Origin of the sequence: Corynebacterium mucifaciens (assembly GCF_012396315.1) — a bacterium.
GTDB lineage: Bacteria > Actinomycetota > Actinomycetes > Mycobacteriales > Mycobacteriaceae > Corynebacterium > Corynebacterium mucifaciens.
The window spans coordinates 1-56,871 of the sequence record NZ_JAAXPF010000008.1 but is presented as its reverse complement, the minus strand read 5'-3'; the positions used below and the strand labels follow the sequence as shown (position 1 = coordinate 56,871).

Here is a 56,871-nt window from a genome sequence, read left to right as displayed (position 1 = left end):
GGCCAGCGGCGTGGCCAGGCCCACAGTGTCCAGAATGCGCACGTCGAGGGGCGCGTTCATGCTGGTCATGCCGAGGTTGAGCAGGTAGGCGGTCAGCGCCAGGTTACGCAGGTCGGTCTCTGCGGCCTCCCGGTCGCGGTAGAACCAGGCGTACGTTTCCGGGTCGGTGCTTACGCGGGCGAGGTTCAGCTGGGCCGCGCCGGCGCGTTGGCCTTCCGCGAGGGCGTCCTCCCAGTTCTGCATGAGCCTCGAGCCGAGGAAGTCTTCCGCGTAGCGCGGCGGGTTGGCGGGCTCGCGGCCCACCGCGTACGCCCAGAATTCGCGCTCGTCGATGATGCGGAGTTCTTTTTCGCCGCTTTCGTACGCCTGCCAATCAATGGGGTGCGCGCGCACGACGGTCACGCTCGCCCACACCACCACGGCGGTGGCTACGGCCGCGGCCACGCGGCTGTACGGCACCGCCATTGCGGGCAGCAGCAGCGCAAACAGCGGCAGCAGCCACATGCGCGCGTGCATGAAGTCGCCGCCCACGCGCAGGACGTACAGGATGTGCACGAACGCGCAGCCCGCAACCAGCAGGACGATTGCTAATCGACGCCCTCCGGTCCCCCGCAGCAGCCACCCCGCCAACGCGGCAGCCCCCAGCACCGGCAACCACAGCCAGTAGTAGCCCACGAAGTCGGCGAAGTACTCCACACCGCGGCCCCACTCGGAGCCGGACGCCGACTTGGCCACCGCGGTATGCGGGGTGATCAGGCCGTAGTAGCCCATGCGGAACAGCTGGTAGGCGGCTGGGACGGGCAGCGCGGCGGCGAGGATGCCGGCGGTCTTGCGGGGGCTGTAGGCGATGAGCACGATGCCGGTCACACCGCCGTAAAGCGCCAGCTCGGGGCGCACCAGCCAGGACATCCCGCACCAGAACGCCAGGAAGTAGCCGACCTCGGGCGCGCGGTGGCGCAGTGGCTGGGCCCAGGCCACGAGCGCCTTCCACCACACCGCGATCCACAGCAGCGACAGGCCCCACTCTAAGCCGGAGGTAGCGAAGTCGCGCGCGGGCGGCAGCGCGAGGTAGATGATGATGCCCAGCGGGATGACCGGCCCCACCCCACCCCAGAAACGGCCGGCGGAGTACGTGGCCAGCCCCGCCGCCGCGACGGTGCACAACAGGGCGAGCCACATGGCGACGTCTTCAAGCCGCGCCCCCGTGAGCCAGCCGAACGCTGTGATCAGGTACTGCCACAACGTGGACGTGTTGGCCTCGACGCGCTCGCCGGCGTTGAACACCGGGCCGTTGCCCGCCAAAAGGTTGCGCACGGTGCGCAGGACAATGAGGCCGTCGTCGGACATCCACCGGCGGGCCCACCCGCCCCAGAATGCAAACACGCCCGCAATTGCGGCTGCGACGAGCGCGGAGAGGCGGGCGTGTTTGGTCATTGCGACGATGTTAGTGGGTAGCTGTCTACCAACCCACGTTCGGCACGACGTAGACGGCCATGACAATGCAGAAGATCCACGCCACGGCGAGCAGCTGCAGCACGCGGTCCTCCAGCGCGATCTCGTCCGGCGCGCCGCCCTGGCCGCCGTCCACCACGGAGGCGTACCGCAGGATCGCGATGACGAACGGCACCATGGACACCTGGTACCAGATCGCCGCGGTGCCGTCGACGGCGTTAGAGAGCTGGAAGCCCCACAGCGCATACGACATCACCACGGCGGTGGCCGACAGCGTCCACACGAACCGCAGGTATGTCTCGGTGTAGCCCTGCAGCGCGCGCCGGATCTGCGCGCCGGTCTCCTTGACCAGCAGCAGCTCGGCGTAGCGCTTGCCGGACGCCATGAACAGTGAGCCAAACGCCGCCACGAGCAGGAACCACTGCGACAGGTCAATGCCCGCGGCCACGCCGCCGGCCATGGTGCGCAGCATGAAGCCGGAGGACACCAGCGCGATGTCGATCACCGGGATGTGCTTCCAGCCGAAGCAGTAGCCCAGCTGCAGTGCGATGTAGATGCCGATGACCCAGGCCAGCGAAGCGCCGTCGGTAGCCAGAAGCGACAGGCCGAGCGCCGCCGCGATCAGCACCGCGGCCATCGCGTACGCGAGATTGATCGGCAGCATGCCCGAGGCGATCGGGCGGAAGCGCTTGGTGGGGTGGAGGCGGTCGGATTCGACGTCGCGGGCGTCGTTGATCAGGTAAATCGAGGACGCACCGAAGCAGAACACCACAAACGCAATGAGGATGTCCACGGCGGTCCGGGAGTTGAACGATTCCGCCCCGGCGGCCAGCGGCGCGGCCAACACCAGGACGTTTTTCACCCACTGCTTGGGCCGCAGGCCCTTGAGCATCGCGTCCGGCAGGTTCTTCGGCGGCGTCTTCTTCATCACCTGCTCAACGCCGGAGGTGTGCGGCTCCGACTTGATCAGGGGCTCGTCCACGGGTTCCTGGGTGCGATCCACTAGATCCTCTTCTCCGCCTCGATGGCCACCTTCGCCGTCGCCGCGCCAAGGGCTGCGCCCGCGAGGGTGTCCGTTGGGTAATGCACGCCGAGCAGGTTACGCGAGAGCATCATCACCGGCACGAGCAGCCACGGCCACTTTGTGCCCGTGATGTCCGCCAGGTGCGCGGCCGCAGCCGCGGTGTTCGCGGCGTGCGAGGACGGAAACGACAGCTGCGACGGCGTGCCCACGCCGATTTTCACCCGCGCGTCGTTCGGCCGCGGGCGGCGCACGATGCGCTTGAGCACCACCGTCGCGGCGTGCGCGGCGAACGTGCCGGCGCCGAGCGCGATCCACTTGGAGCGCCTTTGCTTATCGACGACCGCTCCGCCAGCTGACACCGCCAGCCAGCCCAAATCGTGCTCGCCGAAGTGGCTTAAGACGCGGGCGGCCTTCACGGTTTCCGGGGTGTACAGCCCGTCTTGGATGGCGACGAGCAGGTTGGTTTCCCTATTGCGCATCGAACACCTTCCCCCAGTTGTCGTGGCTGGTCAGCTCCGGGCGCGCGGCGCGGTACTGCCGCTTCAGCTCCGGCCAGCGCTGCGTGATCTGCTCGCGCAGCTCCTTCTGCTCGGCCACCAGCGCGTCGGCAGCCTTCTTGTCGCGCTTGCGGAAGGTCACGCCGGTGCCGCCGGCGGTGGACACGGTCGCCGAATCCAGGCGTGCAAGCGTGTACCAGCGCGCCTCGTCGGCGGTGAGGTTGAGCTGCGGCGCCTTCCAGTGCGAGCGGTCCTCGTCCTTGCGCAGGTGCAGCAGCGCCTTCGCGGCCCACGGCAGCTTCTTCACCTTGGCCAGGCGCCCGCCCATCTTGTGGGTGGGCACGCCCGGCGCGCCCGTGGGCGCGGGCAGCTCGGTGGCGCTGGGAAGCACCTGTGCGTCAGAGTACTGCTTGCGGATCCCCTGAATCCGGGGCAGCGAGGATTCGAGGATGTCGAACAGCTGGTCCGGGCCGGCGAGGAAGTCGCGCATTGCCTCGTTCTGGATGGCGATGGTGGAGTACTCCATGCACATGTAGTGCTTTTGAGTCGACTTCCACATGTGCTTGAGCATCGCCTCCGGGTCGTCGGGCCCGTAGATGCTGGCCACGATGAGGCGATTGCGCATGTGGAAGTACGCCTGCCAGTCAATCGCGTCGTCCTTGTCCGCCCAGGCCATGTGCCAGATGGCCACGCCCGGCCACGTGACCGTGGGAAAGCCGGCTTCCTTTGCGCGCAGTGCGTACTCGTTGTCGTCCCACTTGATAAACAGCGGCAGCGGCAGGCCCATCTTTTCAGCCACCACGCGCGGGAACAGGTTCATCCACCAGCCGTTGTAGTCCACGTCGATGCGCCGGTGCAGCGGGCGCGAGGTGGTCTTGTGCGGGTTGAGGTCCTCTTCTTCCGTACCCACGTAGCCGAGCGGGAACTTGGCAAAGTCGTGGTCGTACACCGCGTGCCGCGCCCCGGAGAACATGAAGATGTTCGGGTCCACGGTCTCGCCGGTGGTGCGCAGCTGCGAGCGGTCTTGCAGGTTGAGCATCTGCCCGCCCACCAGAATCGGCTGCTTGGCGTAGCGCGCGGCCTGCACGGCGCGGATGATGGAGTCCGGCTCGATGGCGATGTCGTCGTCCATGTACAGGATGAACGGGGCGTCCGTGCGGTTCAGCGCCTCGTACATGATGCGCGAATAGCCGCCGGAGCCGCCCAGGTTGCCCTGGCGGAAGATCTGCAGTTTCGCGCCAAGGTTCTTCTCGGCCTCGGCGAAGTCCGGCTCGTCCGCCGGGTGCTGGTCACCCTGGTCCGGCATGAGCACGTTGCTAATCGACGCCTCCACGTACGGGTCTTCCGCCAACGCGTGCAAGGCGTTGACCGCGTCGCGGGGGCGGTTGAACGTGGGGATGCCCACGGCCACCTGTTTCGGCTGCGGGGGGACCACGGTGCCGTCGTCAAGCACCTGCTCCTTGGGCTCCTGCGGGGAGCACCACGCGGCGTTCGCGATGCGCGTGTCATCCTCGGCGGTGATGTCGAACCACAGCCAGCCGCCGTCCTCGAAGTTGCTGAGCTTCAGCGGGATTTCGGTGTAGCCGGTGGCCTCGCGGCTTTCCACGGCAACGCGGACGCCGTCGTGCTTGGAGCGGTAGACGGAGATGGTCGCGCGGCCTTCGACCTCCATGGCCAGGACCACCGAATCCAGCTGCGACCAGCGGCGCCAGTAGCTCGCCGGGAAGGCGTTGAAGTACGTCTCAAAGCTGGCCTCGTTGCCCGCCGGGACCTCGAAGCTCGTGCGGTCAGACCAGCGCAGGCGCTGGGTGTTCTGCTCCTGCTCGATCAGGTACAGCATGCGCACGTCGTGCGGCTCGCCCTTCTTGGGCATGAGGACGCGCTGCAGCGTGTCCACGGCCAGGGTCTTGCTCGTCTCCACAGCTCTCACTTTCTGTTGTGGGCAATCAGAGTCCAAGCGTAACCGCTCTGCAGGTGTTTCCTTGGTGTGGCTCGCGGTTCGGTGGGGGTTAGCCGGAGAAGAGCAGGCGCAGGCCTTCGCGGAGGTCGGCCACGATGCGGTCGGCCTCCGATTCGGGAACCCGCAGGTTGTCCAGAGTGAGACCGTTGATCAGCGCGGTAACCAGACGCGCCTTGGGTTTAGCATCCCCCTCACCACCGAGCGCAAGGACAACACTGCTCTGAAAGTCTTCGAGGACCTCGGTATAGAGATTCGCAATCCAGTCCCGGGTCGCAGAGGCGGAGCCGTACGTGACCCAGATTGCGGCGTCTTCGGAACGCACCCCTCCGATCGGGAGGAGCTCGGCAAGCCTCGCCACCCAGGTTTCGAGCTTGTCTCCCCTTTCAGAAACTGCAGCCACTCGCTCCCCCTGGCGCTGGATGGAACGGATGAACGCGTGCGCAAGCAAGGTGTCTCTATTCGGGGCGTGATACTGCACCGAGCCGGCGGCGAACCCGGACTCTTTCGCCACCTCCCGCACGCTCACCGCATCGAGGCCGCGCGTCGCGATGATGCGGATGGTCGCGTCGGCGACGGCAGCGGCCGATTCTGAGAACTGATGGTCCAGGGAAAAGTCATTCATGGTTGCGCACCAGTCTAGGTTCTCGTACGTTCGTAAGACCGTAATACGTTCGTATGAGAGAATCGGAGCGTCCCATGGGTTCAGTCATCGCCGTTGTTGGCTTGGCGCTGCTCGACAGCCTGAGCTTGGGCACCCTTGTCATCCCCCTTGCGCTCATCGTCCACTGGCGCGCTGTGAGAGTGTCAGCGCTGGCTACGTACCTGGTCACAGTTGCGGCGGTCTACTTCCTCCTCGGGCTGGGACTGCTCCTCGGGTTCGTCGGCTTGGGCTCGGTCGCCGAACAGATCACGCAGACCGATGTCTTCCCATGGATCACGTTGATACTGGGCGCAGCCCTTGCGATTTTCGGCATCTTCGGACCCGACCCCAAGAAGCCCGAACCCGGGCAGTTGCCGAAACGCGCGGCCAGCGCAACAAGCAGTGTGCCAAGCATGGTCGCCTTAGGCCTCGGCGCATCGCTTACCGAGGCGGCGACGATGCTGCCGTACATCGCAGCGATGGGCATCATCGGCAGCTGGGAGATCCCATCCGTGGCAAAGGCTGGAGCCGTGGGCATCTACTGCCTCATTATGATCGTGCCAACAGTTGTCCTCGCTACCTTCGCGCTGCTCTTCGGCCAAAAGGTTTTCCCGCGGCTCGAGCGCCTCATCCCCCGCCTCGAGTACGAGGCAAAAGTGACGCTTCTCTGGATCGCCGCCATCGTCGGCATCTACATGGTGATCCATAGCGTCCCGATGCTCCGCGGCGACCTCCCCGCCTCGTAATGAGGACTGTTTTCGCGCGGCGGCTGCATTGGCGCTCGCCTCCCCGGGGCCGTTACGGTAGCTACGGTTTCCACCCCTCACCTGCTCGAGGGGAAATCATCTAACGCATTGAAAACGGTATACCTATGGCTGCCCCTCACACCGAGACCACTCGCGAACCGCTCGCGCCGACGGGCGTTGTGGAATCCTTCCGCTACGCATTTTCGTCACCCACCCGCCTGCGCAAGGAGGTTCTCGCCGGACTGACCGTTGCGCTGGCGCTCATCCCCGAAGCCATCGCCTTTTCCATCCTCGCCGGGGTTGACCCGTCGCTCGGGTTGTTCGCCTCCGTGATCATGGCCATCACCATCGCGTTCACCGGCGGGCGCCCCGCGATGATCACGGCCGCCACAGGCGCTGTCGCCCTAGTCATCGCTCCCGTTGCCCGGGAGTACGGGCTGGACTACTTCATCGCCACCGTCCTGCTGGCGGGCGTGCTGCAAATCGCGCTCGCCGCCCTCGGCGTGGCCAAACTGCAGCGATTCATCCCCCGCTCGGTGATGATCGGTTTCGTCAACGCACTGGGAATCTTAATCTTCACCGCGCAGTTGGAGCATCTTATCGACGTACCAAAGGTCGTCTACGTCCTCGTCGCCGCGGGCATCGCGATCATGCTCGGGTGGCCCAAACTCTCGGGCGCCATCCCCGCTCCGTTGATCACCATCCTTGTGATCAGCGCGGTCGTGGGGCTGACGGGGATGAGCGTGCCCACTGTTTCGGATATGGGGCAGATGCCGGATTCTCTGCCGCACCTGTTCATTCCCAACGTGCCGTTGACGCTGGAGACGCTGCAGATCATCGCGCCGTATTCCCTGGGTATGGCGATTGTCGGCCTGCTGGAGTCGCTGATGACCGCGAAGCTGGTGGACGACATCACGGACACGCACTCCAACAAGACCCGCGAATCCTGGGGGCAAGGCGTAGCCAACATCGCCTCCGGACTGTTCGGGGGAATGGGCGGCTGCGCGATGATCGGTCAAACCATGATCAACGTCCGCGAATCCGGGGCGCGCACACGGCTGTCCACACTGCTGGCTGGCGTGTTTCTTTTAGTACTGATCCTTGTACTCGGCGACGTGGTGGGCATGATTCCCATGGCGGCGCTGGTCGCGATCATGATCATGGTGTCGGTGGGCACCATCGACTGGCGTTCGATCCACCCCCGCACCTTGAAATTCATGCCGCTGTCGGAGACGGTGGTCATGCTGGTAACCGTGGTGGCCACACTTGCCACCAGCAACCTCGCAATCGGCGTGGTGTTTGGCGTCCTCACCGCCATGATCACATTTGCTCGCCGCGTCGCCCACCTCGCAACGGTGGAACAGGTCTCCGCCGAGGACACCACTAACGACGGGCTCGTGGACACCCGCACCTACCGCATCCACGGCCAGCTCTTCTGGGCCTCCAGCAACGACCTCGTCTACGCCTTCGACTACACCGACTCCGCGGAGCACATCATCTTGGACCTCAGCGGCGCCGAAGTGTGGGACGCATCCACGGTGGCCACTCTAGACGCCATCACCCAAAAATTCGGGGACAAAGGCAAGCGAGTCACCATCACTGGCCTCGAGGGCCCAAGTAAAGACCGGCTCGACCAACTATCCGGAAAACTCAACTCATAGAGCCCCCTCCTCCCGTAGGCTGCACACCATGCAGCACCAGGGATTCGACGACAAAGGGCTCCCCCGTGACAAACCAAGCGACACTCCGCGTGGATCTGCTGGCCGCAGCTACGCGGTTGCAGCAGCGCTGATCGTGGTGGCCGTCCTGTCCTTTGTGTTCCTGTCCGGGCCGACGGCGGTGTTCATCGGCGTCGCCACCGCCGTCGCGGGCGCAGTGTTCTTAGTCATGGGCATCCAGGCCGCCAACGACCGCCACCCCGACACGCTCGAGCGGGACATGTACGGCCTGCCCGAGACGCACTACGCCGACGTCGACCGCCAGTTCGGCCACGCCTCCCCGCCGGAGACGGTTGGCGACGCGGCCAGCGACATCGACTGGGACGGGGATTTCCGCCGCGAGTTCGGCGGGGGTGATACCGGCGGCGGGCCGGAGGGGCGTCGATAGGCAATCGAGCTCGGACGTGTGCAAGGTCTGCGCCGGCACCTTCGACCTCTCAGCCACAGGAGTGTTTCCAGAACACTTCTTCAATTTCCGGACACTGCGAAAACCCTGCAAGGCCAGCGGGCAACGCTTTGCGCACGTGAACGAACCGCTGGGCAAGAAAGCAGCAAAGGCCCCGAAGACGCAGAACCAACCGCAGTCGAGGCCATCTACAGAAGCCCCGGCCCCGAATCTGCCGACCCTCCGGCTTACCTCAAATGGCAAAGCAGAATGCCCCGCTTGCTACAGGTTGCTCACACCAAGCACGAGGAACACTCTGCCTGTACACAAAAACAACGGAGAGAGTTGCCGGATGAGCAACCGGGCATTCGAGTTTGTGACGCGAAAAGGCAAGGCCGCGAAGCAACCCTCGGCCACCGTGCAGCATTACACCCAGAAGTACAAGGTGCGCTCGCCGGAAGAAATCCGGAAGGAAAAGAAGAGGCAGGGCGGCACGAGCAACCGGAAACGGGAGCAGGAACGTGAGCGCCGGCGGCAGCAGCGACGATCCGACAGCTATGCGCTCGATTGCTACGACAGCTGGGGGCAAGACGATCACAGTGTTGATCAGGGACAAAGCGTGCGGACGTACCGCGGTGGCCTACCCGGGCAGGGCAGGCGCCGGTAAGAGATGGGCACTTGCCCCATCTGGCCCTTTGTGAACGTAGATACTGAGCATCAATTCGCCTCACTACGTAGATAGAAACGCATTTGAGCTGGCGTTTTCAGTTGTGAACATAGATGGGCTTGACACTGTTGTGATTGCGCGCAGCGGTGAGCCACTCGGCGATTCGGGCGGGGATGGTTTCCGGGGCTTCACCGGAGGCGTCGATGGAACGCTTCGCGCCGCGGTGGCCGGAGGCAGCGTAATGACAACAATCCTGCTCAAGTATCGCGAAGTCGATTTCGAACGCCCGCAGCATTTCGACGATAGCAATTGGGAGGGACTGCTTTTGGAACAGCAACGGTTCGATAGAGCAGTTCTAGCGGAGGATTTAGGGGATGTAGTCGGATCTCTAAAGACGATGATTGAAAGCATCTCCAAAACAGTTCTGGAACTAGGAGGGGAATCCCCGAACAACAAAACGACATTTCCTACCGTTTTTCAATCAGCGCACGCCAAACTGCTCGATCAATCGGTTGAAGGGCACAACGTTAAGGGGCCCTCCAGGAATGTCCTTGAGCAGGCAAGGAAGATGATTCTTTCCTTAGACGAGATACGAAACCAATCTGGCTCTGGGCACGGCCGAACTATCTTGCCCGACATTAAGCTCGACACAGTTGAGGTTCTTTCCGCAATTGCCTTTTCATGGATTCACTGGGCGCTTCCACGTATCGACAAATTCGCAGAAGGTCGGCCTGATGTTCTAATCAGGGATTTGATAGTGATAAACAACACTTTCACCCGTGGGCTGCTGGTCAATCGGCTGTTGGACGCCAACCTCGACAAGCTCGAGCCACAGCAGCAGAGAGAGATTGGACTTGCGGTCGCAAGACGCGGCATGCAGGGAACGTTCGTAGTTTGGGGCGATGGAGTCGAAGATTGTGCGAGATCCGACTCAATCAAGGACTGGTCAGTCGGTTATCGCGAGGGTGTCTTTCAAGGTCTTTACACCGACAAATTCGGCAATCTTCATGCCAATCCATCCTCGATTCTGGCCAGCCTGCGGGTCATTGACCCCATCCCAGACATCGAGGAACTCGTGAAAGAAACAAATGAAGTGTGCAAAGCATCAGTACCCTTCACCCCGAACGGGCATGGGACGGCCTAGTTACGAAACAACGTCTGGATGCAGCCTTCCAACAGCAGATTGAATATCGAAGCGCTGAGGACGCTGAACAGCTGTGGCAACTCAAGGCCACACTAGGGTTACCTCCCTTCTAAGGAGAGGTGCGCCGCGCGCACCTTAGCTACGGACCCAGCGCCCCGATTGGAATCACTGCGACACCGTCGTTCCGGCGGAGTGCGGGGCCTCCCGAGGTGATCACTACCAATGCAGGGTCGTCATCAAGGTGCCCTGCGAACCGCTTGAGTGTGTCGGCCGCATGCTCAATCACCTCTGGGGTGTAGCCCAGTTTCACTTCGACTAGCACGTCCCGGCCGCCGACGTTCGCGACCGCGTCGACCTCCAGCTTCGTGTTAAGCCGGGCGTGGTACACCGTTCTTCCCGTGAACGCACGAAGTTCATGCACCACCAACGACTCAAAGAGTTGGCCGAAGTATGCGGGGTCCCGGAGTAGGTGCTCCGGCCCTCGATCCAGAGCCGCCATGGCAAAGGAAGGGTCAGCGAGATGGCGCTTCGGCGCTTTCCTCAGCGTCGCTTTGGAACGCAGGTGCGTGAACCAGGCAGGCTGATCCACGGAGACGAAAATGCTCGCGAGAGCATCGAGATAGTCTCGGGTTGTTTCCCGAGAGGTATCGGCATCGGTCGCGATGGTTTGCAGCTCGAGCTCAGTGCCCACACCACGAGCTAACGAGCGGATCATCCGTCTGACTCGCTCTGAATCACGATTGACTCCGCCCGGAGTGCGAATATCCACGTCCGCAACGGTTTGTATGTAGTCCCGGACGTTTTCAAGCGCATCTTCAAACGGGAGACCGACGTTGTAAGGAAGGCCACCCCGGCACACTCGTTCCGCCAATTGCGGAAGTGTTAACGCTGGTGCCGAAAACGGCAACGGATCACCTGCAACCGCCGCAGCAAACGATACCGACCCATCCGATTCCCCGGTTTCAAAAAGGGTCATAGTCGACATAGTCATTCGTGCGAACCGGCCCGCGCCCGAGTGGCTCGTCGCGTCCGCCCCAGGGGCCGTGGAACCGGTGAAGATGAACTGCCCCTTCGCCTGGCGCTCATCAATAACGTGCCGTGCGAAATCCCACAGTCTCGGCTGCAACTGCCATTCGTCGATGAGTCGCGGTGTGGCACCGTCAAGCAGCAGCCGCGGGTCATTATCCATGGCGAGGGTGACACCCGGATCGGTCTCCACGTTTAGGAAACTCGCTGCTTGTTGTTTCGCCGTTTCCGTCTTTCCGCAGCCTTTCGGTCCCTCAATAAGGACGCCGCCCTGTCTGCGGAGCGATAGCCCCAATTCAGCATCTGCCAATCGTGGTATGTACCCGTTCACCATACGGCATCATCGTAGCAGTTACGAGCTCTTGCTTGGCATTCTGAAAGCATCCAGATTGACATTTTGAAAACATATCGCTTGGCGTTTTGAAAGCAGATTACTTAGCATTTCGAAAACGGGGCGGGCCGGAGGGGCGTCGATAAGCAAAGGGACCCTACTTCGGCTCCCACAGCGTGCTGGGCGCGGCGAGCGCGCTACGGTCGCGGGCGAGGATCAGCTTGTCCAGGTCTGCCAGCACCGCGTCGACGTCGGCGGGGTTGTACTGGCGTTCCCGGCGCGCCTGCTGCAGCTCCCTGCTCGCTGCCCGTAGCGCAACTTCCTGCATCTGCGCCGCCCCGGCGCGGGCGCGCTTGAAGGCTTGCTTTCGCTCCTCGGATCCCTCCGGGTCCTGCAGGCGCTTCTCCGCAATGGAATCCAGCCACTCCTGCACCATCGCGTAGGCTTCCGGCGCGAACTCCTCGCCGTGCTGCTTCACTGCCTTGCGCGCAGCGGCGTACGCGCGCTGGTTCAGCTCTTCGACGGCCTTGTCCCCGCCCGGTCCGTTTTGCAGGTCGAGCTTGTCCACGAGCCACGGGAGCAGCAGCCCGGGTACCACCATCGTGCAGGTGAGCACAGTCAACGCGACCACCGAGAGCTCGTGGTGATACGTGGTCGTCGAGGCGGGAATTGCCAGCACCAGCGCCAACGTGACCAGGCCGCGCATGCCAGCCCACGCCATGAGCAGCACTTCCTGCATGCGCAGCGGTGAGACGTTGGTGTGATGCATGTTCTGGTTGATCCTGTACAGCACGAACATCCAGGCAAACCGGACAGCGAAGGCGACGGCGGAGAGGACGACGCCGACCTGCACCGCCTGCCAGATGTGCGTGCCGGCGGTGTCGAGCGCGTCGCGCACACTCATGCCGATCAGGCCGAACGCGACGCCGGTGAACAGCAGCTCCACCGTCTCCCAGAACGAATGGCCGGTCAGGCGGTCCTCGGCGGTCATGGCGGAGCGCGACGACATTTCCACCGCGGCGATGACGATGGCGATGACGCCGGAGGCCTCGATGGCCTCGCAGCCCGCGTAGATGGCGAACGGGAGCACCCAGGTAAACGCGGTGCGGATCACGGAATCCGGCACCGTGTTGGCGAACATGGCGGCCAGCCGGCCCACGATCAGGCCGATGACCACGGCGGCGACCGCCGCGTACAGGAACTGGAAGAACCCTTTGGTGAAGTCCACCTCGCCGTGAGCCACCGCCGCCGCCATGGCGACGTTGAAGGTGACGATGGAGGCGGCGTCGTTGAACAAACCCTCCGTCTGCAGGGTGCTGGTGATGCGCTTCGGGATGCCGGCCGGGCCCGCCACCGCGTCCACAGCCACCGGGTCCGGCGGCGCGATCGCGGCGGCGAGGACCATCGCGGCGGCGAGGCTCAGCCCCGGCAGCATCCACATCGCCGTGGCGGTCAGCGCCCCAATGGTGAGGAACACCAGGATGACGGACATGGTCAGCACCACGTTGAGCTGCGAGCGGATCTGCCCCCAGCTCGTGCGCCGAGCCAGCGACCACAGCAGCGGCGGCAGGAAGATCGGCAAAATTAAGTGCGGATCGATGGACACCGTGTCGATGCCGGGGATGAAGATCACCGGCGCGACCACAACAGTTAGAAGCGCCGGCCACGGCAGGCCAGTGCGCTCACCTACCGCGGCGACGAGGACGGTGGCTAGAAGCAGCCCGATTAGTGCTATGAATGTTCCCACGCCTGGCCATTTTAGGGTGCGGGGGTGTGGTTGGCGGGTTGGTAGTGGGCCCCGCGTTCCGCACATCCAGCTACAAGGATCCAGCTATTCGCTCCCAGGAGCCGATTAGCTGGGTCTTAGTAGCTGGATCCGCGCCAGCGGCGGCATCAGTGGCGGCGCAGCGTCGCCAGCGCCACCCCCTAGTGCCCGCGCGGCTGGCTCAACGGCTGGCCGGATTCGAAAAACGGGCGCAGCTGGTTGTCAAACAAGGTCAACGCGGCCGCGATGGCCATGTGCATGTCCAGGTACTGGTAGGTGCCCAACCGGCCTCCGAACAGGACGTTGTGCTGCTCGGATTCGGCGGCGGCGAGGCGTCGATAGGCTTCCAGCTTCTCGCGGTCCTCGGGCGTGTTGATGGGGTAGTAGACCTCATCATCCTCCGAAGCGAAGCGGGAGTACTCCTTCACAATCACCGTCTTGTCGGACGGGTACTCAGACCGCTCCGGGTGGAAGTGGCGGAACTCGTGGATGCGGGTGTATGGCACGTCCGCGTCGTTGTAGTTCATCACCGGGGTGCCCTGGAAGTCGCCGACTTCGAGCACTTCCTGCTCGAAGTCGAGGGTGCGCCAGCCCAGGCGGCCCTCGGCGTAGTCGAAGTACTGGTCCAGCGGGCCGGTGTAGACCACCGGCGCGTCGGGGTTCTCGGCGCGGACGGAGTCGCGGACTTCGAACCAGTCAGTGTCGGTACGTACGTCGATACGCTCATGCGCCGCCATCTTCTCCAGCCACGCGGCGTAGCCGTCGACAGGCAGGCCTTCGTAGGTGTCGTTGAAGTAGCGGTTGTTGAAGGTGTAGCGCACCGGCAGGCGCGAGATGATCTCCGGCGGCAGGTCGGTGGGGTCGGTCTGCCACTGCTTGGCGGTGTAGTGCTTCACGAACGCGTCGTAGAGCGGCTTGCCGATCAGCGCGATACCGCGCTCTTCCAGGTTCGTCGCGGCTGCGGGGTCGAGGCCCTCGCGCTGCTCCTCGATGAGCTTCTTCGCCTCCTCCGGCGAGTAGTAGCGGCCGAAGAACTGGTTGATCAGGCCCAGCCCCATGGGGAACTGGTACGCCGTGCCGTCGTGCATGGCAAAGACGCGGTGCTGGTAATCCGTGAAATCGGTGAAGCGGTTGACGTACTCCCACACGCGCTCGTTGGAGGTGTGGAACAGGTGCGCGCCGTACTTGTGCACCTCAATGCCGGTTTCCGGCTCGTTTTCGCTGTAGGCGTTGCCGCCGATGTGGCTGCGCTTTTCCACCACCAGCACGCGTTTGCCCAGCTCGCTCGCCGCCTGCTCGGCCACCGTGAGGCCGAAGAAACCCGATCCAACAACTATGAGGTCGTATGCCATGCGGCCCATTTTCGCACAGTTGCCTATCGACGCAGCTTCGCCGCGACACGCCCCGTTACGTCTCAAGTCTTACTTTAGAGTTGAACTTCCACTACACTGCACTTCTGTCACATTTGCCACTGTTGTCCCAGTGAACTTTAACAGCCTCAGGAGTACTACCGTGCAGCAACGTCGCAGCATCCAGGGTGGCGCGGCCCGGCCCGCCCGAGCCGCGATCATGCCCGTGATCGTGTCCATCCTCCTCATCGTCGCCCTCGTCGCCGCCAACGCGCTCAGCGGCAACCGCATCCTCCCGGTCCAGTCCCTCAGCGCGGACGCACCCGAGGTCTACACCACCTCCGAGTCCTTCGCGTCCGGCGCGAACGTCACGGTCGATGACGCCGCCATCCGCACCCAGGGCGGAGAGGACCAGGTACGGCGCGTGGTGAAGGAATTCACCAACGACCGCGAGTTCTCTCTGGTCGGCCTGACGTGGACGGGCGACCGCGACGTCGCCGCCTACGTGCGCGCCCTGCGCGCGGACGGCACCTGGTCCGAGTGGTTCCAGATGGACCGTCTGGACCCGCCGGCAGGCAGCGACAAGTTCGGTACCGAGCCGATCTTCGTGGGCCGCACCAACCGCGTCCAGGTCTCCACCGGCAACGTCGACCTGCTGGACGGCGGACGGACCGACTCCGCCGCGTCCACCACCGCCAACGACATTCAGGCAGTCTTCCTGGACGGCGGCACCGGCACAGCCGAGGGCGGCATCCAGCCCGTCGCCGACTCCTACACCTGGGGCATGCCCAAGGTGGTCACCCGCGCGCAATGGGGCGCCGGGCGCAGCAGCGCCCCGTACTACGCGGAACCCACCACCGCCGCCACCGTGCACCACACCGCCGGCTCCAACAACTACTCTGCAGCCGAGGCACCCGGCATCGTGCGCGGCATCTGGCAGTACCACGCCGTCCAGCTGGGCTGGGGCGACATCGGCTACCACGCGCTAGTGGACAAGTACGGCACCATCTACGAGGGGCACGCGGGCGGCATGGACCGCGGCCCGCAAGGCGCGCACGTGGGCTCCTTCAACCAGAACACCTGGGGCGTGTCCATGATCGGCGACTACCAGCGCGCCGAACCCACCCCCGCGGCGCTGAAGGCCATGGGTGACATCATCGGTTGGAAGGCCGCAGTCGCCGGTTTCGACCCCAACGGCAGCAGCTACCACTACGCCGAGGGCAACTTCAGCGGATCCAAGTTCGCCGCCGGCCAGGGCGCTACCTTCCCGAACATCAACGCGCACCGCGACTTCCACTACAACACCTGCCCGGGCGACAACCTCTACTCCAAGCTGCCCATCATCCGTGCCAACGCAGGGGCGAAGTACCGCGCGCTTCGCGCAGGCGAGCGCGTGGGCGTCGAGGCGAAGCCGAGCACGACGGCGGCAAACCCCGCCCCGGCTCCCACTCAGGCCCCTGCTCCGGCCCCGGCGCAACAGCCGTCCCTCGACGGCGTGCTAACCGCCCTCGCCTCCGGGGATCCGGCCACCGTCGCCGGCGCCGCGGGCACCGCCGTCGGGTTGGTGCTGCTCTACCTCGCCAGCCAGGACAAGCTGCCCGCCATCGACACCATTGGCGAGGTGCAGATTTACGACGGGCTGACGCTGGCAGACGCAGCCGAGCTTGCCAAGCAGATCAGCCCCGCAGTCGCACCCACGCTCAACGCCTTCGGTTCCAGCGACGCCGCCGAGGTCTGGACCACCCTTGAACCGGCGTTGGGCAAGCTCGTCGCCGGTGTCGGCGGCCCGACCGGTCCGGCCGTGGCGCTGTACGCGAACGGCATCGGCGCCCGCAACGACCAGGGCGAGATCATCGCCCTCGTCGGCAAGATCGCGGAGGCGTGGCTGCAGCAAGGCCTCGACGCCGGCCCGCTGGGCATGCCGATCACCCCGGGTTTCAACCCCAGCACCGACACCGTGCGCGTGGACTTTGAGGGCGGCTTCATCACCTACAACCCGGGCACCGACTCGGTGGACATCAACACCAACTAGGCCCCCGCGGGCTCGGGCCTAGGCGAGATCTAAGCAGCGCGCCACCGCGTCCTCCCACGCGGCGACAAGCCGGTCCCTTTCGGGGCCGGCCATTGTGTTGTTCCAGGTGGTCGCGGTGCCGGGCGTGAGCGGCTCGTCGAGAAGCGAAGCCCCTATCCCGGCTGCCGACGCCGCGCCCATGACCGTCGTCTCCGTATTGGCGGGCCGCTCGACGGTGAGCCCGAGGATGTCCGCCTGCATCTGCATGAGCAGGTCGTTGGTGGTCATCCCGCCGTCCACCTTCAACGACGTCGGCCGACCTCCCATCGCTTCCACCACCTCGCGCGCCTGCAGGCACGTCGCCTCCAACGCGGCCCGGGCGATGTGGCGCTTATCCACGAAACGGGTCAACCCCACGATCACACCCCGTGCATCGGGGCGCCACCGCGGCGCGAACAGGCCCGAAAACGCCGGGACGATCACCACTCCCCCACTGTCGTCGACTTGCCTGGCCAGGGTTTCGGACTCCGCGGCGGTGTTCAGGATGCCCAGCTGGTCGCGCAGCCACTGGATCAACGCGCCGCCCACAGCTACCGAGCCCTCCTGCGCGTACACCGGTGGCTGGCCCTCCACCTGGTAGGCCACGGTGGTGAGCAGCCCGCGGCCGCTGAACTGCGGCGTGTGACCTGTGTTGAGCAGCATGAACAGACCGGTGCCGTAGGTCATCTTGGCGTCGTTTTCATGGAGGCCCCCTTGGCCGAACAACGCCGCCTGCTGGTCGCCCAGCACGCCCGTGATAGGCACCCCCGCCAACGGGCCGCGGCGGCGGATCGTGCCGAAGTGGCCCACCGACGGGCGGATCTCGGGGAGGATGGCGCGGGGGACGCGGAGCTCGCTACAAAGCATCTCGTCCCACTGCAACGTTTCCAGGTTCATGAGCAGCGTGCGCGACGCATTGGTCACGTCCGTGAGGTGCAGCGCACGCTCCGGCTCCTTGGCGCCGCCGGTGAGGTTCCAGATCAGCCAGGTGTCGATCGTGCCGGCGAGCAGCTCGCCATTCTCCGCCCGCTCGCGCGCGCCCGGCACGTTGTCCAGGATCCACGCCCACTTCGGCGCCGCCGGGTACGAATTGTGCAGCAGTCCCGTCCTGCGCAGGTACCTCGCCGGGTCGCCGTTGTGGTTGGTGCGCGTGTCCTGCCACACGATGGCGTTGTAGATCGGCTTGCCCGTCTTCTTGTCCCAGATCACGGCTGTTTCGCGCTGGTTGGTCAGCCCGAGTGCGTCGATGTCTTGTTCGGAGATGTCTTCCGCCGCAAGCGCCTCGCTCAGCGCCCGGCGCGTGTTGCGCCAGATCTCCATCGGGTCGTGCTCGATCCAGCCTTGCTGCGGCATGTGCTGGGCGTGCTCGTATTGCGCCTGCGCGATGACGGTGCCGTCGGTGCGCGTGATGCACACGCGCGTCGACGTCGTGCCTTGGTCAATCGCCGCAATCAAAGCCATGCGCGCGATCTTACGGGTGGGGCGAGGGGGCTATCGGGGCGGCTGGGCCTTTCGTAAGCAGGTCTGGGGCACGGATCGTATAGCAACACTGAATCGTCTAGCGGGATGGTCGCCGCGCTAGACGATCCCGCGGTTAGTGAAAATCATGCTCATTATGAACCGGGGAAACACAGCAGCCGGTGTCAGATCGTCTAGCAGCAACCCCCGGCCTGCTAGACGATCCGCTCCCGGCCTCCCCACACCGCAGCCGAAGCATCTAGACGGAGTTCACAACCCGTGCGATACTTCGGCCCATGGGGGGAATACAACAGAAACGCAAGGCTGAGCTAGAGCTAATCCGGCAGGTCGCGGCCAAATCCAAAACTGCAGTCATCACCGGCCCAGCTGCCGCGCGGTGGCTAGACTTGGCAACTCTCACCTGGGTGACCAAGGTGGATCTCGCACTGCCAGGCGCATCACGGTCGTGGGGGAAGAAGTACCCAGACAGGATCTATCGCGACGGGCTCCTACGGGAGGCTGAATACCTCACCCACAACGGCGTCCGCACCGCCACGGCGATCCGGGCCATGTTCGATACTTTCCGCTACTACGGCCGCATGGATGCGCTGGTGCAGATCGAGTCCGCACGCTTCCAGCACGACCACCTGACCACCGACTACTTGCTGGCTAAGACCGAAACACTCACCCGCGCCCGCGGGATCAAACCCTTCCGCGAGCTGATCGCGTACTCCGCGGACACGTCGGCGAGCGCGCTCGAGACGATTGCGCGGGACACCCTCCTGCGCGCTATTGCGTCGGGCAGGCTCACGGGCGTGGAGACCATCGAGTTCCAGGTTGGGTTCCAGATCACGGACGCCGACGGCTGGGCTACCGTCGCGTGGGCGGACGCGCTCATCAACGGGTTTCTCATCGTCGAGGCGGATGGGCTGGAAAAGAACAGCGGCGCGATGGGAGATGCGGCAGATGCCTTACGACGTGAGCGCCACCGAGAAACGGAGCTGCAAAACCGCGGCGCGGTAGTTCGCCGTGTGGGGTGGACCAGCGTGCAGGAAGACGCATTTATCGCGCAGGTTCAGCACGCCATCAACCAGCGCCCCGGGGTGCACCAGCTGCCCAATCGGGTGGACACGCCGTACCGCGTGTGGCTCGCCGACCTTGAGCGGCGGGCTGGCTAGAACCAGCGCTCGAGCACTTCGGCGACGCCGTGCTCGTCGTTGGTGCGGGTGACTAGGTCGGCGGCGGCGTGCAGCACGGGCGAGGCGTTGGCCATGGCAACACCGGTGCCCGCCCAGCGGAGGAGCTCGAGGTCGTTGGGCATGTCACCGAACGCGATGGTCTCTTCGGCCGCCACGCCGTAGCGTTCGGCGAGGTAGCGCGCACCTGCAGCCTTGTCCACGCCGGGCCGGGAGACTTCGATCAACCCCTCGTCCATAGAGTAGGTCACGTGCGCCACCGTGGCGTCGATAGCAGGCGCGATGCGCTCGTACATCTGCGCAGACGTCATCGAAGCGCAGCGGACCAGCAGCTTTGCGGCGGGTTGGCTGATGAGGTCCGCGATGACGGCGACGCCGAACCTGCTGTCCCACGCATCCCGGTTGTACTCGGGGGTGATGAGGAAGCAGTCCTCCTCCGGGTCCAGCGCGGAGGAGCCGACGCGCTCCACGCCGTAACCGTGGGGCACCCCGTCAAGGGCGCGCTCGACAACCTCTACCACCTCGGCCATGGCCGCGGGCGCCAGCTCGAAGGCGTGCAGGACGCGGTCATCGGCTGGGTTGTACACCACCGCGCCGTTCGCGCACACGCACACGGGGGCCAGCGGCAGCTGCTCCAGCACTGGAAGGAGCCAGCGGTGCGGGCGCCCCGTCGCCAGGCCGAAGTGCGCGCCGGACTCCACCGCGCGCACGATCGCGCCGCGCAGGCGCTGGGTCACCCGTCCGGCGGAGGTGATGAACGTGCCGTCGATGTCCGAGATGATCAGGCGGGGCGCGGCGGTCATGGGGCTACTTCCTGCGCTTTCTCGCGGCCTTCACCGCCTTTTTCGCTTCCCGCTCGGCGCGTTCGCGGGCGTAGATGGCGTCGGCCTCCTCCAGGGTCGGCGCCGTGCCGCCGAGGGCAACCGGCATCCAGGGCTCGCCTTGGCCGTCGTCGAAGAGGTCGGCGTATTGGGCCCGTGAGGCGTCGAGAAGCAGTTGCATGCGGCGCTTGAGCTCGGCGGTGTCGGCGTCGGCGTCGCCGGTGAGCTGGACCGGCTCACCGTAGCGGACGATGACGGGGACGTTGCGGAAGTGCTTGGGCAGGTCCTTCGTCCAAATGCGCTGAGAGCCCCAGATGGCGCACGGGATGAGCGGCACACGGGCTTGGTGCGCGATGCGGGCGGCGCCGGTTTTGAAGTGCGCGAGCTCGAATGAGCGCGAGATGGTGGCCTCAGGGAAGATGCCCACCAAGTTGCCGCCGCGCAGCATGTCCACCGCGGGCGCTATGGAGTCGCCGCCGCGGGCGCGGTCCACGGGCACGTGCTTCATCACCTTCAGCAGGTGGCCGAGCACCGGAACGTTGAAGACGGAAGCCTTCGCCATAAACCGCACCAGGCGGTTGCCGTGCAGGTAGGGCCCGGTACCCAGGAGGATGAAGTCCGCGTATCCGGTGTGGTTGCCGGCGAGCATTGCGCCGCCGTGCGCGGGGATGTTCTCGGCGCCGATGACCGTGACATCGATCTTTGCCATGCGCATGACGCGCCGGGCGGCGCCGACGAGGCCTTGGTAAAACCGCTCGCCGGCCTCGTCCCGGTTGGCGGCTATCCCTTCGTAGAGCCCGGGAACCAAGAACCCGCGGTATCGGCGCATATCCATTAGGGCGTCAGCACATCCTTGCCCACCCACGGGCGCAGCGCCTCGGGCACGCGGACCGAGCCGTCGGCCTGCTGGTTGTTTTCCAGGATGGCCACCAGCCAGCGGGTGGTGGCCAGCGTGCCGTTGAGCGTGGCCGCGATCTGGGTCTTGCCGTCTTCGTCCCGGTACCGCGTGCGCAGGCGGCGCGCCTGGAACGTGGTGCAGTTGGAGGTGGAGGTCAGCTCGCGGTACGTGCCCTGAGACGGCACCCACGCCTCGGTGTCGAACTTGCGGGCGGCGGAGGAGCCGAGGTCGCCCGCGGCGACGTCGATGACTCGGTACGGCACCTCGACGGCAGCGAGCATCTCCCGCTCCAGGCCGAGCAGCTTCTGGTGCATCTCCTCCGCCTGCTCGGGCTTGCAGTACGCGAACATCTCGAGTTTGTCGAACTGGTGGACGCGCAAAATGCCCTTGGTGTCCTTGCCGTAGGAGCCGGCCTCGCGGCGGAAGCAGGAGGACCAACCGGCGTAGAGCAGCGGGCCGTCGGACAGGTCGATGATCTCGTCCTGGTGCAGGCCCGCCAGCGCGACCTCGGAGGTGCCCACCAGGTACATGTCGTCGCGCTCGAGGTAGTAGATCTCCTCGTCGTGCGCGTCCAGGAAGCCGGTGCCCTGCATGACCTCGGGGCGCACCAGCACGGGCGGGATCATCACCTTGAAGCCGGCTTCGCGCGCCTTCTGGGCGGCGAGCATGAGCATGCCCAGCTGCATCCAGGCGCCGTCGCCCGCCAGGTAGTAGAAGCGCGCGCCGCCGACCTTGGTGCCGCGCTTCATGTCGATGATGCCGAGCGCCTCGCCAAGGTCGAGGTGGTCTTTGACCTCGAAGTCGAATTCCGGCACCTCGCCCACGTGCTCGAGCACAACGAAGTCCTCCTCGCCGCCGGCCGGTGCGCCCTCCACGACGTTGGCGATGGAGTACTGCAGCTTCTGCACGCGCTCTTCAGCCGCGGTTTGCGCGGCCTCGGCGTCCTTCACGCGGACCTTGAGCTCGTTGGCGCCTTCCAGCAGCGCCGGGCGATCCTCAGGCGCGGCCTGGCCGATCTTCTTGCCAAATGCCTTTTGCTCCGCGCGCAGCTCATCCGCCGATTGGATGGCAACGCGACGGGCTTCGTCGGCGGCCAGCAACTCGTCCACAAGCGCCGGGTCTTCGCCACGGGCTCGCTGGGACTCGCGGACGGCCTCGGGGTTTTCGCGCACACGCTTCAGATCAATCACGCTTGTCTACCCTACCCTGTCCCCCGACACCGGCACGGCACACCGGCGTCCGGTCATAACCAGTGCGCTATGGTGGGCCTATGCCCCACCCGATCACAGACGGCCCGGTGCCCAAGCACGAGCAGCTGCGCTCAATCCTGGAGTCCCGCATCGCAGCCGAGTACTCCCCCGGCGACCCGCTGCCCGGCGAGCGCGCACTGGAGGAAGAGTACGGCGTCTCCCGCATCACCGTGCGCCGCGCCATCGGGGACCTCGTAGCGGCGGGTCGTTTGCGCAGGGTGCGAGGCAAGGGCACCTTCGTCGCGCCGGCGCCGCTGGTATCGCGCCTGCACTTGGCCAGCTTTTCCGACGAGATGCGGGCGCAGCGCGTCGAGGCGTCGTCGCGCATCCTGCTGTGCGAGCGCACCACGCCGCCCGAGGCGGTCGCCGAGTTCTTCGGCACGGCGCCGAACGCCACACACATCCGCTTGCGCAGGCTCAGGCTTGGCGACGGCGAGCCGTACGCTGTGGACGACGCCTGGTACAACGCCACCTACGTGCCGGACCTGCTGGAAAACGACGTCTACCACTCCGTGTACACCCTGTTGGACAAGCAGTACGGCCTGGGCATCACCGAGGCGGAACAGACCGTCACCGCCGTGACGGCCGGGCCCGACAACGCGCCGCTTCTGGACGTGGACGCCGATACGGCGCTGCTCCACATCGTCCGCTACGCCCGCTCAGGCACGCACAACGTGGAGTTTTGCTCCTCGGTGTACCGCACGGACCGCTACCGGCTGACTACTCGGGTCGCGCGCGAAGTGGAATAATAAGGCCCCATGGCTTCGAAACAGAGTGCGCTCCGCTCCTTTCTCATCGCCGCGCTGGCGGGCTCTGTCGCCGCGGGCACATACACGTTGGCCGCGGACACCTCCGACACGGGAGAGACTGCCGCCTCCACCACAGAAACCTCCACGGCGCCAACCGAGGAGGTCGCCTCCTTCACCACCGCCGACGCCGGATCGTGCTTGACCTGGCAGGTTGGACCGGACGGCGCGATCACCGGCTTCGAGCAGGCGGACTGCGCCGGTGAGCACCGCTTCGAGGTGTCCTTGCGCCAAGATCTGGCCACCTACCCCACCGCCGAGTTCGGCCCCGATGCCCCGATGCCGAACCAGACGCGCCAGGCGCAGCTGCGCGAAGAGCTGTGCGGCGCCGGTACCCTGCGGTACCTAAGCGGCAAGTACGACCCGAACGGGCGCTACTCCATCGCGCCGATCCTGCCGCCGGCAGACGCGTGGCAGCGCGGCGATCGCACCATGCTGTGCGGCCTGCAGGAAACCGACCGCGCCGGCGAGCCGGTGCTCACCTCTGGCCGCGTGGCGGACCAGGACCAGGCGCGCGTGTTCGAGGCCGGGCAGTGCGTGGCCGTCGATGCCGCCAACACGCTGACCGATGTCCCGTGCGCGGACCCGCACCAACTGGAGATCACCAGCCAGGTCTCCCTCGCCGACGTGTTCCCGGACAGCACCCCCACCGTCGAAGACCAGGACAGCCACCTCGAGGACGTGTGCACCGCCGCCGCGCAGGACTACCTCGGCGGGGAGGAGAACCTCTACCAGGTGGCGCTGCGTCCCTTCTGGACGACGCAGACCGCCGCCGCGTGGGAGGGCGGCTCGAGAAGCGTCAACTGCGCACTCGTGTTCTCGCGCCCCGAGGGCGGGTTCGCAACACTGACCGGCTCCGCGACAGAGGGGCGCGAGCACCTGCGTATCGACGACGCTCCGCCCCCAGAACGCCCAGCCCGTCGCCCGCTCCGAGAGCAGCAGACAACTAGCTCGGCCCCGGCTCAAGCGCAGTAGCCCATGCTCCCGGTCAGCGACGAAGCCTTCGAGGGGATGATCGACGACGCGCTCGACACCATCCCCGACGACTTCGCCCAGCACATGCGCAACATGGTCATCCTTGCCAGGGACTACAACCCGGACAACCCCACCCTGCTGGGGCTGTTCGAAGGGGTGCCGCTGACGGAGCAGCACTCCAACCACTCGGGGTACCTGCCGGACGCGGTGTTCATCTACAAAAACGCGCTCGAGGCCATCTGCGAGGACGAGGACCAGCTGCGCCACGAGGTGAAGGTCACCGTGCTGCACGAGGTGGGCCACTACTTTGGGCTGGAGGAGCACGAGCTCCACGCCCTCGGCTGGGGCTGAACCGAGGTTAGGCGCGCGGCCAGGAGCCGAGGAACAGCATCGAATCCGCCTTCGCCTCTACCGCCTTAAGCGCGGCTGCGACGGCCGGATCCTCGGCGTGCCCGACGAGGTCGATGAAGAAGTTGTACGTGTTCGGCTCGATGCGCGTGGGGCGCGACTCGATGCGCGACATGTCCACCCCGCGCGCCGCGAACTCCTGCAGCACCCCGACAAGCGCGCCCGGCATGTTCGGCGTGCGCAACACCACCGCGGTGCGGTCCGCGCCGGTCGCTGCCGGCAGGGCGGTTTGCTGAGCGACGAGCACGAACCGCGTCCTCGCCGTCGCCGAGTCAGCCACGTCCGTGGCGTGCACCTGCAGCCCGAACAGCTCCGCCGCGCGTTCCGGCGCCACCGCGATGTCTGCCTGGCCGTCTGCCACCATCTGCGCGGCCGCCGCGTTCGACGCGGCGGGCACGAACTCCGCATTCGGGGCGTGCTCGCGTACCCACCCCTTGACCTGCTGGAATGCGACCGGGTGGGTGGCCAAACGGGCGGCGGCTGCAAGGGACTGCCCGGGCCGCGTCATCACCGCGAACGCAATAGCCAGCTCGGTCTCGCCCACGATCTGCACACCCGGCGTGGCGGCGAGCGCGTCGGCGGTGGCGGTGACGGCGCCGTCGACGGAGTTCTCAATCGCGCACACCGCGAAGTCCGCGCCGGCACCCAGCGCCGCCAGCGCCGCAGCCGGGGAGTCCACGGGCACGTACTCGGCGCCGTCGATGCTGAACTGGCGCGCGGCCTGCTCCGTGAACGTGCCAGCGGGGCCGAGATAGGCGATGCGGCTCATAGCGCAGCCTTCCCTGCGTCCGCGTCCTGCGCAAGCAGCGCGTAGGTGATCAGCCAGTGCGTGGCCATGAAGTTGTCGCCGGTGAGGTGGGGCGAAGCTGCGTCGATAAGCTCACGCGTGCCCTGCGGTTTCCCGATCTCCCGCAGCAGCCACGCGCGGGTGAGCATCAGCCCGACCAGGTGGGCCTGCTGCCCGTCTTCGGGGTCGTTGACCTGGATGGGCGTGGTGTAGAACGCGAACGCCTCCGGCGCGAAAAAGCCGCCCAGCCAGGCCTCAAACTCGGCGGCCGGCAGCACCCGGCGCATCAGCGCGGCCTCGGCCAAACCGTTGGAGACGAAGTCGTGCCCCGAGACTTCCCACTCGTGCGGGTACGCGCGGTCGCCGCCGAACCAGGCGCGGGCGGTGCGCCCCACACGCTCGCGCAAGTTGGGCGAGGCGTCGTGGATAAGCAGCAGCGCCAGCGCCGAGTTGGCGTGCACGCCGTGGCGCACCGGCCATTGCTGGGTGTCCAGCCAGGAGGCGACGTTGCGCTCCAGCTGGGCCTCCAGCGGGGCCAGCGCGCGCCCCCACCGGGTGCCGCGGCACACCTTGACCAGCTGCATTGCCCACGCCCAGCCGTAGGGCCGCTCGTACAGCGGGTGCCCGCGCAGGTACTCGGCCTCCGCGGCGACGTGCTCGGGGGTGAGGCGCTCGTCGAGGAGGTTGGCCAGCCTGGGGTCGTCGTCACGCACATGCAGCTTCGCGGCTGAGCAGAGCATGTGCACGCACGAGTGCCAGTCGAACGAGCCCCAGAACGCCGGGTGCAGCTCGTGCGGGACGGCGGTGTCCGGCGCTGAGCTGACGTGGTGCATCGAGGCCGGGTATTCCTGACCGACAACCTGGATGATGGTGCGCGCCCACGATTCGTTCATGGCGTTAAAGTTAGCGCATGCATAGGCGCCTGAAGCTCGAGATCGCGCTCGTCCTCGCCGTCAGCTTCGGCACCTCGGGGCTACGCGCTGCCCTGCGGCTCATCGATTCGCTGCTCAAAGCACCGCTGAACCAGCAGAGCACCACCATCCACGACGCCGCCTCCACCATTCCCTGGCTGGACCTGGCGCTGCAGGCGACGTCCGCGCTCACGCTGTTCGCGTGGGGCGGGCTGGCCTGGTTCCTTCTAGGCGAGCGGTGGCGCTGGCCGCGCTGGTCCGACGCGGCGCGCGGGGCGGGGTTCGCGGCGCTGATCGGGCTGCCCGGGCTGGTGTTCTACGTGGCGGCGGTGCACCTGGGCCTGTCCAAGGTTGTCGTGCCCACCACTGCGGCGGTGCAGATTCCCACCTCGCTGCTGTGGTCCTTCGCCAACGGCTTCGGCGAGGAGGTCGTGGTGGTGATGTATTTGGTCACGCGCCTGCGCCAGCTGGGGTGGAAACCGTGGCAGTTCATCGCAGCGTCGGCGGCACTGCGCGGGTCGTACCACCTGTACCAGGGCGTGTCCGCCGGGTTTGGCAACATCGTGATGGGCGTGGTCTTTGCCTGGTATTTCTACAAAACCGGGCGCGTGTGGCCGCTGATCATCGCACACTTCCTCATCGACGCAGTGGCGTTTGTCGCCTACCCGCTACTGGACCTGTCCTGGCTAGGAATCTAACCACTTCCGTCACGCTGGCTACACTGTGCGCATGTCTACAACGCCCCATTCCAACGACCCCCGCGACAACGCGGGCGAGTTCGTGCTGGGCAAAGACGGCAAGCCCATGGTGGACCGCTACGGCCGCCCCATTCGACGCAGGGCAACCGCCTCTCGACGCCACGATCCCGCCGACCCCCACCCCGGCGCGTTCACACGCGTTGAGCCGGAGCGCGCCGCCTACCAGCCGCGTCGCGCGCCCGAGCACCCGCGGAGCGTGCCCGCGCGGCCTGCACGTTCTGGGCGTCCTGCGCACGCCAGCCAGCGCCCCGCTCCCCGGCAGGCGGTGCCGGCGCAGGTGTCTCGGCCGAAGGGGCGTCGGCAAGCAAAGTTTCCGGGCTGCGGCGCGGTGCTACTGCTCGTCATCGCGCTGCTTCTGGCATCGGTGCTGCTTGCCGACGCGCGCCTGAACCGCATCGACGCCATGCCCGAGCAGCAGATCCCCGGGACCTCGGGGACGAACTGGCTACTGGTCGGCTCCGACTCGCGCACGGGCTTGAGCGAGAAGGACGTGGAGCGCCTCGGCACCGGCGGCGACCTGGGCACGGTGCGCACCGACACCATCATGCTCATGCACCTGCCAATGCGCGGGAAGCCGACGCTGGTGTCCATCCCCCGCGACTCGTATGTTGCGGTGCCCGGGTACGGCTACGACAAGATCAACGCCGCATTCGCCATCGGCGGCCCCGAGCTCCTGGTCGAGACCGTCGAGCAGAATACGGGCCTGCACGTGGACCGGTACGCCGAGATCGGCATGGGCGGGCTCGCTGGCGTGGTCGACGCGGCCGGCGGCGTGGAGATCTGCGTGGCCGAACCCATCGACGACCCGCTGGCCAACATCAACCTGCAACCCGGCTGCCAGACCATGGACGGCGCAACCGCCCTCGGCTACGTGCGCACCCGCGCCACCGCGCAGGGTGACATCGACCGCGTGGCTCGCCAGCGCGAATTCATGACCACCCTGGTTGAGCGGGTGCTCTCCCCCGGTGTGCTGCTGAACCCGTTCCGGATGGCGCGTCTGCTGTGGGTCTCCCCGGCCCTGCTCACGGTGGATTCCGGCGACCACGTGTGGAACCTCGCGCGGATCGTTCTCGCGCTGCGCGGCGGCCTGGAAACGGAGACCGTGCCCATCGGCGGCTTCACCGACACCGAGGTGGGCAACGTGGTGCTATGGGACGACGCCGAGGCGGAGGCGCTGTTCGCGCGGCTGCGGTAGGGCGCCGGGCGCCGGGCGCTGAGCGGTTGGCGCAACAAGCGGAAAACCGGCTATCAAGATCCGGCTACCAGCGGATTTTGGGAGCGCGGACAAAAAGTTGGAGTGTTGGGGGCTGGAAGGTATTCCGATGCCCGCAGGTTTTCCATCTGGTATCCGCGTTGGTGCGGTTGAGAGGTTTTTGGCCGGTTTTTCTGCCCGCGAGGTCTGCAACTGGGCTGAAGACGCTTGTGGTCGCCGACCGTCGGTGGACACGGTCGGCAAGTGGGTTGCGGCCAAGCGCCGCGGCCAGAGCTTTGACGGTACGCGACGCGCCTACGAAGCTGAGACCATCGCGAAGGTTGTCGCACGCAGGTTGACCTCGCAGGCGACGGTGCGTGACATCGCTGTGGAGCTCGATGTCCACGACACCGCGACGCTGACCTGGACGAAGCGGTATTGGCCCGACGATGACGAACGCGATCTGGCAGCGTCGTTGACATTCGACGAGGCCTATGCGGAGACAATGGAACGCGTGAGCAAACACCGCAAACTCCAACGCGACAACCAGCAACAGCGAGTCGATGAGGCAGCCGATGCGAAACGACCACCCCGGCCAGTCAACGAGGACACGGTGCACACCCCTGGCCCCAAGCGTTGAGGACGACGACCTCGCCTTCAAAATCAGACAGGCTGATCTTCTCACCCTCCCCCATCAGCGACGGGCCGGAGAAGTCCGGCAGCGGGCCACGTTCCTCCTCTGCGTAGATAATCTCGGTTTTCCGGGGCGGTGGGGAAGAAGACGGTGTTCTGGGGTGCTGTTGCAAAGTTGGGGCAGTAGGAAGAGCGACGCGAAATAATCACAGCCATGGGTATCTTCTCCGGTCGTCATTTCCCCCGTGACATCATTCTGTGGGCAGTGCGGTGGTACTGCCGCTACGGGGTGAGCTACCGCGATCTGGAGGAAATGATGACCGAGCGGGGCGTGCCGGTCGATCACACCACGATCTACCGCTGGGTCCAGAAATACGCCCCTGAGCTGGACAAGCAAACACGGTGGTACCGGCAGGTACCTGACTGGCAGGCCAGTTCCTGGCGGGTGGATGAGACCTATATCCGGGTCGGGGGAAAGTGGTGTTATCTCTATCGGGAGATCACCGCCGGTGGCCAGACCCTGGACTTTTACCTCTCTCCGAAGCGGAACGTGGCCGCAGCGAAGCGTTTCCTGGCCAAGGCCCTCAGATCCAATGCGTCAGCCGGGTATCCCAGAGTGATCAACACCGATAAAGCACCCTCACTAGCCAGGGCAATCGCCGAGTTGAAGTCAGAGGGAATCTGCCCGCCAACAGTGGAACACCGGCAGGTGAAATACCTCAACAACATCCTGGAAGGCGACCATGGTCGGCTGAAGCGGATCCTCGGGCCGAAAGGCGCGTTTAAGAACCGGACATCTGCATATCGGACGTTGAAAGGGATGGAGGCGATGCACTCATTGCGGAAAGGGCAAGGCACCATGTTTGCCTACGGGCAACCGAACCCGGACGCGGTGATCGTCAACCGGGTCTTCGAGACGGCCTGAGAACGCCCACACGCAGCGGCCATCAGGGAATGAGAAACTGAGTTTTTGCGGCTCTCCCCCCCAACTTTGCAACAGCACCGGTTGATGTTGCAGGTGGGGATGTGGTCGAGGTTGTTCAGCGGCGCGATCTTTTCGACCAGCAGCACCACAGTGGCCATCAACCCGATCATGCCGCCGCCAGCAGCAGGACTCCCAGCCTTCAGCCGGCAACAGGGGCGGTCAGAGTGGCCTGGCCGCCGTTCTCGACGGGGTGTGGTGGTCGGGTCCCGGCCTGTCACCGGGCGAAACGGGCGATAGCGTCGGTGACTTCCTGGAACTTCGCGTCGGCCTCCTCTCCTCCTAACTGGGCGGCGTCACGGACGCAGTGTTTCATGTGGTCATCGAGTAGTCCGAGGGCAACGCTGCGTAGGGCAGCATTGACCGCGGAGATCTGGGTAAGGATGTCGATGCAGTACTGTTCCTCGTCGACCATGCTGTGCAGGCCCCGGGCCTGGCCCTCGATGCGCTTGAGGCGGGCGAGATAGCGATCCTTGTCGTTGATGTAGCCATGGGTGGTGTGACAGGTGTCAGCCCCACCCGAGGAGGAAACGGCCTGATCAGGGGTGCGAGTATCCACAATGGTCTCCTTGCTGAAAAAAGGGCGCAGGTATGTCCTGAGTCAGTTGCGGGTCGATCAGGATGGAAAGCCCGAGGGTATGGAATGAGGCATGAGGACCTCATGGTCCCCACGCCCTGTGGCGTTATTCGGATAAGTAGTCGGCAGATTGTCGGCCCGGAGGGGCCTGCCGGGTGGGGCCGGGGGAGAGGTCAGGAGCAGGTACTTGGGGACGGAGGTCTGAGTGTTATTGCAGGGACTCAGCCACAGGAGGAGGACACGGGGTTCCTTATCGCTAGAAAAGGATGTGGATTAGGCGGTGACCGGCTGCCGCACGGAGGGGCGAGCGGGCTGCGGTGAGGAACTGGTGTTGTCGTGGGAGGGCTTGAATCTACGCAGCGTGAGGGAGTTGGAGACCACGAACACCGAGGAGAAGCCCATCGCAATGCCCGCCAACCCCGGGTTGAGGAAACCGATCGCGGCGACCGGGATCAGCACGACGTTGTAGGCGAACGCCCAGAACAGGTTGCCCTTGATGGTGCCCAGCGTGCGACGTGACAGACGGATGGCATCGCCCGCGGAGCGCAGGTCGTTGTTCATTAAGGTGATATCGGAGGCCTCGATGGCCACATCCGTGCCCGCCCCCATGGCCAGACCCAGATCGGCCTGGGCCAGGGCGGCCGCGTCATTGACGCCGTCGCCGACCATGGCGACCTTCTTGCCCTCATGTTGCAGCTTCTCGATGACCGCGACCTTGTCCTGCGGCATGACCTCGGCACTCACGTTGGCCGCATCGATGCCCACCTCTTGGGCGACGGCGGCCGCGGCCTTCGCGTTATCGCCGGTGAGCAGGTACGGCCTCAACCCCAGCCTGCGGAACTGGGCGACCGCTTCCACTGAGGAGTCTTTGATGGCATCGCGCACCACGACCACACCGGCGGGCTGGTCATCGACGTAGACGGCTACCGGGGTCGCGCCCTGCGACTGTGCGTGGTCGAAGGCGGTGGTGAGGTCACGGGGCAGCTGGCCGGCGGGACGGCCGACGGTGACGACGTGACCCTTGACGGTGGCCGTGACGCCCCGGCCGGCGGTGCTGTCGAAGTCGGTGGCCTCCTGGATGTTCCCGGAGCGCTCGGCCTCGGTGACAATCGCCTTGGCGATGGGGTGCTCGGAGCCTGCTTCGACGGCCGCCGACAAGGCGAGGACCTCGTTGTTGGTGTAGCCGTCGGCGGCGTGGACGCCGGTGACCGACATGACCCCGGAGGTGACGGTGCCGGTCTTGTCCATGACGATGGTGTCGACCTGGCGGGTGGATTCGAGGACCTCCGGGCCCCTGATCAACAAGCCCAGCTGCGCGCCCCGGGAGGTGCCCACCAGCAGGGCGGTCGGGGTGGCCAGTCCCAGGGCGCATGGGCAAGCGATGATCAGCACCGCGACTGCGGCGGAAAAGGCCCAGTTCGCCCCGCTGCCGAGGGCGAGGTGGACGATCAGGGTGATGATGGAGACGACAATGACCGTCGGGACGAAGACCGAGGAAATCTTATCCACCAGGCGCTGGACCGGGGCTTTTTTCGCCTGGGCGTCAGTGACCAGCTTGGCCATCTGGGACAGCGTGGTCTCCGAACCTGTGCGGGTGACTTCGACCAGCAGTCGACCGGAGGTGTTGATCGTCGCGCCCGTGACCGGGGTGCCGGGGGCGGCCTCGACGGGAACGGACTCGCCGGTCAGCATCGACTCGTCGATGGCCGAGGTGCCCTCGATGACACGACCGTCGGTGGCGATCTTCTCACCCGGGCGGACGACGAAGACGTCACCGACTGTCAGCTGGGAGACCGGGACGCGGACTTCCTCACCGTCGCGGATCACCGCGGCGTCTTTCGCACCCATGTCCAGCAGGGACTTCAGCGCCGCGGAGGACTGGCCCTTGGCGCGGACCTCAAACCACCGGCCGAGCAACAGGAAGGTGATGACTACGGCGATGGTCTCGAGGTAGATGTGGTCCATGCCGTCACGGCGGGGCAGCAGGCTCATCTCCATGACCATGCCGGGGTGCCCGGCGTTGCCGAAGAACAAGGCCCACAGCGACCACAGATACGCAGCGGTAGTGCCCAGAGACACGAGCGTGTCCATCGTGGTCGAGCCGTGACGCAGGTTGGTTAAGGTCGCCCGGTGGAACGGGGCGCCACCGTAGAAGTAGATCAGGGTGGACATGACGAGCAGGGCCCACTGCCAATTCATGAACTGCAGGGACGGGATCATCGAGATCGCGACCACCGGAACGGAGAGGATCGTCGACCCGATCAGACGCGACTTCAGGTCTGTGGCCTCGGCCTCGCGGGCCTGTTCGTGGCGGTCACCGACCACCTCGGTGTCCTCCTCCGGGCCGCTGTCCACGGCGGAGGCGTGTTGATCCCCCATGGTGAACGCGTCGTACCCGGCACCCCGCACGGTTTCGATCAGCCGATCGGCGTCGACTTTGGTGGGGTCGTAACTGACGGAGGCGGATTCGGTGGCGAAGTTGACGGTGGCCTCCACGCCATCGAGCTTGTTGAGCTTGCGCTCCACCCGCCCTGAGCACGACGTACAGGTCATGCCGGTGACGCCCAGATCGACCTGGAGTAGGTCAACCGACGGTTGAGTCTGAATCATCAGTGATCAGTCCTTCAGCAAACAGTGGTGAGGTGCATCTCCGAGGTCCCAAAAGGCCCGCCCACAGATGCACCGTCGGGGATATCGAACCGGCATGGCTGGTCCTGATGGGCATATCCAGCAGGGTTGGCCCGGCCGTGTCTACCCGAGGCGGGGACCGGGCCCAGGGATTAGGGCTTGACGGTGTAGCCGGCTGTCGTGACAGCGGCGACAACATCGTCGTCGGTGAAGTTTTCACCCGTGACGGTCACCTGCCCGGTATCCACGGTGGCCTCCACCATGGTCACACCGGCGACCTCGCCGATCTCCTCCTCCACGGAGGACTTGCAGTGTCCGCAGGTCATGCCTTCGACGATGTACTTCTTTGTTACAGCGCTCATCAGATGATCCTTTCCTTGATGTCCTGAGGGGCAGGAGTGGAGGTGCCCCAACAACCTTCAACCTATACCCTTGGGGGGTATCAGTCAAGGAGGTGCCTGCCCCTAAGCGTCCCGTTCGGCGGGCAGGACTTCCGGAACGGCCGCGATCGTTGCTGCACTTCTTGTACAAAATGTGCGTTAAAGGGTATGGGCATCACGGTCACCCTCAGTCAGTTCCGCAGCGAACAAAGCCACTATCTTGATGCCGCCCAACGTGAACCGGTCACCATCCTCAGTTGCGGGCCCCGCCGCCGGGCGGTGATGGTCTCCCCGGACTTCTACGACCGGGCGGTTCAGGCGCTGGAGGATGGCGAGGATATCCGTGCCGCAGCGGCTGCCCGCCAGGAGGCGGGCGGTGTCTCCCACGAGGAGTTCACGTCCGACCTCGAACTGGACTGACCTGCCTGTCCATACCTGTGCCGCGGTATTTGATCATCGATAAGCTTTCAACTGCGACAGCCCTTCGCACGCTGGCCCGGCAATGGCAGCAGTGATTGCCACCGCCATCGACGCCCTGGCCCACGTTCCGCCGTCTCGGCGGAGTGGAAAAGTTGCGGGGCGGCGACGGGGAGTGCTGTAGCTGGGTAGTCCACGGCCGTCAATGACGGTGAGCTGATCAGCGTCTCGGTTCCAAGGAAGACAGGCACTCATACTCGCATCGTTGAGTGGGATGAGGCCGGTCCCTGGCGTTCCTGCGCATGACGCATGACTGCCGAACCTGAACAAATAAGGAATGGACAGCTGAGGCACGCTACATCAGGCTGCTAGCGGGGCCTTTTTTCGTTGCCCGTATCGGGTCAGACCCCGCGGCTTGTACACCGCCAGCACCGTAGCCACCAGCAATACCAAGGCTGCTGCCACGGAGTGGAGGACCGGGGAGAAATTCCGCACGGCCTCCAGCCCCACGCCCGGGTCTGCCGCCACCCGGGCAAGATACTCGAAGGTCTGCATGTACAGCACCAACACACCTGCCGCCACCACAGTGAGCCCCAGCTTGAACACCACCCAGTAGTGTCGGAACAATCCCCACGTCGTCCCCAGGGATTGAAGGACTCCGGTCACCAGCGAGGCCACCGCCAGGGGAACGAGCGCCCACCACGCCACCTGCCCCATCACCCGATACGTCCCCCGGACCGCCATCTCATCCGCGCTCACTATCCCCATGACCGCCATCGCGATAAAGGCGAGCACCATCCCGAGCCAGCCGACCGAGCAGACCACATGTTGCACCAGCGCGGCCTTGCGTATTCGTGGGGTCATCACTCTCACCATTAGAGGTGCTCCTGGACCAGGAACGCCCCCTCGGCCGGCATCCCCAACCCATGGCGACTGGGCCCATGGTTGCCGTCTCCAAACACCAGTACCAGCACGACCGAGTCATGCGCCTGAAGTCTTCGCGGTCATCCGGAGGAAAACACCGCACGATCACCACCTCGCGGACCAAGGGGCGTCTCGCCCTCGTGGCTGTAGCCGCCGGCACGGTCTCATCCGCCGGCGTCGGTGGCGCCACGGCCGCCACCTTGCAAGCCCCGGCCGAGGTCGAGGCTCCGGTCTCCCCGGAGGCTGCCACCGTCGAGGTGGATTTGGCCACCAACGACACGGCCCTGTCCTCGAGTGGGACGCAGGCCGCACCGCAGATTCTCGCGATCTCCGAATTCAAGCCGGTCGCCAACATCGACGAGCAGCTGGACAAGGCCATCCAGTACAACGCCGAGCGGGCCCAGAACGAGCGCGCTGCCCGCGCGCCCTCGGCGGTCAAGCCCGCTGAAGGCACCTTCACCTGCGGTTCCGGCGTGCGCTGGGGAACCCTCCACGCGGGTATCGACATCGCCAACGTCGTGGGTACCCCGATCCTCGCGGCGATGGGCGGCACTGTCATCGACTCCGGCCCGGCCTCCGGTTTCGGGCAGTGGATCCGCATCCAGCACGATGATGGCTCGATTGCCGTCTACGGTCATATGGAGACTCTCGACGTGACCGTTGGGGAACGCGTCACCGCTGGTCAGAGGATCACTGGCATGGGCAACCGGGGTTTTCCACCGGCTCTCACCTGCACTTCGAGCTTTACCCGACTGGCAGCGGGGCGGTCGACCCGTTGCCCTGGTTCGCCGAGCACGGCGTCACCTTCTAACCTTCCCGCACTCACCAGGACCGGCCCCGACACCGGAACCGGCGGCAGTGACTGGGCGGGAGGCACCCGCCTCAGACCGCAGAGACGCTTCTCATTCATCGCCGACACAGCCCGGACTTGATAGCTTCTCCAGGCAGGGCAGACCGGGGCACAGGGGAAGCAGTCCGTGCTCGTCATATATGGGGGCGGCGAGCGTCCCGCCAACGAGGAGCAGGTGCCGCAATCCACGTTTAGTGGGATATTTCCGTAACCTGCCTTCTCCTGCGCCAGCTGACGAGGCCGGTAACCGCAGGCCATGCAAGAGCCAGCATCGCGAGAACCAACAGGGGCGTATCCCCCATGCGCGCATACGGCGTCAAACCAGTATGAAGGGGAACGGTTGCCGTCAGCAGTTCGTTCGTGCCCAGGCCACTGAGTTGTGAGACTGTGCCGTCGGGCTGGATAACTGCGGAGTATCCGGTGGGGGCAGCCTGGAGAACGGTGCGGCCAAACTCGCGGGCACGCATCCGGGATGCGGCCACTTCAATTGCAGGTACTTCCTCGGTCACAAAAGACGCGGCGTTGGTCGGTGCGAGGAGTAGCTGCCCACCATTGCGAACGGCATCGGCGACCCGGTCGGCGAAGAAGACCTCATAAGAAATGACGATCCCCAATCGTGGTGTCCCGCTGGGATCGAGCACCGCCGGTCCCTCTCCGGCAATGGCGTCGCGGGGAATGAACCGTGCGTCCTCGCTGAGTCGTTCAATCAGATTGCGCATAGGGATGTACTCGCCGAACGGCACACGATGATGCTTCTCATAGCGTCCTAACCGGGTCCCGTCCGGTCCCCACACTATGGATGCGTTCCGGAAATGTTGATCCTCGGATTCGGTAATTCCGACGACGATGTTCGTGTCGAGTTGCCTGGCCAGTTCAGCGAAAGCTGCATCAACGCGCGTCCCGTCGATTGAGCCGTCGATATTGACGACGTTTTCGGGCAGCAGAACCAGATCAGGGTCCCCGGTGATATCTTCGGCAGCCTGTAGGTGCCGGCGGGTCGTATCAAACGGATCGGTATTGACCGCGCGAAGCCCGCGGGGGCCTCCACCCTGCACGAGCACGACGTCAAGGCTGCCTTCTGCCGTATCATCTACGATCGTTGGCGCGAACGCCGGCACCGCGAGTACCACGACCACTGCGACCACGGATGCTGCACGGGCTCGTCTCGGCCCGAAGATGACAGCGGTAACAACGGCCCCCGCAACTGCGGCCAACGCGGTCACCAGGAGAGTCCCACCCAGGGGCGCTGCCGCCATGAAAGGACCATCGGTCTGGCTGTATCCGAAAGCGGACAGCGGGAAACCGCCGAACGGGAACCGGTGCTGCACAGCCTCCAATAACACCAGGGCAGCAGGGGTGAGCAGCCACCAGCCCGACCAGCGGCTGCGAAAAGCCGCCTCGCTAGGCGATACCGCGGCAACCAGCATTAACAATAGCGCCTGAACGGCAACAACAGCAGCGTATCCGGCAGTGTTGAAGTCGGTGAGCCAGCGCAGAGCAAGAGCGTAGTGCGCCACCCCGCCCAACCCACCGAGCCACAAACGGTTACGTAGTGGTTGACCTGCCAAAGCCAGCATGAACATAGTCACGCCCACCGGGAACAGCACCCACCAACCGCGTGGCGGCAGCGCCAGCCACCAGACCACCGCAGCTCCCATCATGAGCGCGGTGGGACCGGCCAATCTGCGCCAGTTATCGCCCGCTATCCCCCGGGAAAGACGTGAGACTGTAACGTCTGCTGCAGTACTAGCCTTCACCGGAGATCACGGCTTTCTTCGGGCTGCTGCTCAGTTGTGAATATATGCCTAATCCTTCGAGTCATGTGACAGCAACTTTCAGTACTTTCTCAGTGGATCTGGGGGTGTCCGTCAAAGCGTTGACGAATCCGGATTTAGTTCAGGCCGGCGTAGGAGTGCAGGCCGGAGACGACCAGGTTGATGAAAAACAGGTTGAAGATTATCGTGGCCGGGGCCAGGATACTGATCCACGTGGCCTTGTGGTCGCGCCACCCGGCCGTGGCACGGGCATGCAGGTAGGCGGCATAGAGCACCCAGGAGATAAAGGATGCGGTCTCCTTCGGATCCCATCCTCAAAACCGGCCCCACGAGGCCTCCGCCCAGATCGCACCCAGAACAATGCCCAACCCCAGCACGGGCAACGTAATGATGGCGGACTTGTAGGCCAGGGCGTCAAGCTTTTTCGCACTCGGCAGCGGCTTGGCCACAGCACCGAAGAAGCCACGCTCCGCACCCTTCGGCTGCCAGATACGCAGCCGCTGGGAAATATGTACGAGTACATCTCCATGATCTGCGTGGACAAGCTGCAGGTCATCGACTTCCGCCCGACACGGTGCACACCACTGGCCCCAAGCGTTGAGGACGACGACCTCGCCTTCAAAATCAGACAGGCTGATCTTCTCACCCTCCTCCATCAGCGCCGGGCCGGAGAAGTCCGGCAGCGGGCCACGTTCCTCCTCTGCGTAGATAATCTCGGTTTTCCGGGGCCGTGGGGAAGAAGACGGTGTTCTGGTTGTCCCGGAAGACCACAACACCGAGGAAGGTCATCGTGCTGCCCGGTGGGTGGTCTGCAGCGACCCAGCTCACCCCAGCGACCGACCATGCTGTGGGGGTTACTCGTAGCGAAGCGAGCTGAACATCCCGGTTTCCATGTGATAGGCGTTATGGCAGTGAAATGCCCACTCACCGGGGTTGTCAGCGATCAGGTCGGCGATCATGGTTTCACCGTGGCGGAGAAGGACGGTGTCCTTGCGTAGCCCGCCGCTGCCGGGCAGCGCCCACGTGTGGCCGTGGATGTGCATTGGATGGGGCATCATGGTCCTGTTGCGCATGACCATCCGCAGGCGCTGGCTCTCCTGCACGGTCGCGGAGGAGGATTGGCCGTCGGTGAGAATGCTCCATTCATACGGCATCATCTGCCCGCCCAGGTCGATGCTGACTTCTCGGTCTGGTGTGCCCTCGGGCAGGAGTGCACGGTCTGCAGGCTTCAGGGAGGACAGAAGCAGTCCGGCGGACGACAACTCGGGGAAGTCGACATCGGGGCGGGGGGCCTGGCCGCCGGCGGTGCGGATGACGGCGAAGGCGCGGTCGTCCTTACCCACCGCCAAAGCCGTGAGCGGGAAGATGCCGTCGCCGAGGATGACCTCGACGTCGACACGCTCGCCCATCGACAGGTAGATCGATTCGGTCTCCCTGGGCTGGACAGGGAAGCCGTCGGTGTGGGTGACGGTCATGCGGTGACCACCGAGGGCCACCTTGAAGATGGTGTCACCGCCGGCGTTGATAAACCGCAGGCGGGCCTTGTCGCCCGGGCGAGCCTCGAAGGTCCGGTGAGCACGGGGGATACGCCCGTTGATGAGGTAGTGCGGATACATCACATCGCCGGCATCCCCGCCCAGTACCCGGTCCGGGGTGCCGTGCATCATCTGGCCGTGACCTCCCATTCCCATCCTCCCGTTATGGTCGCCCGAACCCATTCCGGTGAGCTTGTCGAGCTCATCGTCGGGAGTGCCCTGAATGCCATCGACCCAGTCGTCGAGCACGATGGTCCACTCGACGTCCTGGTCCTCAGCGTCTTGCGGGTCACGGATGATCAGTGGGGCGTGGAGGCCGCGATCAAGCTGCAGGCCGGTGTGGGAATGGTAGAAGTAGGTGCCACCGTGGGGGACTTCAAAAACATAGGAGAAAGACTCGCCAGGTTCAATGGGGTCCTGGGTCATGCCGGGCACACCGTCGGCTGCATTGTGGAGTGCGATGCCATGCCAGTGGATGGAGGTGCTCTCAGGCAGTTCATTGGTGATATCGACCTGGAGGACGTCGCCGGCGGTGGCCTCAATGGCCGCATCCCCGGTGTCAGAGACGTATCCCCACGTCTTGGCTTCGATGCCGCCGATATCCAGGGAGAGGGGCCGGGCGGTCAGTGTCCGGCGCACCGTCGGCTCACCGAGCGTAGTGGGGGTGGGAGTGGGGCGAAGGGAGGGACCTGGTGCCGAGGCAGCGGGTCCAGGGTCGCTGGTGCAGGCGGCCACGGCCCCGGTGCCGGCGAGGACGAGCCCGCCGAGCAGAAACTGTCGTCGGGAAAACGCGTTCGTCATGATTTAACCTTCCTTGGTGCAAGATTTCAGTGACACGGGAGACAGTCGCAGGTGAGGACCCTGCTGAGCCGTCACGTCAGGCGCAGGTCTGTGACACAGGTGGCACCGTCGTCGGTGGTGAAAAACTCCGTGGTGCCGGTACGCCCCTGGTAGCTGACCTCAATCAGGCCGGTGACATCATCGGGAAGCCAGAAGCCAATAAACCCGTTGTCGAAGGTGGTTGTCGCCTCGTCCACCAGCACCTCACCGGTCGCCTCATCGGTGATCGTGACCTGGATATCCTCATTGTCGAGTTCCCCCACGCAGGTCGTGAGGCTGTGGTAGAAGCAGTCGTGGGTGGAGGTGAGATAGGGTGCGATCGAGACATACGTCTGATTGTCGGGAAGATCGAGCGCGACTTCCTGGTCATCGCTCGAGAGCAGCAGTTCATCGTTACGCACTGAGGCGATCAGATCCGTGGGACGCTCAGAGACCTTCTGCCGGTCGAGGTGATCAATGATCTCCACCGCGTCCATGTCGGCCAGGCCATGGGTAGTCAGGAATGTGTCCTGAGACACCGTCCCGTCGGCGGTGGGTTCCGGGTCGGCGGCCGAACACCCCGTGAGGGCGAGGGCAAGGGCGGCGGCTGCGATCGCTGCTCGTTTCACGTCAATCTCCTTGGATCGTGGTAAGACCGTGAGAAGACATCGCCTCAAGGTCGATGCCATACCTTTATCTAGCACGGGTGTCTGACGGGCTAGAAATCAAAAACCCTGCTCACAGTCTTATAACAGGGCGAAAAGGGGGGTGAATTCGGTGGGCTGGGTCACCACCGGGACACCACCCCACAGCCGTGGGCGATGTCTTTCTACCCGCCCCGGGTATGCGGTGCAGGCAGTGAATTCCCTGGTGGCGCCTGCTGAACCGACCAGGGGAGGCGATGCCGCCGGCCCGGGGTGGGGCACAGGGGTGACGGCGGTCGAAGGGTGATGTTTGAAGATTTGATGAAGATTTCCCCGCCGGGCACTGAGCGAGGGTGGTATTCCCCCTCTGGCCGGAGTGATACTGGGGTCTATGGCTGACCGCACACCGACCACCGCCACGCCTCCGGGGCGGGTGCTGGTCGTCGATGATGAACAACCCCTGGCTCAGATGGTGGCCTCCTACCTCGTCCGGGCCTGCTTCGATACCCGCCAGGCGCACACCGGCACCCAGGCCGTGGACGAGGCCCGTCGCTTTTCCCCCGATGTTGTGGTGCTGGATCTGGGGCTGCCCGAACTCGACGGCCTGGAGGTGTGCCGACGGATCCGCACCTTCTCGGACTGCTACATCCTCATGCTCACCGCGCGTGGCAGCGAGGACGACAAGATCAGCGGTTTGACCCTGGGGGCGGATGACTACATCACCAAACCTTTTAGCATCCGGGAACTGGTGACCCGGGTGCATGCGGTGCTGCGCCGCCCGCGCACCAGCACCACCCCACCGCAGGTGACCACCCCCTTGATCGTTGGTGACCTCATCCTTGACCCCGTCGCCCATCAGGTGCGGGTGGGGGAGACGACCGTGGAGCTCACCCGCACGGAGTTCGAGCTGCTGGTTGCCCTGGCCCTGCGCCCCGGCCAGGTGCTGACCCGCCACGACCTGGTCACCGAGGTCTGGGACACCAACTGGGTCGGTGATGAACGCATCGTCGATGTCCACATCGGCAACTTGCGTCGCAAGCTCGGCACCGACACCCGGGGCCGGGGGTTTATCGACACCGTGCGTGGCGTGGGCTACCGGGTGGGGCAGCCATGAATCACGGACCCGGCCTGACCTTCCGCTTCCTGACCGCCCAGGTGTTGGTCGTGGTGATTAGCCTGCTGGTGGCCGCGACCGTGGCCACGATGGTGGGCCCGCCCCTGTTCCATGATCATATGTTGATGGCCGGCCGGGAGGACCCCTCGCTGGAGCTGTTCCATGCCGAGCAGGCCTACCGGGACGCCAACGTGACCACCCTGGCCGTCGCCCTGCCCACCGCCTTGATCAGCGCCCTGCTGGCCAGCCTGTGGTTATCGCGTCGCCTGCGCACCCCCCTGCAGGATCTCACCCGCGCCGCTACCAGCCTGACGGCCGGCAACTATCGTGTCCGCGTGCCCGCCGGAGAAGCAGGCCCCGAGGTCACCACCCTGGCGCATGCCTTCAACACCATGGCCGACCGGCTGGCACACACCGAACAGGTCCGCCGCCAGATGCTCTCTGATCTGGCCCACGAAATGGGCACCCCCTTATCGGTGCTCACGGTCTACCTCGACGGTCTCCAGGACGGGGCCGTGGACTGGAATAATGCCACCCACACGATCATGGCTGACCAACTCACCCGCCTGACCCGGTTGATGGAAGACATCGACGATGTCTCCCGGGCCCAGGAACACCGGATCGAGTTGGACCTGGCGGAGGAAGGGCTCGGGGATCTGCTCCATACCGCCGCTGCTGCCGCGGGGGAAGCTTATGCTGACAAAGGCGTCGATTTACAGGTCGAGACCATTACGGACACCGCCCGGGTGCTCGTGGACCGGCAACGCTTCGGCCAGGTGATGAGCAATCTCCTGTCGAACGCGCTACGGCACACCCCGGCCGGCGGGCAGGTCCGGATCAGCGTCCACCGACAGGGGGCGTCCACCGCGCTCATCCACGTCGCCGATGACGGCGAGGGCATCCCACCTGGCCAGCTCGGACACATCTTCGAACGCTTCTACCGGGGGGATGCCGCCCGCAGCCGGGACAACGGCGGGGCCGGTATCGGCCTGACCATCTCCAAGGCATTGGTCGAGGCCCACGGCGGCACTCTCACCGCCACCTCCCCCGGACCCGGTCGCGGAGCGGTGTTTGCCCTCCGCCTCCCGCTGTCCCCTCCCGACAGTGAGGAGGCTGCTCGGTGACCATACCCTGCCCCGCGTGAGGGCCGTGCCCTCCACCCCTTGAAAATGTACCCCTGGGGGGTATATGCTAGCGAGCGTTACCGCATCCCACCGACCCGTAGGAGCTTTCCCATGATCACCTCCCCGCCCCGCCTCTTGCCGATGGCCTCCCACGGCTGCAGCTGTTGCGAACCTGCCTCACGTGCCGGCACCGCCTCCACCCCTGCCGCCAGCGACTCGTCAGCAGGAGGGCCCTCCCCTAGCTACCAGGTCACCGGCCTGACCTGCGGGCACTGCGCGAAAAGCGTGACCCAGGCCCTTCAGGCCCTCCCCCAGGTCGACGACGTCCAGATTGATCTCGCTGCTGGTGGTGTTTCCACCGTCACGGTGACCGGTGCCGTACCTCCGGAGATGGTTCGCCGGGCCATCGAGGAGGCCGGCTACACCGTCTTATCCTGATCAGTTTTACCCATCATCTCGACCCCGACCGGGTTGAGCGAAAGGAACGTCATGAGCACTCCCCACCATTCCGGTGATCACCATGGTGATCACCCCGCTCCGGAAACAGACCACACCCACCACCCGGATCATGCCAGCCACGAACACCACGCAGATGCCGACACCCACGGCCAGGCGATGCCCCACGATCACCCGCACTCCGCCCTCGACGAAGACCACCACGTTCATGGTCACGGCGAACACGCCGGACACAGCACCGCAATGTTTCGGGACCGCTTCTGGTGGTCGCTGATTCTGTCCATTCCCGTCGTTATTTTCAGCCCCATGGTCGCCCACCTGCTCGGCTACCACCTCCCGGCATTCCCCGGATCCACCTGGATCCCCCCGGTGCTGGGCACGATCATCTTCGTCTACGGCGGAACGCCTTTCCTCAAGGGCGGATGGAAAGAACTGAAATCCCGCCAACCCGGGATGATGCTCCTGATCGCCATGGCCATCACCGTGGCGTTTGTCGCCTCCTGGGTCACCACTCTGGGGCTGGGCGGTTTTGACCTGGACTTCTGGTGGGAGCTGTCCCTGCTGGTGACCATCATGCTGCTGGGCCACTGGCTGGAGATGCGCGCTCTCGGGGCCGCGTCCTCCGCGCTTGACGCGCTGGCTGCCCTGCTGCCGGATGAGGCCGAGAAAGTCATCGACGGGACCACCCGCACCGTGGCCATCTCAGAGCTGGTCGTCGACGACGTCGTGCTGGTGAGGGCCGGTGCCCGGGTGCCGGCCGACGGAACCATCCTCGACGGAGCCGCCGAATTCGATGAGGCGATGATCACCGGCGAATCCCGTCCCGTCTTCCGCGACACCGGTGACAAGGTGGTCGCCGGTACCGTGGCCACCGACAACACCGTCCGCATCCGGGTGGAGGCTACCGGCGGGGACACCGCCCTGGCCGGGATCCAACGCATGGTTGCCGACGCCCAGGAGTCCTCCTCCCGGGCCCAGGCCCTGGCGGATCGGGCGGCCGCGTTGTTGTTCTGGTTCGCGCTGATCTCCGCTCTGATCACCGCGGTGGTGTGGACCATTATCGGCAGCCCGGACGATGCCGTGGTGCGCACGGTCACGGTTCTGGTCATCGCCTGTCCGCACGCCCTGGGCCTCGCGATTCCGCTGGTCATTGCGATCTCCAGCGAGCGGGCCGCGAAATCCGGGGTGCTCATCAAGGACCGGATGGCGCTCGAGCGGATGCGCACCATCGACGTGGTGCTCTTCGACAAAACCGGCACCCTGACCGAGGGTGCGCACGCGGTCACCGGTGTCGCGGCAGCTGCCGGCGTCACCGAGGGCGAGCTGCTGGCCCTGGCCGCCGCCGCGGAGGCCGACAGCGAGCACCCCGTGGCCCGCGCCATCGTGGCGGCCGCGGCCGCCCACCCCGAGGCCTCCCGTCGGCAAATCCGTGCAACTGGTTTCAGCGCCGCCTCCGGCCGGGGGGTCCGGGCCACTGTCGATGGCGCTGAGATCCTCGTGGGTGGGCCGAACATGCTGCGCGAGCTCAACCTCACCACCCCGGCCGAGCTCACCGACACCACCAGCGCCTGGACCGGGCGTGGGGCCGGTGTGCTCCATATTGTCCGCGACGGTCAGATCATCGGTGCGGTGGCCGTCGAGGACAAGATCCGCCCCGAATCCCGCGCCGCCGTGAAAGCCCTGCAGGACCGCGGGGTGAAGGTCGCGATGATCACCGGTGACGCGCAGCAGGTGGCCCAGGCGGTTGGCCAGGACCTGGGGATTAATGAGGTCTTCGCCGAGGTCCTGCCCCAGGACAAGGACACCAAGGTCACCCAGTTACAGGAGCGTGGCCTGAGCGTGGCCATGGTCGGCGACGGTGTCAACGACGCCCCCGCTCTGACCCGCGCGGAGGTCGGTATCGCCATCGGGGCCGGCACGGATGTGGCCATGGAATCCGCCGGAGTGGTGCTGGCCAGTGATGACCCGCGTGCAGTGCTGTCGATGATTGAGCTCTCGCAGGCCAGCTACCGCAAGATGATCCAGAACCTCATCTGGGCCTCTGGCTACAACATCCTCGCCGTGCCGCTGGCCGCCGGCGTGCTCGCCTCGATCGGGTTCGTGCTGTCCCCGGCCGTGGGCGCGATCTTGATGTCTGCCTCGACCATCGTGGTGGCCCTGAACGCCCAGCTGCTGCGCCGGATCGACCTGGACCCGGCTCACCTGGCTCCGACCGACGGGAAGGAGGAGAAGGCTGCTGTGAGCTCTGCAGCCCCCGTCCGCTGACTTTCAATCCTTCATCGACTCCCCCATACACAACCTCCGAAAGGGAACCCCCGTGAAGCGCACCATCACCATCGCCGCTCTCGCCTTGACCTCCACCCTGGTTTTGTCCGCCTGCGCAGATAACACTGAGGGAGAAAACACCGACACCACGACCATCGCCACTACGCCCGCCCCCGACACCACCGAAACGACCGGGGCCACCACGGATCCTGAGACAGAGACGGGGGCGGCCGGAGAGGTCTCCGCCGAGCACAATGACGCGGACATCATGTTCGCGCAGATGATGATCCCGCATCACCAACAGGCCGTGGAGATGAGTGAAATCCTCCTGGCCAAGGACGATATCCCGGCCGAGGTCATCGAGTTCGCCCAAGGTGTTATCGATGCCCAGGGCCCGGAGATCAACCGGATGAATACCATGCTCGAGACCTGGGAAGAAGATCCGGTCACCGGTGATATGGCTGAGATGGACCATGGCGGGATGAGTGGAATGATGAGCGAGGAGGACATGACAACCCTCGAGGACGCCCAGGGCACCGAGGCTGCCCGGCTCTACCTTGAGCAGATGACCGCCCACCATGAGGGCGCGGTCGATATGGCCCGCGATGAGGTCACTGATGGCCAGAACCCGCAGGCCATCGCTCTGGCTGAGCAGGTCATTGAAGATCAGGAGGCCGAGATCGCCGAGATGGAGCAGATGCTCAACGAGCTCTGAACAAGGACATTCCCCGACCACCCCAGATGAGAAACACGACCATACGGCCATCGGGCCAAACCAGGATTTCCGGGAAAGACAATCAGCATGCCGAATAAAATCAAGGTTGCAGTAAACGGGTACGGTGTCATCGGTCAACGTGTAGCCGACGCGGTGAGAGCCCAGGAGGACATGGAACTCCTCGGGGTCAGCGACGTCACCACCGATTACCGGGTCGCCACCGCCATCACGCAGGGCATCCCGGTCTATGCCTCCACCGAAGAAGCCCACCAAGAGATGAGAGCTGCCGGATATCCCATCGCCGGGAAACTACCGGACCTGCTCGACAACGCGGATGTCGTGGTGGACTGCACCCCGTCCACCATCGGGGCCGGCAACCTCGACCTCTATCGCACCCATGGAGTCAAGTCCGTGTTCCAGGGCGGGGAGAAGCACAGTCTCACCGGCCACTCCTTCGTTGCCCACGCCAACTACAGTTCCACGCTTGGACGCGACACCACCCGCGTGGTTTCCTGCAACACCACCGGCACTGTCCGCACCCTTATCGCACTCCAGGACGCTGGATTGCTGTCCAAAGCGCGGGGAGTGCTTGTCCGCCGGGCCACCGATCCGTGGGAATCCGACCACTCGGGGATCATGAACACCATAGTTCCCGAAGGTCGTATTCCCAGCCATCAAGGCCCAGACGCCCAGTCGGTGGTCCCCGACCTGGATGTGGTGACCATGGCGGCCAAGGGAGCGCACACCCACAACCACCTGCATTTCTGGACCATCGAGCTAACCCGCCCGGCAGACACAGAAGAGGTTCTCGAAGCGTTGAAGGCGATGCCGCGGATCGCTTTCGTGCGGCGCTCCGATGGAATCGTGGCGGTCAACAGCACCGTCGAATTGATGCGAGATCTAGGCCGGCCACGGGGCGATATGTATGAGGTCGCCATCTGGGAAGATATCCTGACCGTGCAGGGCAATGAGTTGTTCTGGACGTACACGGTCGACAACCAGGCCATCGTCGTCCCCGAGAACATCGACGCAATCCGTGCCCTGGCTGGCACCGTGGAAGACGGTGATGAGTCCATCCAGCGCACCGACCGTGCCCTGGGGGTGCGCGCGGACTTTTTCTCACCTTCACAATGTTCCGGGAGGTCGAAAACCCCTGCATAGGAAAGATATGGCGGAAACAGTGAGCGTGGTCGTGGGTCGGGGTTAGTCCAAGGTGGCGAGCAGCTCAGTACAGGCCTGCTCGCACCGGCGGCAGACCTCGGCGCAGACCGTGCAGTGCTCGTGCATCTCAGCGTGGCGGGCGCATTCTTCTCCACAGGCCTGGCAGGCAGTACGACAAGCCTCCAGGACGGAGCGGATAAGGGTGACATTCCAGTCGGTGGGCCGGGAGAGCATCCGGCCGGTGGCCGTACAGATGTCAGCACAGTCGAGGTTGAGGCGGATGCAGGTGGTCAGCTCCGCGACCATGTCCTCACCCAGGCAGGCATCCGCGCAGGCGGTGCAGGTCTGGGCGCACTCGAAGCAGGCGGTGATGCATTCGGCCAGTTTGTCCTTGTCGATCTGGCCTAGGTCCTTCGGGTGGGTCTCCAGCATGGCGTGTACGTGATGGGTCATGTCGTGCTCCATATCTCAATTCGGTCCGGGAAGGCGGGCCGGTCGAGCCGACCGGCCTACACCCTCGACCCTAGAGGCCCGACTGGCCGGAATCCAGGGCTGGACCATGAAGATTTCATGAAGAACCCCAACCTCCACCTAGCGGCTACCAGCCGCTAGAAACTCCCTAAGTAACGTGGCGAATGCTCGGCCGTAGCTACGCCGAGTGGGTTGGCCACAGGCTCCCAAGAGCCGGACGCTGCCCTACCCACAGCCTCCACCCAGTGGCACCTATCGAGGAGGAGGAGTGATAAACCACGACGCACTCGAAGCACCATCCCTCGCTGAGTCTCAGCTCCTGCACCAACCAAGAAACCTAGAAAGCATTATCATGAAGCGCACCATTGCCCTCGCTGCCCTCGCCCTGACCTCCTCCCTGGCCCTGGCCGCCTGCACGGACGACACTGCATCCGATGCCCCCGAGACCACGACCACCACCACCGCGGAGACGGCCACACAGTCCTCCGAGGAGACTAGCATGAACGATCAGATGGGTGCAGAGGGCCATGACCATCCGGCTGATGGTGGGCAACCCCCGGCAGGGATCGCAGCAGAGGAAAATCCCACCTACCCGGTGGACACCGAGGTCGTCCTCACCGCGGACCACATGCCGGGCATGGAGGGTGCTGAGGCGACGATCGCCGGTGCGTTTGACACCACGACCTACTCGGTCAGCTACACCCCCACCGACGGCGGGGACCCGGTCACCGACCACCGGTGGGTGGTCCACGAGGAGTTTGTCGATCCGGGCCAGGCCCCCCTGCCGGAGGGGTCCGAGGTCGTCTTGGATGCCGAGCACATGTCGGGAATGAAGGGTGTGGAGGCCACCATCGACTATTCCACGGATGAGACGGTCTACATGGTTGATCTCACCGTCGACGGGATGACCATGACCAATCACAAGTGGGTCACCGAAAGCGAGATCGCCCCGGCAGAGTAAGACCCACCAACCGCAACCTCAGCACCCCGGGCTCCTCCACCATCTGGTTGAGGTCCCTGGGTGCTTACCTCTTTGGTTTCTGCCCTAGGACGAGTTAGTCCTCGTCCTGGGTGAGCACCTGTCGGGCCAGTCGGTAGGCGTGGTCGTTCCATCCCTGGCGGACGACGTCGCGGACGAGTCAGGAGCATCCCACCGGTGGTGGCTGCCCGTGACGGGGATGTTCCCTTGGTGGCGGCCGCTCTAGACGGCGTGGCGGATGTCCTCTGAGTGGGCAGAGACGGTACATCGTGGCCCGCTTGTCTGCCGGGTGAACCGGCCATAGCCATCAGGATGCGAAATGAGCCCCACACCAAATCCCGCACCGGTCATCGTCACCGGGGATGACCTGGTCTCATTGGTTGGAGCTTATCTTCGCGAAGCAGCTACGTACCGTGCCCAGAGTTACTCGGGTTGTGGTCGGTGATACTCGACTTGTGTACTACGAACCGCAGGACCAGACCCCCGCCAGTGGAGCGAAGGCGGAGTGGGTCCAGACCAGCTTGTTCCAGGGCGGATTCGAAGGCATCGGCCTCGATGAGGCGGTGCGGGGAGCCATCGACGGTGCTGTTAGAAAGTTGGGGCAGTAGGAAGAGCGACGCGAAATAATCACAGCCATGGGTATCTTCTCCGGTCGTCATTTCCCCCGTGACATCATTCTGTGGGCAGTGCGGTGGTACTGCCGCTACGGGGTGAGCTACCGCGATCTGGAGGAAATGATGACCGAGCGGGGCGTGCCGGTCGATCACACCACGATTCTCACCGCTGGGTCCAGAAATACGCCCCTGAGCGGGACAAGCAAACACGGTGGTACCGGCAGGTACCTGACTGGCAGGCCAGTTCCTGGCGGGTGGATGAGACCTATATCCGGGTCGGGGGAAAGTGGTGTTATCTCTATCGGGCGATCACCGCCGGTGGCCAGACCCTGGACTTTTACCTCTCTCCGAAGCGGAACGTGGCCGCAGCGAAGCGTTTCCTGGCCAAGGCCCTCAGATCCAATGCGTCAGCCGGGTATCCCAGAGTGATCAACACCGATAAAGCACCCTCACTAGCCAGGGCAATCGCCGAGTTGAAGTCAGAGGGAATCTGCCCGCCAACAGTGGAACACCGGCAGGTGAAATACCTCAACAACATCCTGGAAGGCGACCATGGTCGGCTGAAGCGGATCCTCGGGCCGAAAGGCGCGTTTAAGAACCGGACATCTGCATATCGGACGTTGAAAGGGATGGAGGCGATGCACTCATTGCGGAAAGGGCAAGGCACGATGTTTGCCTACGGGCAACCGAACCCGGACGCGGTGATCGTCAACCGGGTCTTCGAGACGGCCTGAGAACGCCCACACGCAGCGGCCATCAGGGAATGAGAAACTGAGTTTTTGCGGCTCTCCCCCCAACTTTGCAACAGCACCGCCTACTCCGGCATCCACCGCCGTCCGCTGATAGTGTCTCTGCTTTCTCCGGTCCGGTCTGGACCAGTTCCAGCGTGTCCACTAAACGGGGGTCAGGCCTAGGTAGCCGGTTTGATTACGGCGGCAGTAGGCAGCCGGTTTGATTACGGCTAGATCTTGCGGGTCGTGGTGACACCCTTGCCCTCAACGCCCGGCCAGGTGCCCTCCTCGATCATGCCGTTCTTACGCTCGACCCAGAAGTCGGCGTTGCGGATACCCAGCGCTTCGGGGTCGAACTGCGGGTCCACTCCGGCCTTCTTCTGGCGACGGTAGTCCCACAGGCACTTCAGCGCCGGCACCTGCAGGAAGAGGATGGCCACGATGTTCAGCCACGCGGTTGCGCCGACGCCGATGTCGCCGAGCGCCCAGGCGGTGCCCGGGGTAGTGGTCGCGCCGACGAAGACGGCCACGAGAATCAGAGCACGCAGCAGCCAGATGATGGCCTTACGTGCGCCTTCGCTCTTCACCCAGCGGTTCAGGTAGGCGAAGTTGGTCTCTGCCATGTAGTAATACGCCAGCACGGTGGTGAAGGCGAAGAACATAATTGCCAGGGCAATGAACGATGGTCCCAGACCGGCGGAGAAGGAGTTCAGGCCTTCTTGGACGTAGCCGGGACCGACAGGAATGCCGTCGGGAAGCGAGCCGTCGTAGACCACCGCACCGTCTTCGGACTGGCCTTCGAACACCTTGTACATGTCGGTGGAGATGATCATGAAGGCGGTGGCGGAGCAGACGAACAGGGTGTCAATGTAGACGGCGAACGCTTGGACGAAGCCCTGCTTGGCCGGGTGGGAGACCTCGGCGGCCGCCGCGGACTGCGGTCCGGTGCCCTGGCCGGCCTCGTTGGAGTAGATGCCGCGCTTGACGCCCCACATGATGGCGGCGCCGAGCATGCCGGAGAATGCGGCTTCCTTGTCAAAGGCGGCGCGGACGATGGTGCCGAAGACCTCCGGGATCTGCGAAGCGTTGGCGAACAGCACCACGATCGCGATGATGATGTAGATGCCGGCCATGAACGGCACCACCATGGACGCGAAGTTCGCGATGCGCTTCACGCCGCCGATGATGATGAACGCGAGCAGCACGGTCATGATCGTCGCGGAGACCCAGATGTTGATGCCCCATGCATTATCGACGGCCGCAGCCACGCCGTTGGCCTGGATGCCCGGCAGGAAGTACGAGGTGGCCAGCAGCATGCACACGGCGAAGATGACCGCGTAGACCACCATGAACGGGGCGGCCTTGGTGTGCTTGTAGGTCTTCTCGATGTAGTAGGCGGGGCCACCGCGGTACTCGCCGGTGTCCCGGTCCGTCTCCTTGTAAATCTGTGCGAGGCAGCACTCGATGAACGAGGTGGCAGAACCGAGCAGCGCCACGAGCCACATCCAGAACACCGCGCCCGGGCCGCCGAACGCGATGGCGGTGGACACACCGGCGATGTTGCCCACGCCGACGCGCCCAGCCAAGGACATCATCAAGGACTGGAACGACGAAATGCCCTGCTCCGAGCTTTCCCCGGACTTCAGTTGGGTGATCATGTCCGGGATGCAGCGGATCTGCAGGAACAGGGTGACCAGGGTGAAATACGCACCGGCGCCGAGGCACAGGTACACGAGCCAGTTCGACCAGATAACGCTGTTGAGCGTCTCGATAACACCGTCCACGTTGCCCTCCTTTTAGTGGTTTGCGCTGGGGATTGTCGGACAGGTATCCAACAACATCAGAATCTAGGCCATTCTCATGTGTGCTGTGTCACTTTTGAAGAAAGTATTGTTTGGCACCACCATTTGGCCGGCGGCAGACGGGGAGGCCGCACGCCTACAAGGATCCAGCTAGTAAGACCCAGCTATTCGCCGAAAAGAAGCGATTAGCTGGGTCTTACTAGCTGGGTTTGAGGTTATCGCGGGGGTCGTACGAACCCCCAGCCGCTACAGGTAGTCGTAGTTGATCTCGGTGTCCGGGTCGAAGAAGACGACGCCGCCTTCCATGGGCCGCAGGTAGATGGTGTCTCCGTGGTCCACGTTGATGCCGCGTGGGACCTTCACCGTGATGCGGTCGCCGCGCACAGCGATGACGTCGTCGGCGCGTTCTTTGCGGTGCCCGTAGACGTACAGGTCGGAGCCGAGGTGCTCCACGATGTCTACCTCCACGGGCAGGCCGTAGTGCTCGCCGGGCTGGTTCACGCCGACGATTTCCCAATTCTCCGGGCGCACGCCGACGATGACGCGCTCAGACTGCACCTTCGCGGCCAGGTCGCGTGGAATGTAGTAGTCCATGGCGTGGCCTTTGCCGCCGACGACGTGACCGTCGATAAACGGCACATTCTCAATCAGCGTCATCGAGGGGGAGCCGATGAAGGAGGCCACAAAGGTGTTGCCCGGGTTGTCGTACAGATTGGCCGGGGTGTCCACCTGCTGGAGAATGCCCTTCTTCAGCACGCACACGCGGTCGCCCATGGTCATCGCCTCGGTTTGGTCGTGCGTGACGTAGAGCGTGGTTGTGCCAAGCCTGCGTTGCAGCTGCAGGATCTGCGCGCGGGTGGACACGCGCAGTTTGGCGTCCAAGTTGGATAGCGGCTCATCCATCAAGAACACCTTGGGTTCTCGCACGATCGCGCGCCCCATTGCGACGCGCTGACGCTGTCCACCGGACATCGCAGCGGGCTTCTTGTCCAGGAGGTCCTCGAGCTCGAGCATCTTCGCCGCGAAGTCGACCCGTTCCTTGATGGTCGTCTTGTCCACCTTGGCGTTTTGCAGCGCGAAGGCCATGTTCTGGCGGGCCGTCATGTTCGGGTAGAGGGCGTAGGACTGGAACACCATGGCAACGTCGCGGTCGCGCGGCCGCGTCTCCGTCACGTCCCTGCCGTCGATGAAGATCTGGCCTTCGTCCACCGGCTCCAGCCCCGCGAGCATGCGCAGGGTGGTGGACTTGCCGCATCCGGACGGGCCCACGAGGACCAGGAACTCGCCGTCGGCGATGTCCAAGCTGATGCGGCTGACGGCCGGTGGACGGGACGGATCGTAGATGCGGGACGCCTGCCGGAATTCGACGGTTGCCATGTGCGACTCCTATTCTGCTTCAGCCGGTGAAACTACTTGTCCAGCTTCGGGGCGATGTCGCGGTCGATGACCTGCTGCGTTTCGGTATCCAGATCCGCGAAAACCTTCTCCACGTCCTCGCCGCCGACGGTAATCCGGTCCAGCGCGCCGCCGATGCGCTTGCCGCCGCCCGGCACGAACACGCGGGCGTAGTCCTGCGGCTTGGTGTTGTCGTTGAGCTGCTTGATTGCGGTTTCGGCGTTCGGGTTCTCGTCGAGGAACTTGCGCTCCTCGGGGTCCTCGAGCGCGTCCTTACGCACCGGCATGTACCCGGTCTGCTGCGAGAACTTGATGGTGTTCTCCGTGTTGGTGATGAAGTCGATGAACTTCACGGCGTTCTTCTTGCGGGTGTCCGAGATACCGTTCGGCACCGCCAGTCCAGCACCGCCGGTCGCTGCGGACGGGCCGGGGCCCGGCAGGTAGGTGGTGATGAACGGCACGGTCGCGGATTCCTTCAGACCGCCCAGGGAACCGGTCGATTCCAGCAGTGACGACGCGTTACCGTTGCCGAACGCAACGGTCGGGTCGGTGCTGATCTCAATGTGGCCCTTCTTTACCTGATCCTGGAGGAACTTCGCGGCCTCGATGGTCTTCGGGTCGCTGAACGTCGGCTCCCACTCCTGGGAGTACGCGCCACCGAACGCCCACACCATGCCCTGGAAGTACCAGTCGAGGTAGCTAGAGCCGTCCGGGATGGTCAGCGCCGGGTGGCCGGTGGTCTCCTTCAGCTTGCCCGCCCACTCGTCGAACTCCTGCCACGTCTCCGGGCCGCGGTCCGTGGGCAAGCCTGCGGCCGCCAGGTCGTCGGTGTTCCAGTACATCAGGTTGGTGGAGCGGGAGTACGGCACGCCGAAGTGCTTGCCGTTGTACTCGTAGTCGTCGCGCAGGGTGTCCACGTAGGAGTCCGCGTTGATGTTCTCGGACTCCCACAGGTCGTCCAGCGGCGTCGTGGCGTCGTTCAGCGCGAAGTTGAACCACGTCACGTCGGAGGCCACGATGACATCGGGCAGGTCGGAGCCTGCGAGCGCGGCGTTGAACTTCTGCGCCAGCTCTTCGTAGTTGGCGCCGCCGTCCACGAGCTCGACGTTCAGGTCCGGGTTTTCCTTCTCAAACGCCTCGATGAGCTCCATCTCAAGGTCGCGGGAGTTGCCCGGGTGGTTGGACCAGAAAACGATCTTGTTCTCGTCGCCGGCTGCGTTGCCGCCGTCGGAGTTGCCGTCGTCGCTGGTGGAGCCGCCTGCGCAGGCGGTGAGAGAAACGGCGGTCAGCGCGGCCAGGGCTGCGGTGCCGAGGCGCTTGGTTACAGAGGGGTTGGACATGGGGTTCTCCATTCTTGAGTTTGCGTGAGAGGTAGGTGGCTGGGCTAGCCCTTGACGGCGCCCGCGGTCAAGCCCTTGATCATCTGTTTTTGCAGCAGAATGAACACGATGATCATGGGCAGCGTGGTCAGGACTGTTCCTGCCATCACCGGCGCCCAGTTGGTCAGGCCCTCGGCATCCTGCAGGCGCGTCAGGCCCACCGGCAGCGTCGCCGCCGCGGGCGTATCGGTGATGAGGAACGGCCAGAGGTATTCATTCCATTCGTTCACAACGGTGATGAGCAGGAATGCTGAGAGGGTGGGCCACGACATCGGCAGGACCACCTTGAACAGCCGTGTGAAGAAGCCGGCGCCGTCCATTTCCGCCGCCTCCATGATCTCGGACGGCAGCGACTGGAAGTGGTTGCGCATGAGGAAGCAACCGAACGCCACTCCCGCCAAGGGCACGATCACGCCGGTCCAGGTGTCGCGCCATCCAAGGGACGCGGCGAGTGCGTAGTTGGAAATGATGGTGATCTGGTTGGGCACCATCAACGCGGCGATGACGACCAGGAACAGCAGGTTGCGCCCCGGGAAACGGAGGAACGCGAAGGCGTACGCCGACAACACGCCGAGGACCACCTTGACTACGGTGAGGATGAGCGTGATGCCGATGGAGTTGCGCAGGTATTGCGGGAAGCCTGAGGTCTCCCACACGCGCGCGTAATTCTCCGGCACCAGCGGATCCGGCCAGAACGTGATCGGGTCCGAATACACATCCTGGTAGGTCTTGAACGACGTGATGACGATGAAATACAGCGGGACCAGGATCATCAGCACGGTGAGCACCAAAGCGATGTAGCCGAGGATCTTCATCCCCCGGGAACTGGTCTCCGCGGGTGCGCCGGTGCGCTTGCGCTGCGCCTCGGTGATCACTGGGTCACCGTCTGCTTGGCTCCCCGGAACCGGCGGGAGGGTGTCCTCGCCGCGCACGACCGGTGCGGGACGCTGCTTGCCGCTCGCACCCGGCTCAGCCGAGAATTTGGTCGACATCTACTTGTCCAGCCTTTCCTGCAGCTTGATCTGGAGCACGGTGATGATCAGAACAACGAGGAACATGACGGTGGCCACCGCAGCGCCATAACCGGCACGGCCGTTCACGAACGTCTCGGTGTACACCTGGAACACCATCGTCGTGGTGCCGTAGGTGAACGGGCCGCCCCTTGTCATTGCGTTGATAACGTCAAAGACCTGGAACGAACTCAGCAGCACCGTGATGAGTAGGAAGAACGTCGTGCCGCGCAGCTGCGGCAACACGACCCGGAAAAAGTGGCGCGCGCTCGACGTGCCGTCGATCTCCGCGGCCTCGTCCAAGTCGTGCCGACGCCCCTGCAGGGCGGCGAGGTAGATGACGAAGACGTAGCCGACGTTTTTCCAGATGTACGTCACCGTGATCATGAACAGCGCCCAGCCGGAATTCTGGTAGAAGTTCGGCACCGGAATGTTCACGAGGTTAAGGAAGTACTGGATCAGCCCGTACCGGGGATCGAACACGAACTGAAAGGCCACGCCGATGGCCGCGCCGGCGATGACGTAGGGGGCGAAGACCATCGAGCGCACCGCGGCCCGACCGAACAGCTTCTGGTCCAGCAGCACCGCCAGTGCGAGTCCGATCACCATCGACCCCGCCACGGCGAAGAACGTGAAGATGATGGTGTTCCAGACGATGGTTGACGTCTCGGGCGCGCGGAACCAGTCGATGTAGTTCTGCAGACCCACCCACGTCATCGTCGGGGAGGAAATGTTCCAGTTGTAGAACGAGATGCGGATGTTGTCCACCAACGGGCGGTAGGTGAACATGATCAGCAGCAGCAGGTTCGGCCCGATCAACAGGGCAGCCAGGCCCACCTGGCGCCAGTCAATCTTCCGGCTCCCCTTCCCACGGTTCGCCGCGTACTCCTTGGAGACCTCCGGCTCCACGGAGACGGCCGGGATTGTTGAACGCATGTAGCGAACCGTAGAACCATGGCATGAACGCTCGGTTAACTGCGCGTTGTCTGCAAGAAAACGTTGCGGGAACGCCTCGTGCCCCCACTGCGGCCGCCTCCAGATCCAGCTAGAAGGACCCAGCTAGGGAGCGCGGACAAAAAGTTGGAGTGGTGGGGGCTGAAAGGTATTCCGATGCCCGCAGCATTTCCATCTGATATCCGTGATGGTGCGGTCGAGAGGTTTTTAGCCGGCTCATCTGCCCGGGAAGTGTGCAGTTGGGTTGAAAGCGTCTGCAGTCGCCGCCCGTCAGTGCACACGGTCGGCAATTGGGTTGCCGCCAAACGCCGCGGACGCACAGG

At 64.7% G+C, this 56,871-nt stretch carries 51 protein-coding genes and 5 pseudogenes (1 of these 56 only partly in view); 25 read left to right on the top strand and 31 right to left on the bottom strand.

Annotation, left to right across the window (positions count from 1 at the left end):
- From HF989_RS07960 to HF989_RS07940, 5 genes are all read right to left on the bottom strand, one after another.
- A protein-coding gene (locus tag HF989_RS07960) for an arabinofuranosyltransferase AftB family protein (RefSeq protein WP_168685445.1) crosses the window boundary here: on the bottom strand, positions 1 to 1,434 show its 5' portion. 378 nt of this gene lie to the left of the window's left edge; the window shows 1,434 of its 1,812 coding nt (coding positions 1–1,434); it begins with the start codon at positions 1,432 to 1,434; its stop codon lies off the left edge, out of view.
- Between the two features lie 25 nt (positions 1,435 to 1,459).
- On the bottom strand, positions 1,460 to 2,455 hold the full coding sequence (locus HF989_RS07955; protein WP_168685443.1) for a decaprenyl-phosphate phosphoribosyltransferase: 996 nt from the start codon (positions 2,453 to 2,455) through the stop codon (positions 1,460 to 1,462).
- Positions 2,455 to 2,955 carry a phosphatase PAP2 family protein gene (locus tag HF989_RS07950; protein ID WP_168685441.1) on the bottom strand — a complete coding sequence of 167 codons (501 nt, stop codon included), beginning with the start codon at positions 2,953 to 2,955 and terminating at the stop codon, positions 2,455 to 2,457. Before HF989_RS07950 ends, HF989_RS07955 begins: the two co-directional genes overlap by 1 nt.
- Positions 2,945 to 4,894 (bottom strand): glycosyltransferase, encoded by a 1,950-nt coding sequence (locus HF989_RS07945; RefSeq protein WP_168685440.1) that lies wholly within the window; start codon positions 4,892 to 4,894, stop codon positions 2,945 to 2,947. Before HF989_RS07945 ends, HF989_RS07950 begins: the two co-directional genes overlap by 11 nt.
- An 88-nt stretch (positions 4,895 to 4,982) precedes the next feature.
- The gene (locus HF989_RS07940) at positions 4,983 to 5,555 is read right to left on the bottom strand and encodes a TetR/AcrR family transcriptional regulator (protein WP_168685439.1); all 573 of its coding nucleotides are present in this window, start codon (positions 5,553 to 5,555) and stop codon (positions 4,983 to 4,985) included.
- A 74-nt stretch (positions 5,556 to 5,629) separates the two neighbouring features.
- Between HF989_RS07940 and HF989_RS07935 the strand changes: the two genes are divergently transcribed.
- The 5 genes from HF989_RS07935 (at position 5,630) to HF989_RS07915 (ending at position 10,233) form a co-directional block, all read left to right on the top strand.
- A complete protein-coding gene (locus HF989_RS07935; RefSeq protein WP_168685438.1) occupies positions 5,630 to 6,319 on the top strand; it encodes a GAP family protein in 690 nt (229 codons plus the stop codon).
- Between the two features lie 125 nt (positions 6,320 to 6,444).
- Positions 6,445 to 7,980: a SulP family inorganic anion transporter gene (locus HF989_RS07930; protein ID WP_168685437.1), complete on the top strand. Its 1,536-nt coding sequence runs from the start codon at positions 6,445 to 6,447 to the stop codon at positions 7,978 to 7,980.
- 28 nt (positions 7,981 to 8,008) lie between these two features.
- Complete coding sequence (locus HF989_RS07925; RefSeq protein ID WP_168685436.1) at positions 8,009 to 8,425, top strand: hypothetical protein; 417 nt, start codon at positions 8,009 to 8,011, stop codon at positions 8,423 to 8,425.
- A gap of 349 nt (positions 8,426 to 8,774) precedes the next feature.
- Positions 8,775 to 9,089 carry a hypothetical protein gene (locus HF989_RS07920; protein ID WP_168685434.1) on the top strand — a complete coding sequence of 105 codons (315 nt, stop codon included), beginning with the start codon at positions 8,775 to 8,777 and terminating at the stop codon, positions 9,087 to 9,089.
- Positions 9,090 to 9,219: 130 nt separating this feature from the next.
- Positions 9,220 to 10,233: an abortive infection family protein gene (locus HF989_RS07915; protein ID WP_168685432.1), complete on the top strand. Its 1,014-nt coding sequence runs from the start codon at positions 9,220 to 9,222 to the stop codon at positions 10,231 to 10,233.
- 139 nt (positions 10,234 to 10,372) lie between these two features.
- Here the strand turns inward: HF989_RS07915 and HF989_RS07910 are convergent, their stop codons facing one another.
- From HF989_RS07910 to glf, 3 genes are all read right to left on the bottom strand, one after another.
- Positions 10,373 to 11,593: an ATP-binding protein gene (locus tag HF989_RS07910; protein ID WP_168685430.1), complete on the bottom strand. Its 1,221-nt coding sequence runs from the start codon at positions 11,591 to 11,593 to the stop codon at positions 10,373 to 10,375.
- Positions 11,594 to 11,747: 154 nt separating this feature from the next.
- Positions 11,748 to 13,337 carry a cation:proton antiporter gene (locus tag HF989_RS07905; RefSeq protein WP_343033575.1) on the bottom strand — a complete coding sequence of 530 codons (1,590 nt, stop codon included), beginning with the start codon at positions 13,335 to 13,337 and terminating at the stop codon, positions 11,748 to 11,750.
- Between the two features lie 179 nt (positions 13,338 to 13,516).
- Positions 13,517 to 14,707, bottom strand: a complete 1,191-nt coding sequence (gene glf / locus HF989_RS07900; RefSeq protein WP_210729106.1) for a UDP-galactopyranose mutase — start codon at positions 14,705 to 14,707, stop codon at positions 13,517 to 13,519.
- A gap of 160 nt (positions 14,708 to 14,867) precedes the next feature.
- On the opposite strand from glf, the gene HF989_RS07895 reads away from it, so the two are divergent.
- Positions 14,868 to 16,736: an N-acetylmuramoyl-L-alanine amidase gene (locus HF989_RS07895; RefSeq protein WP_343033574.1), complete on the top strand. Its 1,869-nt coding sequence runs from the start codon at positions 14,868 to 14,870 to the stop codon at positions 16,734 to 16,736.
- Positions 16,737 to 16,754: 18 nt separating this feature from the next.
- On the opposite strand, the gene glpK is transcribed toward HF989_RS07895, so the two are convergent.
- Entirely contained in the window at positions 16,755 to 18,215 is a 1,461-nt protein-coding gene (glpK, locus tag HF989_RS07890; protein WP_168685424.1) for a glycerol kinase GlpK, read from the bottom strand.
- A gap of 404 nt (positions 18,216 to 18,619) precedes the next feature.
- Here glpK and HF989_RS07885 point away from each other — a divergent pair, with 404 nt between their 5' ends.
- Positions 18,620 to 19,390: a hypothetical protein gene (locus HF989_RS07885; RefSeq protein WP_168685422.1), complete on the top strand. Its 771-nt coding sequence runs from the start codon at positions 18,620 to 18,622 to the stop codon at positions 19,388 to 19,390.
- On the opposite strand, the gene HF989_RS07880 is transcribed toward HF989_RS07885, so the two are convergent.
- The 3 genes from HF989_RS07880 to serS are packed head-to-tail and all read right to left on the bottom strand — an operon-like array spanning position 19,387 to position 22,317.
- Positions 19,387 to 20,211, bottom strand: coding sequence for an HAD family hydrolase (locus HF989_RS07880; protein ID WP_168685420.1), 825 nt, complete (start codon positions 20,209 to 20,211; stop codon positions 19,387 to 19,389). The two genes, HF989_RS07885 and HF989_RS07880, sit on opposite strands and share 4 nt — an antisense overlap.
- Before the next feature lie 4 nt (positions 20,212 to 20,215).
- On the bottom strand, positions 20,216 to 21,064 hold the full coding sequence (locus HF989_RS07875; RefSeq protein WP_246233885.1) for a lysophospholipid acyltransferase family protein: 849 nt from the start codon (positions 21,062 to 21,064) through the stop codon (positions 20,216 to 20,218).
- On the bottom strand, positions 21,064 to 22,317 hold the full coding sequence (gene serS / locus HF989_RS07870) for a serine--tRNA ligase (RefSeq protein WP_168685418.1): 1,254 nt from the start codon (positions 22,315 to 22,317) through the stop codon (positions 21,064 to 21,066). The genes HF989_RS07875 and serS overlap by 1 nt, the downstream gene beginning before the upstream one ends.
- Positions 22,318 to 22,397: 80 nt before the next feature.
- On the opposite strand from serS, the gene HF989_RS07865 reads away from it, so the two are divergent.
- Genes HF989_RS07865 through HF989_RS07855 form a run of 3 tightly spaced genes read left to right on the top strand, consistent with a single transcriptional unit; the run spans position 22,398 to position 24,509 of the window.
- Entirely contained in the window at positions 22,398 to 23,126 is a 729-nt protein-coding gene (locus HF989_RS07865; protein WP_038613274.1) for a GntR family transcriptional regulator, read from the top strand.
- A gap of 9 nt (positions 23,127 to 23,135) precedes the next feature.
- Positions 23,136 to 24,158 (top strand): septum formation family protein, encoded by a 1,023-nt coding sequence (locus HF989_RS07860; protein ID WP_168685417.1) that lies wholly within the window; start codon positions 23,136 to 23,138, stop codon positions 24,156 to 24,158.
- A 3-nt stretch (positions 24,159 to 24,161) separates the two neighbouring features.
- Positions 24,162 to 24,509: a metallopeptidase family protein gene (locus HF989_RS07855; RefSeq protein ID WP_168685415.1), complete on the top strand. Its 348-nt coding sequence runs from the start codon at positions 24,162 to 24,164 to the stop codon at positions 24,507 to 24,509.
- A gap of 7 nt (positions 24,510 to 24,516) precedes the next feature.
- On the opposite strand, the gene pheA is transcribed toward HF989_RS07855, so the two are convergent.
- Both pheA and HF989_RS07845 read right to left on the bottom strand, forming a co-directional pair.
- Complete coding sequence (gene pheA / locus HF989_RS07850) at positions 24,517 to 25,335, bottom strand: prephenate dehydratase (protein ID WP_168685413.1); 819 nt, start codon at positions 25,333 to 25,335, stop codon at positions 24,517 to 24,519.
- A complete protein-coding gene (locus HF989_RS07845; protein WP_168685411.1) occupies positions 25,332 to 26,246 on the bottom strand; it encodes a DUF2891 family protein in 915 nt (304 codons plus the stop codon). The genes pheA and HF989_RS07845 overlap by 4 nt, the downstream gene beginning before the upstream one ends.
- A gap of 17 nt (positions 26,247 to 26,263) precedes the next feature.
- On the opposite strand from HF989_RS07845, the gene HF989_RS07840 reads away from it, so the two are divergent.
- The 3 genes from HF989_RS07840 (at position 26,264) to HF989_RS07830 (ending at position 28,854) form a co-directional block, all read left to right on the top strand.
- Entirely contained in the window at positions 26,264 to 26,962 is a 699-nt protein-coding gene (locus tag HF989_RS07840) for a CPBP family intramembrane glutamic endopeptidase (protein ID WP_168685409.1), read from the top strand.
- Positions 26,963 to 26,993: 31 nt separating this feature from the next.
- Positions 26,994 to 28,217: an LCP family protein gene (locus tag HF989_RS07835; protein WP_168685407.1), complete on the top strand. Its 1,224-nt coding sequence runs from the start codon at positions 26,994 to 26,996 to the stop codon at positions 28,215 to 28,217.
- Between the two features lie 127 nt (positions 28,218 to 28,344).
- Entirely contained in the window at positions 28,345 to 28,854 is a 510-nt protein-coding gene (locus HF989_RS07830) for a hypothetical protein (RefSeq protein WP_168685404.1), read from the top strand.
- Here the strand turns inward: HF989_RS07830 and HF989_RS07825 are convergent.
- A pseudogene (locus HF989_RS07825) lies at positions 28,823 to 28,984 on the bottom strand (peroxiredoxin family protein); the annotation flags it as partial. The gene HF989_RS07830 and the pseudogene HF989_RS07825 overlap by 32 nt on opposite strands.
- A gap of 77 nt (positions 28,985 to 29,061) precedes the next feature.
- Between HF989_RS07825 and HF989_RS07820 the strand changes: the two are divergent.
- On the top strand, positions 29,062 to 29,772 hold the full coding sequence (locus HF989_RS07820; RefSeq protein WP_168685402.1) for an IS6 family transposase: 711 nt from the start codon (positions 29,062 to 29,064) through the stop codon (positions 29,770 to 29,772).
- Between the two features lie 274 nt (positions 29,773 to 30,046).
- Here HF989_RS07820 and HF989_RS07815 read toward each other — a convergent pair whose 3' ends face one another.
- The 3 genes from HF989_RS07815 to HF989_RS07805 form a co-directional block, all read right to left on the bottom strand.
- Complete coding sequence (locus HF989_RS07815; RefSeq protein ID WP_076599716.1) at positions 30,047 to 30,313, bottom strand: metal-sensitive transcriptional regulator; 267 nt, start codon at positions 30,311 to 30,313, stop codon at positions 30,047 to 30,049.
- A 366-nt stretch (positions 30,314 to 30,679) separates the two neighbouring features.
- Positions 30,680 to 33,016, bottom strand: coding sequence for a heavy metal translocating P-type ATPase (locus tag HF989_RS07810; RefSeq protein WP_168685400.1), 2,337 nt, complete (start codon positions 33,014 to 33,016; stop codon positions 30,680 to 30,682).
- Positions 33,017 to 33,186: 170 nt separating this feature from the next.
- On the bottom strand, positions 33,187 to 33,396 hold the full coding sequence (locus HF989_RS07805) for a heavy-metal-associated domain-containing protein (protein WP_168685398.1): 210 nt from the start codon (positions 33,394 to 33,396) through the stop codon (positions 33,187 to 33,189).
- A 186-nt stretch (positions 33,397 to 33,582) separates the two neighbouring features.
- Between HF989_RS07805 and HF989_RS07800 the strand changes: the two genes are divergently transcribed.
- Complete coding sequence (locus HF989_RS07800; protein WP_168685396.1) at positions 33,583 to 33,834, top strand: type II toxin-antitoxin system Phd/YefM family antitoxin; 252 nt, start codon at positions 33,583 to 33,585, stop codon at positions 33,832 to 33,834.
- A 357-nt stretch (positions 33,835 to 34,191) separates the two neighbouring features.
- Here the strand turns inward: HF989_RS07800 and HF989_RS07795 are convergent, their stop codons facing one another.
- Complete coding sequence (locus HF989_RS07795) at positions 34,192 to 34,695, bottom strand: DUF2269 domain-containing protein (RefSeq protein WP_168685394.1); 504 nt, start codon at positions 34,693 to 34,695, stop codon at positions 34,192 to 34,194.
- A 119-nt stretch (positions 34,696 to 34,814) separates the two neighbouring features.
- Here HF989_RS07795 and HF989_RS07790 point away from each other — a divergent pair.
- A pseudogene (locus HF989_RS07790) lies at positions 34,815 to 35,566 on the top strand (M23 family metallopeptidase).
- 230 nt (positions 35,567 to 35,796) lie between these two features.
- Here the strand turns inward: HF989_RS07790 and lnt are convergent.
- From lnt to HF989_RS07765, 5 genes and pseudogenes are all read right to left on the bottom strand, one after another.
- Positions 35,797 to 37,266 (bottom strand): apolipoprotein N-acyltransferase, encoded by a 1,470-nt coding sequence (gene lnt / locus HF989_RS07785; protein WP_168685392.1) that lies wholly within the window; start codon positions 37,264 to 37,266, stop codon positions 35,797 to 35,799.
- Positions 37,267 to 37,496: 230 nt separating this feature from the next.
- Positions 37,497 to 37,877: pseudogene (gene ccsA, locus HF989_RS07780) on the bottom strand (cytochrome c biogenesis protein CcsA); the annotation flags it as partial.
- Between the two features lie 39 nt (positions 37,878 to 37,916).
- A pseudogene (locus HF989_RS07775) lies at positions 37,917 to 38,156 on the bottom strand (peroxiredoxin family protein); the annotation flags it as partial.
- Positions 38,157 to 38,234: 78 nt separating this feature from the next.
- Positions 38,235 to 39,716, bottom strand: coding sequence for a multicopper oxidase family protein (locus HF989_RS07770; protein ID WP_168685390.1), 1,482 nt, complete (start codon positions 39,714 to 39,716; stop codon positions 38,235 to 38,237).
- A gap of 71 nt (positions 39,717 to 39,787) precedes the next feature.
- Entirely contained in the window at positions 39,788 to 40,363 is a 576-nt protein-coding gene (locus HF989_RS07765) for a CueP family metal-binding protein (RefSeq protein ID WP_168685389.1), read from the bottom strand.
- Positions 40,364 to 40,769: 406 nt separating this feature from the next.
- On the opposite strand from HF989_RS07765, the gene HF989_RS07760 reads away from it, so the two are divergent.
- From HF989_RS07760 to HF989_RS07750, 3 genes are all read left to right on the top strand, one after another.
- Positions 40,770 to 41,492, top strand: a complete 723-nt coding sequence (locus tag HF989_RS07760; protein ID WP_210729103.1) for a response regulator transcription factor — start codon at positions 40,770 to 40,772, stop codon at positions 41,490 to 41,492.
- Positions 41,489 to 42,616 carry a sensor histidine kinase gene (locus tag HF989_RS07755; protein WP_168685387.1) on the top strand — a complete coding sequence of 376 codons (1,128 nt, stop codon included), beginning with the start codon at positions 41,489 to 41,491 and terminating at the stop codon, positions 42,614 to 42,616. The genes HF989_RS07760 and HF989_RS07755 overlap by 4 nt, the downstream gene beginning before the upstream one ends.
- 111 nt (positions 42,617 to 42,727) lie before the next feature.
- Complete coding sequence (locus HF989_RS07750; RefSeq protein ID WP_168685385.1) at positions 42,728 to 43,054, top strand: heavy-metal-associated domain-containing protein; 327 nt, start codon at positions 42,728 to 42,730, stop codon at positions 43,052 to 43,054.
- A gap of 6 nt (positions 43,055 to 43,060) precedes the next feature.
- Here the strand turns inward: HF989_RS07750 and HF989_RS10770 are convergent, their stop codons facing one another.
- A complete protein-coding gene (locus tag HF989_RS10770) occupies positions 43,061 to 43,306 on the bottom strand; it encodes a hypothetical protein (protein WP_343033573.1) in 246 nt (81 codons plus the stop codon).
- Here HF989_RS10770 and HF989_RS07745 point away from each other — a divergent pair.
- The 3 genes from HF989_RS07745 to HF989_RS07735 all read left to right on the top strand — a co-directional run bounded on the left by HF989_RS07745 (position 43,232) and on the right by HF989_RS07735 (position 47,213).
- Positions 43,232 to 45,337, top strand: a complete 2,106-nt coding sequence (locus HF989_RS07745; protein ID WP_246233882.1) for a copper-translocating P-type ATPase — start codon at positions 43,232 to 43,234, stop codon at positions 45,335 to 45,337. The genes HF989_RS10770 and HF989_RS07745 overlap by 75 nt on opposite strands.
- Before the next feature lie 52 nt (positions 45,338 to 45,389).
- Positions 45,390 to 46,052, top strand: coding sequence for a DUF305 domain-containing protein (locus HF989_RS07740; RefSeq protein ID WP_168685381.1), 663 nt, complete (start codon positions 45,390 to 45,392; stop codon positions 46,050 to 46,052).
- A gap of 87 nt (positions 46,053 to 46,139) precedes the next feature.
- A complete protein-coding gene (locus tag HF989_RS07735; RefSeq protein WP_168685379.1) occupies positions 46,140 to 47,213 on the top strand; it encodes a type II glyceraldehyde-3-phosphate dehydrogenase in 1,074 nt (357 codons plus the stop codon).
- A 42-nt stretch (positions 47,214 to 47,255) separates the two neighbouring features.
- On the opposite strand, the gene HF989_RS07730 is transcribed toward HF989_RS07735, so the two are convergent.
- Positions 47,256 to 47,666, bottom strand: coding sequence for a four-helix bundle copper-binding protein (locus HF989_RS07730; RefSeq protein WP_168685377.1), 411 nt, complete (start codon positions 47,664 to 47,666; stop codon positions 47,256 to 47,258).
- Between the two features lie 370 nt (positions 47,667 to 48,036).
- Here HF989_RS07730 and HF989_RS07725 point away from each other — a divergent pair, with 370 nt between their 5' ends.
- From HF989_RS07725 to HF989_RS07715, 3 genes and pseudogenes are all read left to right on the top strand, one after another.
- Positions 48,037 to 48,645, top strand: a complete 609-nt coding sequence (locus HF989_RS07725; RefSeq protein WP_168685376.1) for a YdhK family protein — start codon at positions 48,037 to 48,039, stop codon at positions 48,643 to 48,645.
- 473 nt (positions 48,646 to 49,118) lie between these two features.
- Positions 49,119 to 49,271 carry a hypothetical protein gene (locus tag HF989_RS07720; protein ID WP_168685375.1) on the top strand — a complete coding sequence of 51 codons (153 nt, stop codon included), beginning with the start codon at positions 49,119 to 49,121 and terminating at the stop codon, positions 49,269 to 49,271.
- A gap of 27 nt (positions 49,272 to 49,298) precedes the next feature.
- Positions 49,299 to 50,011: pseudogene (locus tag HF989_RS07715) on the top strand (IS6 family transposase).
- A gap of 227 nt (positions 50,012 to 50,238) precedes the next feature.
- On the opposite strand, the gene HF989_RS07710 reads toward HF989_RS07715, so the two are convergent.
- The 5 genes from HF989_RS07710 to HF989_RS07690 form a co-directional block, all read right to left on the bottom strand.
- Complete coding sequence (locus HF989_RS07710; protein WP_168685374.1) at positions 50,239 to 51,792, bottom strand: amino acid carrier protein; 1,554 nt, start codon at positions 51,790 to 51,792, stop codon at positions 50,239 to 50,241.
- 264 nt (positions 51,793 to 52,056) lie between these two features.
- The gene (locus HF989_RS07705) at positions 52,057 to 53,187 is read right to left on the bottom strand and encodes an ABC transporter ATP-binding protein (RefSeq protein ID WP_168685373.1); all 1,131 of its coding nucleotides are present in this window, start codon (positions 53,185 to 53,187) and stop codon (positions 52,057 to 52,059) included.
- 32 nt (positions 53,188 to 53,219) lie between these two features.
- Positions 53,220 to 54,545 (bottom strand): ABC transporter substrate-binding protein, encoded by a 1,326-nt coding sequence (locus HF989_RS07700; protein WP_246233880.1) that lies wholly within the window; start codon positions 54,543 to 54,545, stop codon positions 53,220 to 53,222.
- Between the two features lie 44 nt (positions 54,546 to 54,589).
- Positions 54,590 to 55,576: a carbohydrate ABC transporter permease gene (locus HF989_RS07695; RefSeq protein WP_038613332.1), complete on the bottom strand. Its 987-nt coding sequence runs from the start codon at positions 55,574 to 55,576 to the stop codon at positions 54,590 to 54,592.
- Entirely contained in the window at positions 55,577 to 56,530 is a 954-nt protein-coding gene (locus tag HF989_RS07690) for a carbohydrate ABC transporter permease (protein WP_168685371.1), read from the bottom strand. It lies immediately after the preceding gene.
- Positions 56,531 to 56,871: the final 341 nt, after the last annotated feature.

Bases quoted from the DNA above. Each gene is read 5' to 3' on its own strand.
- HF989_RS07950 (WP_168685441.1), bottom strand. From the start codon at position 2,955: ATGCGCAATAGGGAAACCAACCTGCTCGTCGCCATCCAAGACGGGCTG.
- HF989_RS07940 (WP_168685439.1), bottom strand. From the start codon at position 5,555: ATGAATGACTTTTCCCTGGACCATCAGTTCTCAGAATCGGCCGCTGCC.
- HF989_RS07935 (WP_168685438.1), top strand. From the start codon at position 5,630: ATGGGTTCAGTCATCGCCGTTGTTGGCTTGGCGCTGCTCGACAGCCTG.
- HF989_RS07930 (WP_168685437.1), top strand. From the start codon at position 6,445: ATGGCTGCCCCTCACACCGAGACCACTCGCGAACCGCTCGCGCCGACG.
- HF989_RS07925 (WP_168685436.1), top strand. From the start codon at position 8,009: ATGCAGCACCAGGGATTCGACGACAAAGGGCTCCCCCGTGACAAACCA.
- HF989_RS07920 (WP_168685434.1), top strand. From the start codon at position 8,775: ATGAGCAACCGGGCATTCGAGTTTGTGACGCGAAAAGGCAAGGCCGCG.
- HF989_RS07910 (WP_168685430.1), bottom strand. From the start codon at position 11,593: ATGGTGAACGGGTACATACCACGATTGGCAGATGCTGAATTGGGGCTA.
- glf (WP_210729106.1), bottom strand. From the start codon at position 14,707: ATGGCATACGACCTCATAGTTGTTGGATCGGGTTTCTTCGGCCTCACG.
- glpK (WP_168685424.1), bottom strand. From the start codon at position 18,215: ATGGCTTTGATTGCGGCGATTGACCAAGGCACGACGTCGACGCGCGTG.
- HF989_RS07880 (WP_168685420.1), bottom strand. From the start codon at position 20,211: ATGACCGCCGCGCCCCGCCTGATCATCTCGGACATCGACGGCACGTTC.
- HF989_RS07875 (WP_246233885.1), bottom strand. From the start codon at position 21,064: ATGGATATGCGCCGATACCGCGGGTTCTTGGTTCCCGGGCTCTACGAA.
- HF989_RS07865 (WP_038613274.1), top strand. From the start codon at position 22,398: ATGCCCCACCCGATCACAGACGGCCCGGTGCCCAAGCACGAGCAGCTG.
- HF989_RS07860 (WP_168685417.1), top strand. From the start codon at position 23,136: ATGGCTTCGAAACAGAGTGCGCTCCGCTCCTTTCTCATCGCCGCGCTG.
- HF989_RS07855 (WP_168685415.1), top strand. From the start codon at position 24,162: ATGCTCCCGGTCAGCGACGAAGCCTTCGAGGGGATGATCGACGACGCG.
- pheA (WP_168685413.1), bottom strand. From the start codon at position 25,335: ATGAGCCGCATCGCCTATCTCGGCCCCGCTGGCACGTTCACGGAGCAG.
- HF989_RS07845 (WP_168685411.1), bottom strand. From the start codon at position 26,246: ATGAACGAATCGTGGGCGCGCACCATCATCCAGGTTGTCGGTCAGGAA.
- HF989_RS07840 (WP_168685409.1), top strand. From the start codon at position 26,264: ATGCATAGGCGCCTGAAGCTCGAGATCGCGCTCGTCCTCGCCGTCAGC.
- HF989_RS07835 (WP_168685407.1), top strand. From the start codon at position 26,994: ATGTCTACAACGCCCCATTCCAACGACCCCCGCGACAACGCGGGCGAG.
- HF989_RS07830 (WP_168685404.1), top strand. From the start codon at position 28,345: ATGCCCGCAGGTTTTCCATCTGGTATCCGCGTTGGTGCGGTTGAGAGG.
- HF989_RS07820 (WP_168685402.1), top strand. From the start codon at position 29,062: ATGGGTATCTTCTCCGGTCGTCATTTCCCCCGTGACATCATTCTGTGG.
- HF989_RS07810 (WP_168685400.1), bottom strand. From the start codon at position 33,016: ATGATTCAGACTCAACCGTCGGTTGACCTACTCCAGGTCGATCTGGGC.
- HF989_RS07805 (WP_168685398.1), bottom strand. From the start codon at position 33,396: ATGAGCGCTGTAACAAAGAAGTACATCGTCGAAGGCATGACCTGCGGA.
- HF989_RS07800 (WP_168685396.1), top strand. From the start codon at position 33,583: ATGGGCATCACGGTCACCCTCAGTCAGTTCCGCAGCGAACAAAGCCAC.
- HF989_RS07795 (WP_168685394.1), bottom strand. From the start codon at position 34,695: ATGACCCCACGAATACGCAAGGCCGCGCTGGTGCAACATGTGGTCTGC.
- lnt (WP_168685392.1), bottom strand. From the start codon at position 37,266: ATGATGGGAGCTGCGGTGGTCTGGTGGCTGGCGCTGCCGCCACGCGGT.
- HF989_RS07770 (WP_168685390.1), bottom strand. From the start codon at position 39,716: ATGACGAACGCGTTTTCCCGACGACAGTTTCTGCTCGGCGGGCTCGTC.
- HF989_RS07760 (WP_210729103.1), top strand. From the start codon at position 40,770: ATGGCTGACCGCACACCGACCACCGCCACGCCTCCGGGGCGGGTGCTG.
- HF989_RS07755 (WP_168685387.1), top strand. From the start codon at position 41,489: ATGAATCACGGACCCGGCCTGACCTTCCGCTTCCTGACCGCCCAGGTG.
- HF989_RS07750 (WP_168685385.1), top strand. From the start codon at position 42,728: ATGATCACCTCCCCGCCCCGCCTCTTGCCGATGGCCTCCCACGGCTGC.
- HF989_RS07745 (WP_246233882.1), top strand. From the start codon at position 43,232: ATGCCCCACGATCACCCGCACTCCGCCCTCGACGAAGACCACCACGTT.
- HF989_RS07735 (WP_168685379.1), top strand. From the start codon at position 46,140: ATGCCGAATAAAATCAAGGTTGCAGTAAACGGGTACGGTGTCATCGGT.
- HF989_RS07730 (WP_168685377.1), bottom strand. From the start codon at position 47,666: ATGACCCATCACGTACACGCCATGCTGGAGACCCACCCGAAGGACCTA.
- HF989_RS07725 (WP_168685376.1), top strand. From the start codon at position 48,037: ATGAAGCGCACCATTGCCCTCGCTGCCCTCGCCCTGACCTCCTCCCTG.
- HF989_RS07705 (WP_168685373.1), bottom strand. From the start codon at position 53,187: ATGGCAACCGTCGAATTCCGGCAGGCGTCCCGCATCTACGATCCGTCC.
- HF989_RS07700 (WP_246233880.1), bottom strand. From the start codon at position 54,545: ATGTCCAACCCCTCTGTAACCAAGCGCCTCGGCACCGCAGCCCTGGCC.
- HF989_RS07695 (WP_038613332.1), bottom strand. From the start codon at position 55,576: ATGTCGACCAAATTCTCGGCTGAGCCGGGTGCGAGCGGCAAGCAGCGT.
- HF989_RS07690 (WP_168685371.1), bottom strand. From the start codon at position 56,530: ATGCGTTCAACAATCCCGGCCGTCTCCGTGGAGCCGGAGGTCTCCAAG.